At 58.6% G+C, this 56,820-nt stretch carries 53 protein-coding genes and 1 tRNA gene (1 of these 54 only partly in view); 31 read left to right on the forward strand and 23 right to left on the reverse strand.

Going from position 1 to position 56,820, the window contains the following annotated elements; translation table 11 throughout:
• Positions 1 to 374: helix-turn-helix domain-containing protein (locus J3353_RS03285; protein WP_242700838.1), on the forward strand; the 374-nt coding region annotated here is incomplete at its 5' end.
• A gap of 2 nt (positions 375 to 376) precedes the next feature.
• Positions 377 to 1,873 carry a site-specific integrase gene (locus tag J3353_RS03290; RefSeq protein ID WP_097775163.1) on the forward strand — a complete coding sequence of 499 codons (1,497 nt, stop codon included), beginning with the start codon at positions 377 to 379 and terminating at the stop codon, positions 1,871 to 1,873.
• Positions 1,874 to 1,935: 62 nt separating this feature from the next.
• Here the strand turns inward: J3353_RS03290 and J3353_RS03295 are convergent.
• Positions 1,936 to 2,014: transfer RNA gene (locus J3353_RS03295), tRNA-Leu, on the reverse strand.
• A gap of 327 nt (positions 2,015 to 2,341) precedes the next feature.
• Here J3353_RS03295 and J3353_RS03300 point away from each other — a divergent pair.
• Positions 2,342 to 2,821, forward strand: coding sequence for a hypothetical protein (locus J3353_RS03300; RefSeq protein WP_156060451.1), 480 nt, complete (start codon positions 2,342 to 2,344; stop codon positions 2,819 to 2,821).
• 164 nt (positions 2,822 to 2,985) lie between these two features.
• Entirely contained in the window at positions 2,986 to 3,339 is a 354-nt protein-coding gene (locus J3353_RS03305; protein WP_255536275.1) for a DUF6465 family protein, read from the forward strand.
• A gap of 131 nt (positions 3,340 to 3,470) precedes the next feature.
• Here the strand turns inward: J3353_RS03305 and J3353_RS03310 are convergent, their stop codons facing one another.
• The 3 genes from J3353_RS03310 to J3353_RS03320 form a co-directional block, all read right to left on the reverse strand.
• Positions 3,471 to 4,070 carry an ECF transporter S component gene (locus J3353_RS03310; RefSeq protein ID WP_156060447.1) on the reverse strand — a complete coding sequence of 200 codons (600 nt, stop codon included), beginning with the start codon at positions 4,068 to 4,070 and terminating at the stop codon, positions 3,471 to 3,473.
• A gap of 241 nt (positions 4,071 to 4,311) precedes the next feature.
• Positions 4,312 to 5,295 (reverse strand): Gfo/Idh/MocA family protein, encoded by a 984-nt coding sequence (locus J3353_RS03315; RefSeq protein WP_156060445.1) that lies wholly within the window; start codon positions 5,293 to 5,295, stop codon positions 4,312 to 4,314.
• Between the two features lie 24 nt (positions 5,296 to 5,319).
• Positions 5,320 to 6,207, reverse strand: a complete 888-nt coding sequence (locus J3353_RS03320) for a type III pantothenate kinase (RefSeq protein WP_005931758.1) — start codon at positions 6,205 to 6,207, stop codon at positions 5,320 to 5,322.
• A gap of 251 nt (positions 6,208 to 6,458) precedes the next feature.
• Between J3353_RS03320 and coaBC the strand changes: the two genes are divergently transcribed.
• The 7 genes from coaBC to J3353_RS03355 all read left to right on the forward strand — a co-directional run bounded on the left by coaBC (position 6,459) and on the right by J3353_RS03355 (position 14,916).
• Positions 6,459 to 7,655 (forward strand): bifunctional phosphopantothenoylcysteine decarboxylase/phosphopantothenate--cysteine ligase CoaBC, encoded by a 1,197-nt coding sequence (coaBC, locus tag J3353_RS03325; RefSeq protein ID WP_097771483.1) that lies wholly within the window; start codon positions 6,459 to 6,461, stop codon positions 7,653 to 7,655.
• Between the two features lie 207 nt (positions 7,656 to 7,862).
• Positions 7,863 to 8,804 carry an ABC transporter permease gene (locus J3353_RS03330; protein ID WP_005931767.1) on the forward strand — a complete coding sequence of 314 codons (942 nt, stop codon included), beginning with the start codon at positions 7,863 to 7,865 and terminating at the stop codon, positions 8,802 to 8,804.
• The gene (locus J3353_RS03335) at positions 8,804 to 9,835 is read left to right on the forward strand and encodes an ABC transporter permease (RefSeq protein ID WP_207684160.1); all 1,032 of its coding nucleotides are present in this window, start codon (positions 8,804 to 8,806) and stop codon (positions 9,833 to 9,835) included. Before J3353_RS03330 ends, J3353_RS03335 begins: the two co-directional genes overlap by 1 nt.
• Before the next feature lie 13 nt (positions 9,836 to 9,848).
• Complete coding sequence (locus J3353_RS03340; protein ID WP_097771486.1) at positions 9,849 to 10,910, forward strand: ABC transporter ATP-binding protein; 1,062 nt, start codon at positions 9,849 to 9,851, stop codon at positions 10,908 to 10,910.
• Positions 10,903 to 11,928, forward strand: coding sequence for an ATP-binding cassette domain-containing protein (locus tag J3353_RS03345; protein WP_242700839.1), 1,026 nt, complete (start codon positions 10,903 to 10,905; stop codon positions 11,926 to 11,928). The genes J3353_RS03340 and J3353_RS03345 overlap by 8 nt, the downstream gene beginning before the upstream one ends.
• A 183-nt stretch (positions 11,929 to 12,111) precedes the next feature.
• Positions 12,112 to 13,845, forward strand: coding sequence for a class I adenylate-forming enzyme family protein (locus J3353_RS03350; RefSeq protein ID WP_207684161.1), 1,734 nt, complete (start codon positions 12,112 to 12,114; stop codon positions 13,843 to 13,845).
• 39 nt (positions 13,846 to 13,884) lie between these two features.
• Complete coding sequence (locus tag J3353_RS03355) at positions 13,885 to 14,916, forward strand: GDSL-type esterase/lipase family protein (protein WP_207684162.1); 1,032 nt, start codon at positions 13,885 to 13,887, stop codon at positions 14,914 to 14,916.
• A gap of 166 nt (positions 14,917 to 15,082) precedes the next feature.
• On the opposite strand, the gene J3353_RS03360 is transcribed toward J3353_RS03355, so the two are convergent.
• Positions 15,083 to 16,111: an NAD(P)H-dependent glycerol-3-phosphate dehydrogenase gene (locus tag J3353_RS03360; RefSeq protein ID WP_097773420.1), complete on the reverse strand. Its 1,029-nt coding sequence runs from the start codon at positions 16,109 to 16,111 to the stop codon at positions 15,083 to 15,085.
• A gap of 316 nt (positions 16,112 to 16,427) precedes the next feature.
• Between J3353_RS03360 and J3353_RS03365 the strand changes: the two genes are divergently transcribed.
• The 3 genes from J3353_RS03365 to J3353_RS03375 all read left to right on the forward strand — a co-directional run bounded on the left by J3353_RS03365 (position 16,428) and on the right by J3353_RS03375 (position 18,861).
• A complete protein-coding gene (locus J3353_RS03365; RefSeq protein WP_005931789.1) occupies positions 16,428 to 17,111 on the forward strand; it encodes an amino acid ABC transporter permease in 684 nt (227 codons plus the stop codon).
• Between the two features lie 16 nt (positions 17,112 to 17,127).
• The gene (locus tag J3353_RS03370; protein ID WP_242700840.1) at positions 17,128 to 17,943 is read left to right on the forward strand and encodes an amino acid ABC transporter ATP-binding protein; all 816 of its coding nucleotides are present in this window, start codon (positions 17,128 to 17,130) and stop codon (positions 17,941 to 17,943) included.
• A gap of 69 nt (positions 17,944 to 18,012) precedes the next feature.
• On the forward strand, positions 18,013 to 18,861 hold the full coding sequence (locus J3353_RS03375; RefSeq protein WP_207684163.1) for a transporter substrate-binding domain-containing protein: 849 nt from the start codon (positions 18,013 to 18,015) through the stop codon (positions 18,859 to 18,861).
• A 54-nt stretch (positions 18,862 to 18,915) separates the two neighbouring features.
• Here J3353_RS03375 and uvrC read toward each other — a convergent pair whose 3' ends face one another.
• From uvrC to J3353_RS03415, 8 genes are all read right to left on the reverse strand, one after another.
• Positions 18,916 to 20,763, reverse strand: a complete 1,848-nt coding sequence (gene uvrC, locus J3353_RS03380; protein ID WP_207684164.1) for an excinuclease ABC subunit UvrC — start codon at positions 20,761 to 20,763, stop codon at positions 18,916 to 18,918.
• A gap of 69 nt (positions 20,764 to 20,832) precedes the next feature.
• The gene (locus J3353_RS03385) at positions 20,833 to 21,096 is read right to left on the reverse strand and encodes an HPr family phosphocarrier protein (protein WP_005920365.1); all 264 of its coding nucleotides are present in this window, start codon (positions 21,094 to 21,096) and stop codon (positions 20,833 to 20,835) included.
• 260 nt (positions 21,097 to 21,356) lie between these two features.
• On the reverse strand, positions 21,357 to 22,589 hold the full coding sequence (gene trmD, locus J3353_RS03390) for a tRNA (guanosine(37)-N1)-methyltransferase TrmD (RefSeq protein ID WP_154277056.1): 1,233 nt from the start codon (positions 22,587 to 22,589) through the stop codon (positions 21,357 to 21,359).
• A gap of 3 nt (positions 22,590 to 22,592) precedes the next feature.
• A complete protein-coding gene (rimM, locus tag J3353_RS03395) occupies positions 22,593 to 23,129 on the reverse strand; it encodes a ribosome maturation factor RimM (RefSeq protein ID WP_207684165.1) in 537 nt (178 codons plus the stop codon).
• Between the two features lie 212 nt (positions 23,130 to 23,341).
• Positions 23,342 to 23,575: a KH domain-containing protein gene (locus J3353_RS03400; RefSeq protein ID WP_005934928.1), complete on the reverse strand. Its 234-nt coding sequence runs from the start codon at positions 23,573 to 23,575 to the stop codon at positions 23,342 to 23,344.
• 16 nt (positions 23,576 to 23,591) lie between these two features.
• Positions 23,592 to 23,834 (reverse strand): 30S ribosomal protein S16, encoded by a 243-nt coding sequence (gene rpsP / locus J3353_RS03405; RefSeq protein ID WP_035394752.1) that lies wholly within the window; start codon positions 23,832 to 23,834, stop codon positions 23,592 to 23,594.
• A 153-nt stretch (positions 23,835 to 23,987) separates the two neighbouring features.
• Positions 23,988 to 25,343 (reverse strand): signal recognition particle protein, encoded by a 1,356-nt coding sequence (gene ffh / locus J3353_RS03410; RefSeq protein ID WP_097773413.1) that lies wholly within the window; start codon positions 25,341 to 25,343, stop codon positions 23,988 to 23,990.
• Between the two features lie 31 nt (positions 25,344 to 25,374).
• On the reverse strand, positions 25,375 to 25,758 hold the full coding sequence (locus J3353_RS03415; protein ID WP_035394754.1) for a sigma factor-like helix-turn-helix DNA-binding protein: 384 nt from the start codon (positions 25,756 to 25,758) through the stop codon (positions 25,375 to 25,377).
• A 296-nt stretch (positions 25,759 to 26,054) separates the two neighbouring features.
• Between J3353_RS03415 and J3353_RS03420 the strand changes: the two genes are divergently transcribed.
• The gene (locus J3353_RS03420) at positions 26,055 to 26,966 is read left to right on the forward strand and encodes a pyridoxal-phosphate dependent enzyme (RefSeq protein ID WP_207684166.1); all 912 of its coding nucleotides are present in this window, start codon (positions 26,055 to 26,057) and stop codon (positions 26,964 to 26,966) included.
• A gap of 17 nt (positions 26,967 to 26,983) precedes the next feature.
• Complete coding sequence (locus tag J3353_RS03425) at positions 26,984 to 28,312, forward strand: MATE family efflux transporter (RefSeq protein WP_207684167.1); 1,329 nt, start codon at positions 26,984 to 26,986, stop codon at positions 28,310 to 28,312.
• Between the two features lie 31 nt (positions 28,313 to 28,343).
• Here J3353_RS03425 and J3353_RS03430 read toward each other — a convergent pair whose 3' ends face one another.
• A complete protein-coding gene (locus tag J3353_RS03430) occupies positions 28,344 to 29,030 on the reverse strand; it encodes a ClpP family protease (RefSeq protein WP_005934935.1) in 687 nt (228 codons plus the stop codon).
• Between the two features lie 253 nt (positions 29,031 to 29,283).
• Here J3353_RS03430 and J3353_RS03435 point away from each other — a divergent pair, with 253 nt between their 5' ends.
• The 5 genes from J3353_RS03435 (at position 29,284) to J3353_RS03455 (ending at position 34,499) form a co-directional block, all read left to right on the forward strand.
• Positions 29,284 to 29,925: a redox-sensing transcriptional repressor Rex gene (locus tag J3353_RS03435; RefSeq protein WP_005934937.1), complete on the forward strand. Its 642-nt coding sequence runs from the start codon at positions 29,284 to 29,286 to the stop codon at positions 29,923 to 29,925.
• Positions 29,926 to 30,017: 92 nt separating this feature from the next.
• Positions 30,018 to 30,626 carry a thymidine kinase gene (locus J3353_RS03440; protein WP_097771501.1) on the forward strand — a complete coding sequence of 203 codons (609 nt, stop codon included), beginning with the start codon at positions 30,018 to 30,020 and terminating at the stop codon, positions 30,624 to 30,626.
• A gap of 542 nt (positions 30,627 to 31,168) precedes the next feature.
• On the forward strand, positions 31,169 to 32,539 hold the full coding sequence (locus J3353_RS03445; protein WP_097773409.1) for an ABC transporter substrate-binding protein: 1,371 nt from the start codon (positions 31,169 to 31,171) through the stop codon (positions 32,537 to 32,539).
• A 164-nt stretch (positions 32,540 to 32,703) separates the two neighbouring features.
• Positions 32,704 to 33,630, forward strand: coding sequence for a carbohydrate ABC transporter permease (locus J3353_RS03450; RefSeq protein WP_005934943.1), 927 nt, complete (start codon positions 32,704 to 32,706; stop codon positions 33,628 to 33,630).
• 11 nt (positions 33,631 to 33,641) lie between these two features.
• Positions 33,642 to 34,499, forward strand: a complete 858-nt coding sequence (locus J3353_RS03455; RefSeq protein ID WP_005934944.1) for a carbohydrate ABC transporter permease — start codon at positions 33,642 to 33,644, stop codon at positions 34,497 to 34,499.
• Positions 34,500 to 34,578: 79 nt separating this feature from the next.
• Here J3353_RS03455 and J3353_RS03460 read toward each other — a convergent pair whose 3' ends face one another.
• The gene (locus J3353_RS03460; protein WP_207684168.1) at positions 34,579 to 35,394 is read right to left on the reverse strand and encodes a helix-turn-helix domain-containing protein; all 816 of its coding nucleotides are present in this window, start codon (positions 35,392 to 35,394) and stop codon (positions 34,579 to 34,581) included.
• Positions 35,395 to 35,493: 99 nt separating this feature from the next.
• Here J3353_RS03460 and J3353_RS03465 point away from each other — a divergent pair, with 99 nt between their 5' ends.
• Together J3353_RS03465 and J3353_RS03470 are read left to right on the forward strand one after the other, a co-directional pair.
• On the forward strand, positions 35,494 to 37,050 hold the full coding sequence (locus J3353_RS03465) for a glycoside hydrolase family 28 protein (RefSeq protein ID WP_207684169.1): 1,557 nt from the start codon (positions 35,494 to 35,496) through the stop codon (positions 37,048 to 37,050).
• A 3-nt stretch (positions 37,051 to 37,053) separates the two neighbouring features.
• On the forward strand, positions 37,054 to 38,199 hold the full coding sequence (locus J3353_RS03470; RefSeq protein WP_207684170.1) for a glycoside hydrolase family 105 protein: 1,146 nt from the start codon (positions 37,054 to 37,056) through the stop codon (positions 38,197 to 38,199).
• A 169-nt stretch (positions 38,200 to 38,368) separates the two neighbouring features.
• On the opposite strand, the gene J3353_RS03475 is transcribed toward J3353_RS03470, so the two are convergent.
• The 4 genes from J3353_RS03475 to J3353_RS03490 are packed head-to-tail and all read right to left on the reverse strand — an operon-like array spanning position 38,369 to position 40,624.
• Complete coding sequence (locus J3353_RS03475; protein WP_207684171.1) at positions 38,369 to 38,863, reverse strand: hypothetical protein; 495 nt, start codon at positions 38,861 to 38,863, stop codon at positions 38,369 to 38,371.
• Positions 38,844 to 39,521, reverse strand: a complete 678-nt coding sequence (locus J3353_RS03480; RefSeq protein WP_207684172.1) for a hypothetical protein — start codon at positions 39,519 to 39,521, stop codon at positions 38,844 to 38,846. The genes J3353_RS03475 and J3353_RS03480 overlap by 20 nt, the downstream gene beginning before the upstream one ends.
• A 10-nt stretch (positions 39,522 to 39,531) precedes the next feature.
• On the reverse strand, positions 39,532 to 40,110 hold the full coding sequence (locus J3353_RS03485) for a hypothetical protein (RefSeq protein WP_207684173.1): 579 nt from the start codon (positions 40,108 to 40,110) through the stop codon (positions 39,532 to 39,534).
• The gene (locus J3353_RS03490) at positions 40,094 to 40,624 is read right to left on the reverse strand and encodes an RNA polymerase sigma factor (protein WP_005934952.1); all 531 of its coding nucleotides are present in this window, start codon (positions 40,622 to 40,624) and stop codon (positions 40,094 to 40,096) included. Before J3353_RS03490 ends, J3353_RS03485 begins: the two co-directional genes overlap by 17 nt.
• Positions 40,625 to 40,956: 332 nt before the next feature.
• Between J3353_RS03490 and J3353_RS03495 the strand changes: the two genes are divergently transcribed.
• Together J3353_RS03495 and J3353_RS03500 are read left to right on the forward strand one after the other, a co-directional pair.
• On the forward strand, positions 40,957 to 41,919 hold the full coding sequence (locus J3353_RS03495; RefSeq protein ID WP_207684174.1) for a biotin--[acetyl-CoA-carboxylase] ligase: 963 nt from the start codon (positions 40,957 to 40,959) through the stop codon (positions 41,917 to 41,919).
• A gap of 268 nt (positions 41,920 to 42,187) precedes the next feature.
• Complete coding sequence (locus J3353_RS03500) at positions 42,188 to 44,242, forward strand: hypothetical protein (protein WP_207684175.1); 2,055 nt, start codon at positions 42,188 to 42,190, stop codon at positions 44,240 to 44,242.
• Between the two features lie 445 nt (positions 44,243 to 44,687).
• Here the strand turns inward: J3353_RS03500 and J3353_RS03505 are convergent, their stop codons facing one another.
• From J3353_RS03505 to J3353_RS03520, 4 genes are all read right to left on the reverse strand, one after another.
• The gene (locus J3353_RS03505; protein WP_207684176.1) at positions 44,688 to 45,884 is read right to left on the reverse strand and encodes a hypothetical protein; all 1,197 of its coding nucleotides are present in this window, start codon (positions 45,882 to 45,884) and stop codon (positions 44,688 to 44,690) included.
• A gap of 7 nt (positions 45,885 to 45,891) precedes the next feature.
• Entirely contained in the window at positions 45,892 to 46,134 is a 243-nt protein-coding gene (locus tag J3353_RS03510; RefSeq protein ID WP_207684177.1) for an acyl carrier protein, read from the reverse strand.
• A gap of 182 nt (positions 46,135 to 46,316) precedes the next feature.
• On the reverse strand, positions 46,317 to 47,789 hold the full coding sequence (locus J3353_RS03515; protein WP_207684178.1) for a class I adenylate-forming enzyme family protein: 1,473 nt from the start codon (positions 47,787 to 47,789) through the stop codon (positions 46,317 to 46,319).
• Positions 47,790 to 47,818: 29 nt separating this feature from the next.
• A complete protein-coding gene (locus J3353_RS03520) occupies positions 47,819 to 49,327 on the reverse strand; it encodes a class I adenylate-forming enzyme family protein (RefSeq protein ID WP_207684179.1) in 1,509 nt (502 codons plus the stop codon).
• 376 nt (positions 49,328 to 49,703) lie between these two features.
• Here J3353_RS03520 and J3353_RS03525 point away from each other — a divergent pair, with 376 nt between their 5' ends.
• The 6 genes from J3353_RS03525 to pflB all read left to right on the forward strand — a co-directional run.
• Positions 49,704 to 50,864 carry an acyltransferase gene (locus J3353_RS03525; RefSeq protein WP_207684180.1) on the forward strand — a complete coding sequence of 387 codons (1,161 nt, stop codon included), beginning with the start codon at positions 49,704 to 49,706 and terminating at the stop codon, positions 50,862 to 50,864.
• 60 nt (positions 50,865 to 50,924) lie between these two features.
• Entirely contained in the window at positions 50,925 to 51,752 is an 828-nt protein-coding gene (locus J3353_RS03530; RefSeq protein ID WP_207684181.1) for a hypothetical protein, read from the forward strand.
• Between the two features lie 22 nt (positions 51,753 to 51,774).
• The gene (locus tag J3353_RS03535) at positions 51,775 to 53,376 is read left to right on the forward strand and encodes a glycosyltransferase (RefSeq protein WP_207684182.1); all 1,602 of its coding nucleotides are present in this window, start codon (positions 51,775 to 51,777) and stop codon (positions 53,374 to 53,376) included.
• Between the two features lie 189 nt (positions 53,377 to 53,565).
• The gene (locus J3353_RS03540; protein WP_156060406.1) at positions 53,566 to 54,591 is read left to right on the forward strand and encodes a lysylphosphatidylglycerol synthase transmembrane domain-containing protein; all 1,026 of its coding nucleotides are present in this window, start codon (positions 53,566 to 53,568) and stop codon (positions 54,589 to 54,591) included.
• Between the two features lie 89 nt (positions 54,592 to 54,680).
• Positions 54,681 to 55,133: a hypothetical protein gene (locus J3353_RS03545; protein ID WP_117505883.1), complete on the forward strand. Its 453-nt coding sequence runs from the start codon at positions 54,681 to 54,683 to the stop codon at positions 55,131 to 55,133.
• Between the two features lie 634 nt (positions 55,134 to 55,767).
• Positions 55,768 to 56,820 carry the 5' end (the start) of a formate C-acetyltransferase gene (gene pflB, locus J3353_RS03550; RefSeq protein ID WP_207684183.1) on the forward strand. 1,200 nt of this gene lie beyond the right edge of the window, so 1,053 of the gene's 2,253 nt are visible here — the first part of the coding sequence; it begins with the start codon at positions 55,768 to 55,770; its stop codon lies beyond the right edge, outside the window.

Raw genomic sequence — 56,820 nt, forward strand, 5'->3', positions numbered from 1 at the left:
GGACAGGAATGAGCGAGATCGCAGCCTGCACTTTGATTCAGGAAGAGCCTGACCGAAAGACGGAGAGGTATCTGACGATGTTCAAGGACTACCCGGATGTGGTGACGGTGGAGCATCTTCAGGAAATGCTTGGCATCTGCCGGAAGAATGCGTATCTGTTGGTCAAGCAGAATAAGATCCACTCGGCGCGTGTAGGACGCAGCTATAAGATACCAAAACTCTGCGTGGTAGAGTACCTGCTCGATCAGGATCGGCAACTTGGAGGGATGCACCTTTCAAACTCCCTTGTGCCATCCTTGCAAAACACTCCAGAATCTTCTAAACTTATGATGCCTAAGCAAAGGACGTTTGGCTGCGAACAGAAAGGAGCATAACTATGACAAATGTGGCCGGACATTTAAGAGAACAAAACGGTATGTATCAGATGATTCTGAGCTGGAAAGACACAGATGGAAAGCGCAGAACCAAATCCATCAGCACAGGACTTCCTGTTAAAGGAAACAAAAAAAGAGCTGAATCTCTGTTGCGTAAAACACAAAAAGAGTTTAACCCTGAAACGATGCAGCAGGTTTCCGACCTGCCGGTATCGGAATATCTGAACCGCTGGCTTCGGGAAAGCGTGATGAACCTTCCGCCCGAAACCTATGGCAGATATGCTTATGATCTGGGAAGAGTAGTTGTCCCATACTTTGAAAAGAAGCGGCTGTCTTTGAAAGCACTCTCTCCGCGCGATCTGGAAACGTTCTTCCGCTATGAGCGTCAGCAGGAGGAGGCCAGTGTACAGCAGCTTCTGGATTGGCACAAGGAGTTGACCGATGCCCTACAATATGCCGTTGACAATAATTGGCTGAAGGTCAGCCCCATCAAAGAAGTTGACCCCTGCCTTGATAACTCCCCGGTACTTTTCACCGACTTCATCACGGACTGGTTGAAAATGATGAAGTCACGAGTGGAAATCACAACCTATACCAGCTATGAAAGAGCAATCGTTCACAAGATCGTCCCATATTTTGAACCGCTCCACTATACATTGCAGGATATGGAACAGCATCCCAAATACATCCAAGACTTCTACCAGCATGAGTTGGATCGTGGCCTTACGGCAAACACCGTCATTCACTATCACGCCAACATCCGCAAATGCTTGCAGTACGCTTTTCAAATCGGCATGATCCGTTCCAACCCGGCAGATCGCGTTGAACGTCCTCGTAAGGAAAAGTTCAAGTCGGAGATTTACAGCGGTGAAGAACTGGAGCAGCTTTTCAAAGCGATTCAAGGTGACCCTTCGGAGTTTGGCGTTATCATGGCTGCATTCTACGGCCTGCGGCGCAGTGAAGTTGTTGGCTTGAAATGGGATGCCATTGACTTTGAAAACAAGAAAATCAGCATTCAGCATACGGTTGTGACCGCAAAGGTCAACGGAACGCTAACAGAAATCGCACGAGATAAGACAAAAACAAAGTCGAGCTGCCGGACACTTCCCCTAATCCCTGCCTGTGAGCAGATGCTCAATAAAATGAAAAAGGAGCAGGAGCAGAATCGGAAGGTCTGCGGCAAAAGCTATTGCACCGATTATCTTGACTATATCTATGTAGACCCGATGGGAAAACGGATTCGGCCCGATTTCCTGAGCCAACATTTCCCGGATTTTCTGGTCGCACACCAGATGAAGCGTATCCGCTTTCACGATCTGCGCCATAGCTGCGCCAGTCTGCTCTATGCCAATGGCGTGAGCCTGAAGGAGATTCAGGAGTGGCTGGGGCACAGCGACATCAGCACGACAAGCAACATTTATACACATCTGGATTTCTCCAGTAAGGTATCTTCGGCGAATGCAATCGTCAATATCTTCCCAGAAAACGCCAAAGTATAAAAAATGGGCAAAAAAGAAAAACAGCCTAAAATCTTTCGATCCTAAGCTGTTTTATGATGAAGTGCCGATGGTGGGACTCGAACCCACATGGTTTCCCGAACGATTTTGAGTCGTTTGCGTCTGCCATTCCGCCACATCGGCTTATATTCAATTTTGAGACATTAGTACCGGTTTCTGAAGATTGGAGGGATGTTCAGGAGGGATGTAAGAAATCCTGCTTCGACGAACTCTCAAAATTCAACGAATACTCGTGGATTTCTCGCACAGACACGAAAAATCACGAAGCGGATTTTGAGTCCCCCTCGTCTGCCATTCCGACACACCGGCGTATGTAGAACGGTATTATTATAGCGGATTTTCCGTCCAAAATCAAGACGCTATTCCCTTTTGCAGAAAAAAGAATTTTTCGCCTTCCCTTTCCGGGGATTCCGTGGTATCCTTACAGCAAAAAAGAGCCTGGAGGTTCCTATGAATCACACGTTTTCTGCTCCCGTTACCGCTGCACAGCGTCAGCGGGACACTCTGCTGGGCGCGCTGGTGGGGCTGGCGCGCTCCACAGTCAATGAACCCAAAACGGAGGACACTGACCGCATACTGGCTGCCGGTCTGCGGCTGGCGGCTGACCCGGAGGCCGTCGAGAGCGCGCTGCTCCGGATGACTGACATCGTTGAAGCTGAGAAGCACCGGGTGGCTCCCAACTGCGCTGCCTGTGCCATGCCCTGCGGAAACACCAGCAATTATGACCTTGCCCGTTTGTGGGGCGCACCTGCAGAAATTTGTGCCCTGAAAGTTCGACTGCTTTCTGCGGTCTGCGTCCTTGCCGGACAAAAAACGACGGCACAAATCCAGAAGGAGATCTGCGATGATCTATTTGTGCTGGCAGAGGACTGGGATGCTGAACTGCTGCTGTCCATCGTCACACGGGCCGAGGGACTGTGCGTCCAGTAACTTTTCCAGAAACAAAAAAGCATTTCCTGCCTGAAAACGAACCTTTTTTCACAAAACCTCTTTACAAATGCGCCGCAAAAAACTATTATATAGTTATATGCTGCTGTTTGATGCAAAGTTTTTCTACCGGTGCATTCCGGTATTATTCCCACACGCAAAACGATATGAGAAAGAAGGTAGAATCCATGTCAGTGAAAAAGCCTGTCGTTCCTGCCGCTGCAGAAGCTCCCGCAGCCGAGGCAAAGCCCGCACGCAAGACCACAAAGTCCGCTGTCAAAACGGAGAAAGCCCCCAAAACGGAAAAGACCGCCCACAAGGGCCGTCCCCCGCTTTCCCCTGAGATCTACGTTGAATTTGCCGGCAAGCAGTATAACATCACCGATCTTGTAGACCGCGCCAAGGCCGATTACCGCCTGACCCACAAAGTGGGCGTGCAGTCCTGCAAAATCTACGTCAAGCCTGAGGAAGAGGCCGCCTACTATGTCGTCAACAAGGTCGGCGGCAAGCTGCCTCTGTAAAGGCTGTGTTTCTGTTTTTCACCGCACAGAAAAAGACCAGAGCTGTTCTGCCAAGTGGCAGTTCAGTTCTGGTCTTTTATTTTACAATGTTACAAACCCATACGCTCTTCCCTGACGCGGAACGCGGGCTCTTACTTCAGGAACTTGTGCACGGCGCGGGCCACGATGCCGCCCAGGATGCCGGAGACGAGGAACTCAGCCACGCCCTGGACACCAACCAGCAGCACAACGAACATCAGGGGGTTGGCAGCGCCCTTAACAGACACCAGGTTCTGAACATAGTCGCAGTTGTAGAACGCCAGCACGATATAGCCCATGAAGAACAGGGTGTTCAGGGCCGGAGCGCACATGGCGCTGACGATATAGCTCCAGGTGCGGCTCTTGTCCAGCTTGCTCAGGCCGTTGAAGATCAGGCCCACACACACGCCCATCAGCACACGCATGCCCACGCAGAGGATAAAGGCGTTGACAGGGCTGACCTGGAACAGAGCGCCGGTCATGGCGGAAGCACCGGTAATGGCATCATAGAAGCTCACCGCGCCGAACACGCCGCCCAGCACAGCACCGGCCACAGGGCCCATGGTGATGGCACCCACCGCAATGGGCAGGGTCAGGAAGCTCATGTAAAGCGGGCCCATGGGCACACTGCCCAGGCCGATGGCCTTCATTACAAGCTCGATGGCGACCAGCAGTGCCAGTCGGGTGAGAGTGCGAAGATCGTTGTTTTTCATAATTCAGTTTTCCTCCTGCTGCCGTTCCGCCCTATACGTCGGATACGGCGCAAATCTGGTTTTTGATAAAATGTCAGGGATGCTTGAAAATTTATAAACGGCCTCACCCTCTCCGTCATTGCTTCGCAATGCCACCTCTCCCGAAGGGCGAGGCCTTGGCAATCCATGCAAAGTTTGCGGTTTTGTCAAAAGCTCCCCCTTTGGGGGAGCTGGCACGAAGTGCCTGAGAGGGTTAGGATGTTTATCTATCACAGGGAAATTTGATGTCGGCGCTCCGCCGGGCCACGGTCAGCACACGGCTGACGGCCACGGAGGTATCCAGCATCCGGCTGCACAGTTCCTGGTCACCGCCCTCGATGGCCTTGGCAAAGGCGTGGAACTCCGCCGCCTGCCGGGGTCTGCCGCCGTTCAGGTTGAAGTGCTCTTCCTTGCCCTGATTGGGGTGGAAGGTCACGCCGCCGCACCAGTTGGCCGTGGATTTCTGCAGGATATAGCCCTTTGTGCCCTGGATGACATACCGGGCAGGCGCACCGCAGTCCTTGGCGGCCATGCTGACTGCCTTGAAGCTGTTGTACTCCATGGTCAGGATACCGCTGGTGTCGATGCCGCGCTCCATGTTGGGCAGGTAGTGCACCTGGTTCGGCTCACCGAACAGGCCCACGATATAGCTGATGTTGTAGACATTCAGATCCATCAGGGCACCGCCCGCACACTCCGGGTCAAAGGAGACTGGCGTTTCCCCGGCACAGAAGGCATCGTAGCGGCTGGAATACTGGCTGAAATTGCACTGCACCAGCTTCACCCTGCCGATGCGGGGCAGCAGCTCCCGGATCTTGTTGTAGTTTTCGAGGTACTGGGTGGTCATGGCCTCAAACAGGAACACCTTTTTGCGGCGGGCCAGCGCCGCCAGCTCCTCGGTCTGGGCAGCGGTGCAGGCCATGGGCTTTTCCACAATGACATGCTTCCCCGCTTCCAGCGCCACCTTGGCATAGCGGTAATGCTGCAGGTTGGGCACGGCCAGATAGATCACATCCACCCACTGCAATAATTCAAAATAGTTCGTGGTGTGCTGGGGAATGCCGTACTGTTCGCACATCTCGGCGGCCACCGGCGCACTGCGCTGGGTGCTGCAGAGTGCCTGCACCGTAAAGGGGCAGTCCGGCCCTGCCAGCCAGGGCAGAAACTCCCGCACGATCATCCCCGTGCCCAGGATCCCTAGTTTCATTGTTCTCTCCATCCTGTTTCGTCGTCAGCCGTTTTTGTTCTTCTCCTCGCGGCGTTCCCGGCGCTGGGAGCGGGGACGGCGGCCCCGGCGGAAATTGTTGTTCGGGTTCCGCCGCCTGCCACCGGCGGCATAGTGCGGCTGAGGGGCATTCATCTGGTACAGCAGTGCTAGCCCCTTCAGCAGCAGCTCCGGGTCGTAGGTCAGCGGATGGCGGCAGAGCGGCGTGACATACTTTGCCAGCCCGCCCGTGACCACCAGGGTGGCCGGACGGCCCAGCTCTTCCTCAATGCGCTGGGTGATGCCGTCCAGCAGGACTGCCGTGCCCAGCACAGAGCCCGAAAGCATACAGCTCTCAGTGTTCACACCAATGGCTGCTTTGGGGGAGCTCAGCCGCACCTGCGGCAGCTGGGCACAGCGCTCCCCCAGAGCCCGCAGGCCGGTGGAAAGCCCCGGGCAGATCACACCGCCCCGGAATACCCTGTTCTCATCCACAACATTAAATGTAGTGGCAGTGCCCAGATCCACGGTGATGACCGGCAGCGGGAAGTTCGCCGCAGCGTAAGCGGCATCCACCAGCCGGTCCTTGCCCACGGCATGGGGGTCAGGCACCCCCATGGTCAGGCCTGTGCGGATCTCCGGCGAAACGATGACCGGCTTTTTGCCGGTGTAATAGCGGGCGCACTCAGCCAGTGCCCCGGTGATCTGGGGCACTACGCTGGTCAGCACCGCGCCCTCGAACCGGATGGGCTTTTCCGGGTGGCGGCGGTGAGCAAACACCTTTTCCATTTCAATGCGGTATTCCGCGGCGGTACGGGTGCGCACCGTATCCATGTGGGCCACAAAGCATACACGTCCGTCCTTGATGCCGCCCAGGGCGACGGTGGTGTTGCCTATATCAATGGCTAAGATCATATTTTACCTTTCCTGCAAAACCTCTCAGGCGCTTTGCTCCGGCTCCCCTGCCAGAGGAGCCGGGTGGCTTGCCTCTCCCGGCAGGAGAGGCGGCAAAGACGCAGACCTTGACGGAGAGGTTTTATTCTAAGTCAAGCTATTTTACCGCATTTTTGCGCTGGATGCAAGACCCAACCGAAAGATTTTGTTGTGCTGGCGGTGATTTTGGATTATACTAAAGAGGCAAACCCGCAAAACAGGAGGTTTTTTGGATGGATCTGCAGGGCAAATGCGTCCTTTTGGGCGTTACCGGCGGTATTGCCGCCTATAAAATGGCAAATGTGGCCAGCGCACTCAAAAAGCTGGGGGCGGACGTGGAGGTCATTATGACCGAGAACGCCACCCATTTCATCACCCCTCTCGTCTTTGAAACGCTGACCGGCCACAAGTGCATGGTGGACACCTTCGACCGCGATTTCAAGTTCGAGGTCACCCACATCTCGCTGGCCAAAAAGGCAGATGTCGTTCTGGTGGCACCGGCCACGGCCAACGTCATTGCCAAAATGGCCCACGGCATTGCCGATGATATGCTCACCACCGTGGTGCTTGCGGCCAGGTGCCCCAAGCTGGTCAGCCCGGCCATGAACACCGGGATGCTGGAAAACCCCATCACGCAGGACAACCTCAGAACGCTGGAGCACTACGGCTTCACGGTCATCCCCTCTGAGAGCGGGGTGCTGGCCTGCAAGGATGTGGGCAGCGGCCGCCTGCCCAAGGAGGATGTGCTCATCGAGTACATCCTGCACACCATCGCCCGGCCCAAGGATCTGGCCGGTGTCCGCATCGCTGTGACCGCCGGGCCCACGCAGGAGCCGCTGGACCCCGTGCGCTACCTGACCAACCACTCTACCGGCAAGATGGGCTATGCCATCGCCCGGGCCGCCGCCATGCGGGGAGCAGAGGTCACCCTCATCCACGGCCACACCGACCTGCCGCCGGTCCGCTTCACCACCGATGTTCCCATTACCACGGCGCAGGATATGTACGATGCCGTGACCAGCCGCTTTGAGGAGATGGACGTGCTGGTGATGGCTGCCGCCGTGGCCGACTACCGCCCCGTGACGGTGGCAAGCGACAAGATCAAGAAAAAGGACGGCGACCTCTCCATCCCTGTGGAGCGCACCGCCGACATTCTGGGTACCATCGGCCCGAAAAAGACCCACCAGTTCCTCTGCGGTTTTTCCATGGAGACCCGGGATATGGTGGAAAACTCCACGGCCAAGCTGACCCGGAAGAATCTGGACATGGTGGTGGCCAACAACCTGAAGGTCGCCGGGGCCGGTTTTGGGGTGGACACCAACGTGGTCACTTTCATCACCCCCGACGGTACCCGGGAGCTGCCCCTGATGAGCAAGGCCGATGTGGCCGATGCCATTCTGGATGAGATTTTGAAACGCAGAGGTTTATAAAAACTTTTATCCCTCTCCGTCAACCCGGCGGAGAGGGTTGTTTTTGTAAGAAAAAACGTTCACTTTACCCTGCTTTTACAAAAACATTTTTCAAAATCCGGGCAAATCACTTTCCAAAAGTGCAATTTTGATGTATTCTATTCCTATCCGCTGTTCAGGACCACTGTCCGCGGAGGAACCACAAACGAAAGAGGGGTGCGCACAGATATGCTGAAATATCTGGCAAAACGCATCGGGCGTTCCATCCTGACGCTGTTCGTCATTGTAACGCTCGTGTTCTGCCTGCTGCGGCTGATGCCGGTGGAAGGCTACTTTGCAAACTACGAAAAAATGACCGAGGCCCAGATCCAGGCGGGCCTGCAGTCCATGGGCCTGCTGGACCCGCTGCCGGTGCAGATCGGCCGCTTCTGGTGGAATGCCCTCCACGGCGACCTGGGCGTGAGCCATATTTATAAGGTAAATGCCTCGGTCACCGGCATCCTGGCCAAAAAGCTGCCCATCTCCATCCAGATGGGCGTGTTTGCCATGCTGCTGAGCCTGGTCATCGGCATTCCCATGGGCCTGCTGATGGGCCGGTTCAAGAACCGCTGGCCGGATAAGATCGGCACCGCCATCATCGTGCTCATTCAGGCTGTGCCTGCCGCCGTGTATTACCTCTATATTCAGATGTACGGCACCACCGCCCTGGGCGTGGGCCTGCTGTTTGATGCCTCCGACTGGCGGTACTGGGTGCTGCCGGTCTGCTCCATGAGCCTGGGCAACGTGGCATTCTACGCCATGTGGCTGCGCCGCTACATGGTGGACGAGAGCAACAAGGATTACGTCCGGCTGGCGCTGGCCAAGGGCGTGAGCGAGAGCAACATCGCCCTGCGCCACATCTTCCGCAACGCCATGGTGCCGCTGGTGCAGTATATTCCCTCTGCCTTCCTGAACACTGTGGTCGGCTCCATCTACATCGAGAGCCTGTATTCCATCCCCGGCATGGGCGGCCTGCTGGTCACCTGCGTCCAGCGCCACGACAACACCATGGTGCAGGGCATCGTGCTGCTGTACGCCTGCGTGGGCATCATCGGCCTGATTCTGGGCGATCTGCTCATGGTGCTCATCGATCCCCGCATCAGCTTTGGCAAGAAAGAAGGTGGCCGATAATGCTGTTCCACATGAAAGATCACAAGGCAGCTGTTCTGGAAAACGACCTGAACAAGCTGCAGAAGGACGGCCCCGCCGCTTGGGCCGCCCTGCCCGAGGACGAGCTGTTCACCCCCGCCGGGTTCAGCGAGGAGCGTGCCGAGGCCACCTCCTACTCCAATTACAGCTATTGGGGCAGCACCTTCCGTGCTTTCTTCAAGAATAAGATCGCCGTGGCCCTGCTCATTGCACTGGTGTTCGTGGTGGGCTTTGCCTTTTTGCAGCCTTATCTGCCCGGTCAGGCAGATCCCAATCTCTGCCAGGTAGACCCCGCCACAGGCATCCAGTTCCGCAATATCGCCCCCGGGGAAGAGGGCTTTATCTGGGGTTCCAACGCCATCGGCCAGGACCTGTGGGCCCGCATCTGGGCTGGTGCACGCACCAGTCTGACCATCGCCTTCTTCGTGGCCCTCATCGAGGCCGTGGTGGGCATCACAGTGGGCGTGCTCTGGGGCTATGTCCGCCAGCTCGATTTCTTTTTCACCGAGCTGTACAACATCTGTGATAACATCCCCTCCACCATCATCCTGATCCTGATCTCCTATGTTGCGTCCCCCAGCATCCAGACCCTGATCCTGGGCATGTCCATCACGGGCTGGATCGCCATGGCGCGCTTTATCCGCAACCAGATCCTGATCATCCGCGACCGTGATTACAACGTGGCTTCCCGCTGCATCGGCACCCCCATCCGCCGCATCGTGCTGCGCAACCTGCTGCCCTATCTGGTATCGGTCATCATGCTGCGCATGGCCCTGACCATCCCCGCCGCCATCGGCAGCGAGGTGTTCATCACCTATATCGGCCTGGGCCTTTCTGTGGAAACGCCCTCTCTGGGCAACCTGATCAACGACGGCCGCAAGGTGATGATGCAGGCGGGCCTGCGGTACCAGCTGCTCTACCCCACCATCATCCTGAGCTTTGTCACCATTGCGTTCTACCTCATCGGCAACGCCTTCTCGGACGCTGCCGACCCGAAGAACCACCTGCAGTAAGGAGGGACAGAAGATGGAAAAAAATCAGCTCATCCTTTCTGTAAAGGACCTCAACATCAAATTCAACCTGCGCGGCAAGGTGCTGCATGCCATCCGCGGCATCGACCTGGACATCTACCACGGCGAAGTCCTTGCCATCGTGGGCGAATCCGGCTCCGGCAAGAGCGTGTTCACCAAGAGCTTCATGGGCCTGCTGGATGCCAACGGCTCCATCACCTCGGGCACCATTGATTATTACGGTGCCGATGACGGCAAGCCCATCCGCCTTTCCGACCTGAAAAAGGAGAAGGACTGGCTGAAGGTCCGGGGCCATGAGATCGCCATGATCATGCAGGACCCCATGACCAGCCTGAACCCCCTGAAGACCATCGGCGACCAGATCATGGAAGCCGTGGAGCTGCACCAGCATCTCAAGGGCAAGGCCGCCCGGGAAAAGACCCTTGAATACCTGCGGGACGTGGGCATTGCTGACCCCGAGGTGCGCTTTGCGCAGTATCCCCACGAGTTTTCGGGCGGTATGCGCCAGCGCGTCGTCATTGCCATTGCGGTAGCCTGCAACCCGCAGATCCTGATCTGCGACGAGCCCACCACCGCACTGGATGTGACCATTCAGGCCCAGATCCTGCAGCTGCTCAAGGAGATGCAGGTCAAGTACAACCTGACCATCGTCCTCATCACCCACGATCTGGGCGTGGTGGCCAACATCGCCGACCGGGTGGCCGTCATGTACGCAGGTGACATCGTGGAGATCGGCACCTCCGATGAGATCTACTACGACCCCCGCCACCCCTACACCTGGGCGCTGCTGTCCAGTATGCCCCAGATGGGCATCAAGGGCGAGGATCTGTTCAACATTCAGGGTACACCCCCGAATCTGTTCACCGAGATCCACGGCGATGCCTTTGCGCCCCGCAACCCCCAGGCGCTGAAGATCGACTTTGTCAAGCGCCCGCCCTACTTTACGGTCAGCCCCACCCACAAGGCCAAGACCTGGCTGCTGGACCCCCGGGCCCCCAAGGTGGAGCCGCCTGCCGCCGTCAAACTGTTGAAAGAGGAGGGGATGCAGGATGCCTGAAAATCGTGACATTCGCGTTTGCGAAGCAGCGAACACCCCAGTGGAGTGTTCGAGCGAAAAAACGGTCTTGCGCCAGCAAGATGGAGAGGCCTCGCCCCGGCAGGTCCTGCTTGAGGTCAAGGACCTCGAGGTGACCTACGGCTCCGGCCGCAAGGCCTTCAAGGCCGTGAACCGTGCCAACTTTGAAATTTACAAGGGTGAGACCTTTGGTCTGGTGGGCGAATCCGGCTCCGGCAAAACCACCATCGGCCGCGCCATCATGCGCATCCTGCCCACCTCGGGCGGCGAGATCCTGTACAAGGGTCAGAAGATCAACGGCAAGATTTCCCGCCAGCTGGACCAGCAGGTCATCAAGGAGATCCAGATGATCTTCCAGGACCCGCAGTCCTCCCTGAACGAGCGTGCCAAGGTCAGCTACATCGTGGGCGAGGGCCTGCAGAATGTCCGGCCCGACCTGACCGCCGCCCAGCGGGAGGAGAAGGTCCGGCAGGCACTGCTGGATGTGGGCCTGCTGCCTGAATTCGCCTCCCGTTTCCCGCATGAGTTCTCCGGCGGCCAGCGCCAGCGCATCGGCATTGCCCGCGCCCTGATCGTGGAGCCTGAGTTTATCATTGCCGACGAGCCCATCTCGGCTCTGGATATGTCCATCCGTGCCCAGGTGCTCAACCTGCTGCGTCATCTGCAGAAGGAGCGCGGCATCACCTACCTGTTCATCGCTCACGACCTCTCGGTCATGCGGTACATTTCGGACCGCATCGCCGTCATCCACAAGGGCAATATCGTAGAGCTGGCCGATGCGGAAGAGCTGGTGACCCATGCCATCCACCCCTACACCCGCAGCCTGCTCTCCGCCATCCCCATGCCCAACCCCAGGCTGGAGCGGAAGAAAAAGCTGCTGGTCTACGACCCCGCCATGCACGATTACACGCAGGAAGCTCCCCAGTGGCGGGAGCTGCGCCCCAGCCACTGGGTGCTCTGCAGCGAGCAGGAGGCCAAAGACTGGCTGGCTGAAATGTAAACTTTCTCTTGCGTTTTTTGGCAAAGTTCGCCCTTTGTTTCTTGACATTTCCACCCTGCTCTACTACAATAGCTCTTGTACGTATTGTGTTGTTTTTAACAAACGGACGAAATTTAAGACCCTGTTGAATCCAGCTGCCCCGGCTGCGGGTGCAGTGACTGCTCAAAGGACAAAGGACAATTTATGACAACATCCAACACCCCGATCTATGCTTCCCAGGCACGTCCCTGGCTGAAATTCTACGATCATAAGTACATTGACCAGACCATGCCCGCCTGCACGGCGTTTGAGCTCGTCTGCCGGCAGAACAAGAACCGGCTGGGCGAGACCGCACTGGAATACTATGGCCGCAAGTTCACCTACGCTGATTTTATCGTCAACGTCAAAAAAACGGCAGCAGCCCTGCGGGCCGCGGGCCTGAAAAAGGGCGATATCGCCACGGTGGTCAGCGTGATGACCCCGGAGATTATCTTTGCATTCTATGCCGCCGACATGATCGGCGCGACTCTGAACCTGGTGGATCCCCGTTACAGTGTGGAGGGCATCCGCGAGTACATCGAAGAGGTGGATTCCCACCTGCTGATCTGCCTGAATGTGGTGTATGAGCGCTGCCATCAGGCTGCCAAGCGCACCCATGTGGAGCATGTGGTGGTGCTCTCCCCGGCCGACTCCCTGCCGCTGCCTCTGGCGCTGGGCTACAAGGTCAAAAATCTCGACAAGAACAAGTACCATTCCAACGTCATCCACTGGAAGCAGTTCCTTGCTGCCGGGAAGGACGAGAGCATTGCCGCAGAACCCTATGACCCGGAGCACGCCTGCGTGGTGGTGCACACCGGCGGCACCACCGGCTCCCCCAAGGGCGTGATGCTGACCGATAACAACTTCAACGGCATTGCCATGCAGTTCTCCGCCTGCGACACGCTGTTTTCCAAGGGTCAGTCCCTGCTGAACATCATGCCCCCCTTCATTGCCTACGGCTTTGCCTGCGGCGTACATCTGCCGCTGACGCTGGGCATCAAGGTGGTTATCATCCCCAACCTCGACTCCAATAAGCTGGGCAGCCTGATCTGGAAGTACAAGCCCGAACACATGTTCGGCGTGCCCTCCCACTACCAGCAGCTGGCTGTTGACCCCAAGCTGCAGAACAAGGATCTCTCCTTCATCCGCAACTATGCCGCGGGCGGCGATGCCATCGCCCGGGGTGCCGAGCAGACGGTCAACGACTTCCTGGCCGCTCACAACGTGGAATTCCCCATCGCCAAGGGCTACGGCATGACCGAGGCATCCTCTGCTGCCACCGCTGCTGCCGGACGGAACAACAAACCCGGCAGCGTGGGCCTGCCGCTGGTCAGCACGCTGGTGTCCGCCTTTGAGCCGGGCACCGACACGGAGCTGCCCATCGGTCAGCGGGGTGAGCTGTGCATCTCCGGCCCCGGCGTTATGAAAGGCTACTACAACAAGCCTGCCGAGACCGCCGCCATCCTGCGCACCCATGCAGATGGCCGGGTCTGGGTGCATACCGGTGACATCGGCTATCTGGACCAGGACGGCTTTGTCTATCTGGACAGCCGGATCAAGCGGCTCATCATCCGTCACGATGGCTTCAAGGTGTTCCCCTCCATGATCGAAAATGTGGTCAGCCAGCATCCCGCCGTGCATCAGTGCTCTGTGGTGGGCTGCGCCGACAAGGATCATGTGCAGGGCCGCCTGCCTTTTGTCTATCTGGTGCTTGACCCTGCGGTTCCCGCCGCCAAGCGCAAGCAGATCATCAAGGAGCTGCGCCAGCTCTGCGTTGAGGAGCTGCCCGAATATGTCCAGCCCGTAGGGTACAAGATCATCCCCGAAATGCCCCTGACACTGGCCGCTAAATTTGATTATCGCAAGCTGGAAGAAGAGATCACTCCCCGCGATTATTAAGCAGAATAATACACATTGGAAAGGATTCGTGACGACACCATGAAAAAGAAACTGATTGGCCTGGCCCTCTCGGCCGCCATGCTGTTCTCTGTCCTGAGCGTTCCGGCCTTTGCAGCCGCCCCGGAAGCGAGCGCAGACCCCGCTCTGACCACTGAACAGGCCGCCGCAGAGGAGGAGAACTGTTTCTTCACCTCCAGCAGCACCGAAGAAGAGAAGGAGCCCAACTCCATCACCTATGTTGCCCTGGGCGACAGCATCTGCGCCGGCATCGGCCTGACTACCGTTCAATATGCACATAACTTGATGGGCGTGGACGTTTCCTTCAACTTCAAGGGTTACCCCGAGGCCTGCTATGTGGGTCAGGTGGGCAAAAGCCTGAACCTCGACCGGGATCACGCCATCAACCTTGGCCTGCCCGGCGTGATGAGCAAGGATATGCTGGAGCTGGTCAAGACCGGCACCATGGCCGAGATGAACACCCTCTCCGGCTGCCAGTACAATTACCCCGAGTTTGTAGATTACATCAAAAGTGCCGATGTTATCTCCATCCAGCTGGGCTCCAATGATGCTTTTGTGCCCACCGTGGTCTCTTTTGGTGAGGCCACCAACTGGAAAAGTGAGGACCTGGCTTCCATCGTGCTCAGCGGCAACCTGCGCGGCAGCAGCAAGGAAACCGAGGACGCACTGAACGAGAGCCTGAAAAAGCTCAGCCTGACCCGCAGCGAGAAGGATGCCGTCTGGAACCTGTTCTTCTCTGGCATGAACAAGATCTGCGAGAACGCTTATCCTGAAAGCAGCAGCAACCTGCGCCAGATCGTGGCGACTGTCAAGGAACTGAACCCTGATGCTCAGATCCTGATCATCGGTGCCACCAACCCTGTGCCCCTGCTGCCCAGCTGGAGCAACTACTTCAGCAAGCTGAACAACTACGAAAAGCAGCTGGCCGATGTTTACGGTGCCACCTACGTTTCCATCCCCTTTGCTCAGACTGAGCTGGATGGCCACCCCACCGTCTCCGGCCACAAGTACATCGCCGACAAGATCGTCAAGGCAATCGAAGCCCAGCAGTAAAATGAAAGAGGAACAACCCTCTCAGTCAAAGCCTGCGGCTTTGCCAGCTCCCCCAAAAGGGGGAGCTTTTTTGATGCCGTAAAGTACAGCACCAAACCTCTCCCCTCGGGAGAGGTGGCATTGCGAGGCAATGACGGAGAGGGTCGTCCCTCTCGATGAAAAAATATTACTTTTCGTAACTCTGGGGCAGTTCGTTCTTGGGGTCCCGGTCCATCAGGGAGCGCACCGCCTCGGCGGCGCTCATGCCCTTGTTCACAACAGCGTTCACGGTCTGGACGATGGGCATTTCCACCTGATACTTGGCGGCAAGCTCCAGCGCGGCGGGCAGGGCGTTCATGCCCTCGACCACCATACCCACCTCCTTCACGGCCTGCTCCGGGGTCTCACCCTTGCCGATGAGGATGCCGGCCCGGTTGTTGCGGCTGTGCATACTGGTGGCGGTCACGATCAGGTCACCGATGCCGGCCAGACCGGCAAAGGTATGGACATTGCAGCCCATGGCCACGCCCAGCCGGGCAAGCTCGGCAATGCCGCGGGTGATGAGGGCGGCACGGGCGTTGTCGCCATAGCCCAGGCCGGTGGAGATGCCCACGCCCAGCGCAATGACATTCTTCATGGCACCGCTGAGTTCCACGCCCTTGATGTCCTCATTGGTGTACACACGCATGACGTTGTTGGTGAACACCGTCTGCACGAATCTGGCCGCTTCCATATCCTTGCTGGCCGAAACGATGGTGGTGGGCAGGTCGATCGCCACCTCCTCAGCGTGGGTGGGACCGCTCAGGGCCACCAGACGCACCCCCTTGGGGCCGCCCTCTTTGCCCAGCTCATCGGCCAGGATCTCCGTCATGGTGAACAGGGTATCCTTTTCAATGCCCTTGGCAACGTCCACAATGATCTGACCGTCCGGCACAAAGGGCCGGGCCTTGGCGGCGGTGGAGCGCACGAACACCGACGGCACCGCGAACAGCAGGATCTCCTTGTCCGTGCACACCTCTTCCACGCTCTTGGTGAACTTCATCTCTGCCGGAATGGTCATGCCGGGCAGATTGGGGTGGACCCGGGTGGTGGAAAGGTTGTCGATCTCCTGTTCCAGCGCCGACCACACGGTCACGTCATTGCCGCTCACCGTCAGCATCCGCGCCAGAGCCATGCCCCAGGTGCCTGCACCCAGAATACCAATTTTATGCTTCATTGTGTTTTGTCCTCCGTATGCGCCGGGCTGCTTGTGTGCCCGGCCTGTTCCCCGCGCTTCCTGCACGGGGCCTGTCTGATTCCATTTTACACGAAACATCGTACCGCGTCAACTCCTTGCCAGTCTGCACAAAGTTAACCTGTGTTTTCTTTTGTTTTTGGCCAGAGTGAAGGATTTTCGCCAATGGATTGCACTTGTCTCCATTTCATGCTATAGTATTTTGGTAGGAATTGTAGGATATGCTCTTGACCTGAACCATAGTTTAAGGTGTATCCTAAAGATATTCCACCGTTTTTTATCAATAAGGAAGAAAAATATGTTTGAAGCACTTCTTACCAACCGCACGGTCAGCGTGCTGTGGGAGGCCCTGCCCCGCATCCTGACGGCAGGCCTGACCATGACCATTCCCCTGACCCTGATCTCCTTCAGCCTTGCCATGGTCATTGCAGTGGCTGTTGCGCTGGTGCAGTACGCCAATGTTCCGGTGCTGCGCCAGATCGCCCGGTTCTACATCTGGGTCATCCGGGGCACGCCGCTGCTGGTGCAGCTGTTCATCATCTTCTACGGCCTGCCCAGCCTGGGCATCATGCTGGATGCTTTTCCGGCAGCCGTCATCGCCTTTGCCTTCAACGAGGGTGCCTACTGCGCCGAGACCATGCGCGGCGCGCTGGAAAGCGTGCCCCAGGGCCAGCTGGAGGCCGGTTCCTGCGTGGGCATGACCTGGTGGCAGATCATGCGCCGCATCGTTCTGCCGCAGGCCCTGCGCACCGCCGTGCCCTCCCTGTCCAACTCCCTCATCAGCATGATCAAGGACACCTCTCTGGCCTCCAACATCACGGTAGCAGAGTTGTTCATGGCAGGCCAGCGTGTGGCAGCCCGCACCTACATTTTCCTGCCCATCTACTGCGAGGTGGCTGTGGTCTACCTGCTGTTCTGCACCATCATCACCAAGCTGCAGGCGCTGGTGGAGCGGCAGCTGAACGCACACGGCTTCCAGTGAGAAAGGGGTGGACGGTATGGCCATGTTAGAGATCAAAGACATCCACAAAACATTTTACACCTATGATGACAAGCCCCGCTTCCACATCGGGCCTTTCCCGCGCGGCAATGCCCGCCGGGTGCGCAGCGCACTGCACGTCCTGAACGGCGTGGACCTGAGTGTGGAAAAGGGAGATGTTGTTGCCATTCTGGGCCCTTCCGGCTCCGGCAAGACCACCCTGCTGCGCTGCCTGAACTTTCTGGAGACCGCTGACAGCGGCACTCTGGTGTTCGACGGCGAATCCTTCGATCTTGGCAGGATCTCCCGGGCCGACATTGCCCGCCTGCGCAAAAAAACGGCCTTTGTGTTCCAGAACTACAACCTGTTCCGGAACAAGACCGCCCTGCAGAATGTGACCGAGGGCCTGATCGTTGCCCACAGGATGCCAAAGGAGCAGGCAAACGAGATCGGCAGGCGGATGCTGGAAAAGGTCGGTCTGGCCGACCGGGCCGACTACTATCCCCGCCAGCTTTCCGGCGGACAGCAGCAGCGCGTTGCCATTGCCCGCGCCCTTGCCACCGACCCGGAGATCATTTACTTTGACGAACCCACCAGTGCCCTTGACCCGGAGTTGACCGGTGAGGTGCTCTCGGTCATGCGGAAGCTGGCCGAAGAGGGCATGACCATGCTGGTGGTCACCCACGAGATGGGCTTTGCCCGCAACGTCTCCTCCAAGACGGTATTCATGGAGAACGGCGTGGTGGTGGAGCAGGCCCCTTCCCACGAATTCTTTGCCCACCCCCGCGAGGAGCGGACCCGGGAGTTCCTGCGGAAGATCGAGCACACAGCATAAGGGATGGACGACGGGGAGCTTTCCACGCCGTCCTTTTGATACAGCTTTTTCTATGAAAGGATCTTAACTATGAAGCGCAGAACTTTTATTTCGATGATGAGTGTCATGGCCGCCGCCGGCGTTCTGACCCTGTCCGGCTGCTCCAACAGCAGCACCTCCACCGCCGCAAGCGCCGGTGCATCCTCTGCTGCCGGTTCCTCTGCTGACCAGTTGGCTGCCATTCAGGCCAGTGGCAAGCTGATCGTGGCACTGGAGGGCGCATGGCAGCCCTGGAGCTACCATGACGAGAGCGACACTCTGGTGGGCTATGATGTGGAGATCTCCCGCGCCATCGCCGAAAAGCTGGGCGTGGAGCCGGAGTATGTGGAGAGCGATTGGGACAGCCTGTTCGCCGGTCTGGACGCTGGACGCTTTGACATGGTCTGCAACGGCGTGGAGGTCACCGACGAGCGCGCCCTGACTTATGATTTCACCACTCCCTACGGTTACATCCACACCGCTCTGGCCGTCCGCAAGGACAACGACGAGATCAAGACCTTTGAGGACCTGAAGGGCAAGACCACTGCCAACAGCCTGGCTTCCACCTACATGGAGCTGGCTGAGAGCTACGGTGCCACCGTGCAGGGCATCGACACCCTGGAGGAAACCATCCAGCTGCTGGCTGCCGGACGCATTGATGCGACCCTGAATGCGGATGTCTCCTTCTACGATTACCTGAACGTCCATCCGGATGCCGACTTTAAGATCGTGGCCCAGACTGAGGATGCCTCCCACGTTGCCATCCCCCTGCGCAAGGGCGACAACAGCGCCACCCTGCTGGAAGCCGTCAACAACGCCATCGATGAGCTGCGCGCCGACGGCACCCTGAAGGAGCTGGGCGAGAAGTACTTCGGTCAGGATATCTCCTCTGAGAACTGAGCTTTCCCTGAATACGCCAGGAGGGCGGCTGCTGATGCAGCCGCCCTCCTTTTGTTATGCGTGAAAATAATCATAGATGGTCTGTGCCAGCTGGGGGCCAACGCCGGGGGTATTTTCCAGCTGGTCGGGGGTGGCCTCCCGCACAGCACCCACGCTCTTGAACTGTGTCATCAGGGCCTTGGCCGTTTTGGGGCCCACGCCGGGCACCTCGGTCAGGGTGGAGGAATAGCTCTTCTTCCGCATCTGCTGCTTGCGGTAGGCATTGGCAAAGCGGTGGGTCTCGTCCTGGATGGCCGTGATAAAGGTGAATGTCCCCCGGTTCATATTGATGGCGATTTCCCGGCCCTCACTGTCCACGATGGCGCGGGTGCGGTGATGGTCATCCTTGACCATGCCGTAAAGGGGCACATCGGCCAGTGAAGTGCCTGCCAGTGCCGCCTTGGCCGCGCTGACCTGTCCCCGGCCGCCATCCATCAGCAGCAGGTCCGGCTTCTGCCCGAAATAATTATCGCTGCCCTGCCCCTGTGCGGCCAGCGCGGCGTATTTCTCATACTCTGCCGCCCGCCGGGAAACCGTCTCGGCCAGCGAAGCGTAGTCATCCGTCCCCAGCACGGTCTTCATCCGGAACTTCCGATACCCGGCTTTGTAGGGCTTGCCATCCCGGAAGGTGACCATGCCGCAGACGCTGGTGCCATCGCCCCAGTTGGAGATATCGTAGCTCTCAATGGTGCGCGGCGGCTTGGAAAGCCCCAGCACCTGCGCCATCTCATCCAGCAGCTTTTCCTCACGGGCGTAGCGGCCGCTCTCCCGGGCCAGCCGTTCCACCGCGTTGGTGTGGGCCATCTCCACCAGATGGGCCTTATCGCCCCGCTGGGGCACATAGAGCTGTACCTCACTGCCCCGCTTTTCGTTCAAGGCCTGCTGCAGCGCTTCGCTGTCCGGCGGCAGCTCGTCCACGGCAATGATCTTTGGGATCTGCTCATCATCCAGGTAGTACCGGGGCAGAAACTCCTCCCGCACAGCGGCAATATCCGCCGTATCGTGGAAAAGGAACTCCCGCTTATCGGTCAGCCGCCCCTCCCGGAAGCGCAGGATCGCCGCGCAGACACTGCTGGGGGTACCGGCCAACGCCACCACATCCATCTCCACCTCCGGGTCCACCACGACCTTCTGGCCCGCTGTCACCTTGGTGATGGCGTTGATCTGGTCCCGGAGGAGGGCCGCTGTCTCAAATTCCAGCCGGTCAGAGGCTTCCAGCATCCGCTCGTTCAGGGTCTTGAGAATGTCCTTTTTGCCGTACCGGATCAGATGCACCGCGTTTTTCACGGCCTGATTGTAGTTCTCGCAGCTGATCTTGCCGCTGCACACGGCCATGCACTTGCCGATATGGGCATTCAGGCAGGGCCGCCCCTTGCCGATATCCTGGGGGAACCGCTTGCTGCACCGGGGCAGCAAAAAGGCATCCAGCGCAGTCTCGGCCATCTGCCGGGCCGCAAAGGACGAGGTATAGGGGCCGATGTATTCAGCATCGTCCTCCTCCTTTTGCAGCACGAAGGAAAGGCGGGGCCAGGCTTCCCGGGTCACCTTGATATAGCTGTAGCCCTTGTCATCCTTCAGCAGGATATTGTATTTGGGAGTGTGCGCTTTGATCTGGCTGGCTTCCAGCACCAGTGCCTCGAACTCGCTCTGGCAGACGATGACATCAAACGCATAGGCGTGGGCGATCATCTGGCTGACCTTGTTGTCGTGGGGCACCCCCTCGCGGAAATACTGGCTCACCCGGATGCGCAAACGCTTGGCTTTGCCGATATAAATGATGGTATCGCTTTTGTCCCGGATGATATACACACCGGGCAAAAGCGGCAGCATACAGGCTTTCTGATACAGTTCTGCTTTGGTCATGGCAGCTCCTTGGTAAAACAAAAAGCGGCAGGAAAAACATCCCGCCGCCTCAAAAATCAAAGGCTCGAATTACTCTGCAAAGCCAGACTCGACCAGCTTGATCAGGCCATCAACAGCAGCCTGCTCGTCTGCGCCGTCAGCGATGATGCGGATGGTGGTGCCGCCCACGATGCCCAGAGACAGAACGCCCAGCAGGCTCTTAGCGTTCACGCGGCGCTCTTCCTTCTCGACCCAGATGGAAGACTTGAACTCGTTAGCCTTCTGGATAAAGAAGGTAGCCGGACGAGCGTGCAGACCAACCTGATTTTCAACGGTAACTTCTTTGACGTACATAGTAAAACGCTCCTATCTATTATCGTTCTCGGGAATTCGATTTGTTTCTTGCCTGTTGCGTTGTACCTATTTTAGCGCAAGCCGAAACCAATGTACAGCCCCAGAACGCATTTTTGGCGGTTTTCCCAATGATGAGGGGGGTCTTTTTCGCCTTTTATACAAAGATAACAAAATTATTCCCCCAGTGTTGGCCGGGTAATACAAAAGTTTTCAACATTTTTTCGACCTTCGACGGTTTCCCGGCCCGTTCGACCCTGTTTTCAGCCCTGATAGCGCATTTCCAGCACCTGACTGGGGCGCACCACCAGCGGGTCTTTGGCCGGGTCGAATTTCTCCTTTGCGCCCACTACCTGCCAGCCCATGCGGCGGTAAAGAGCCAGTGCCCGGGTGTTGGTGTTCAGCACCGTAAGCACCGGGTGCTCATGCTCCGACAGTTTCTTTCGGGCGAAATCCAGCATCTTCTGGCCGATGCCCCTGCCCCGGGCGCTCTCCGTCACAAAAAGATGCTCCACCTGCCCGGTCTTGTGGTGTACGCTGACCGTGGCATCCGGCACATCCTTGGTATAGTGGAGGTAGCAGACCCAGCCTTCCTGCTTTTCCTGCTGCAGCTGGGGCAGGAACATCTCCGGGGTCAGGGCATCCAGCGCTTCCTGCACCCAGCCCCCGGCACAAATGCTCCGGCGGCCCTCCGCAAACAGCTTTGCGGCAGCCTCCATCTGCTCGGCGGTCTTGACCAGCCGGACATTCTCGCCCCGCTTCCACTTGGGGATCTCGGTCAGGGGATGGGTCTCACACCACTGCTCATAGAGCTCCGGGCGGCGCAAACGGGTGCGCTCCCGGCTCTGCTGCCCCCGCCAGGCATCGATCTTCTGGTGGTTGCCCTCCAGCAGGACAGGCGGCACAGCACGGCCCTCCCAGACCTCGGGGCGGGTGTACTGGGGGTACTCCAGCAGGCCGTCCCAGTAGCTCTCCTCCTCGTAGCCCTTCTGCTCGGCCAGAACGCCGGGTTTCAGGCGGAGGACGCTGTCTGCCACCACCAGGCTGGCCAGCTCGCCGCCGGTGAGGATATAATCGCCGATGGAGATCTCCTCGTCCGCAAAGGCATCGATCACGCGCTCATCGATGCCCTCATAGTGGCCGCAGACCAGGGTCAGGTTGTCGTACTGGGCCAGCCGCCGGGCGTGCTCCTCGGTATAGCGCTGCCCACCTGCCGTCAGGAATACTATATGCGGCGCAGGCCGTCCCTGTTCCTGCACTTCCTTCTGGACTGCCCGCAGGCAGTCGGCAATGGGCTGGGCATAGAGCACCATGCCGCAGCCGCCGCCATAGGGATAGTCGTCGGTCTGCTTCTGTTTATTCAGGGTGTAGTCCCGGATCTGGTGGCAGTGGGTCTCAATATATCCCTTTTTGGCAGCGCGGCCGATGATGCTGGAATCCAGCACCTGCTGGCACATCTCCGGGAAAAGGGTCACGATGTCCACACGCATCCCCATGGCTCACTCCTCCTCCCGCTCACTGTCAAAATCGTCATCCAGCAGGCCCGGGATGGGGGTGACAAGGAGATAGCCCTCCGGCGGGTTGCGCTCTTTCAAAAAGGCATCCACCCCGGGGAACATATATTCCTTGCCGCCGGGGGCCTTGACGGTGTAGATATCCTGTGCGCCGGGGTGATCCACGCTGGTCACCACGCCGTACACCTTGCCGGTATCGGCATCCCGCACTTCGCACCCGATGAGGTCGGCCACATACCACCTGCCCGCAGGCAGAGTGGCATCGTCACGGTCAAAGTAGAACACCTGCCCCCGCAGGGCACGGGCGGCATCCATATCGCTGACCCCTTCCAGCTGGAGCAGGGCCATCTGCCCCTGGGGGCGGATGGAGGTGATCTTGTAGCACCTGCCGCCCTGGGGGGTGGTGTACAGGCGGCCCACCTTTTTCAGAAAGGCCACGCCGTCACACCACAACTCCAGCTTCATCTCGCCGCGCACACCGTGGGTGGTCACCACCTTGCCGGCTTCCAAGTATTTCTGCATTGCTTTTACTCCTTTAGCATCCTCACCCTCTCCGTCATTGCTACGCAATGCCACCTCTCCCGAGGGGAGAGGCCTTGGCAGTCACCACAAAGTTTCTGGTTTTGCCAAGGGCTCCCCCTTTGGGGGAGCTGGACGCGAAGCGGCCTGAGAGGGCGAGCTGCCTAATAATACAAAAAGGCCCCTTGCCTTGCGGCAAAGGGCCCGTAGGGTGCTCAGTCGATCTCAACAAGGACCTTTTCATCGACCCGCACAGCAGCCGCGCGCATCACCACACGAATGGCTTTTGCGATCCGGCCCTGCTTGCCGATGACACGGCCCATATCTCCCTCTGCCACGCTCAGGTGGTAGACGATGGTGCCGTCCTCGCGGGGCTCGTCCACCGTGACCTTGACGGCTTCCTTGTCCTCCACGAGACCGCGGGCAACTGCCAGCAACAGCTCCTGCATGAGTCAGCCCTCCTACTTACAGAATGTTGGACTTCTTCAGCAGAACGCGGACGGTATCGGTGGGCTGTGCGCCGTTGGCGATCCAAGCCTTGGCCTTCTCAGCGTCGATCTTCACCTCAGAGGGCTCCTGGTTGGGATCGTAGGTGCCGATCTCCTCGATGAAACGGCCGTCGCGGGGGAAGCGGCTGTCAGCAACAACAACACGATAGAAGGGAGCCTTCTTAGCGCCAACGCGGCGCAGACGAATCTTAACTGCCATGGTAAATATCCTCCAAAAATGTTTGTGCCCCGTTTCGGGGTTTGATTAAATCTATCTGTACAACCCCTGCGGGGTGTATACCTGTGTTTGAAAGAAAACCTCTCCGTCACCTTCGGTGACACCTCCCCTGGCAGGGGAGGCAGGCTTCAAGGTTTATTTAAGGCCCCGGAAGGCATTGGGGTTGCCCATCATGCCGCCCAGGCGGCGGGCAAAGCCCTTGGGGCTCTTCTTGAACTGCTTCATCATCTTCTGCATCATCTCAAACTGCTTGAGCAGCTTGTTGACATCCTCCACCCGGGTGCCGCTGCCCGCTGCAATGCGGCGCTTGCGCTTGGGGTTGATGATGGAGGGCTTTTCACGCTCTTCCTTGGTCATGGAATAGATCATGGCCTCGATGCGGTCAAAGGCTTTCTCGTCGATCTGGCTGGCATCAATGCCGGACATGCCGGGCATCATGCTCAGCATGGCACCTGCACCGCCCATCTTGCGGATCTGCGCAAACTGGGCCAGCATGTCGTTCATATCGAACTTGTTTTCCATCATCCGCCGGGCGGTCTCTTCTGCGGCCTTTTCATCGGCGGCATCCTGCGCCTTCTCAATGAGGCTCAGCACATCGCCCATGCCCAGGATGCGGCTGGCCATGCGGGAGGGATGGAACACTTCCAGATCGTCCAGCTTTTCGCCAGTGCCCTGGAACTTGATGGGCTTGCCGGTAACGCTCAGCACCGAAAGTGCCGCGCCGCCGCGGGTATCGCCATCGGTCTTGGTCAGGATGATGCCGTCGATGCCCACCGTCTCGTTGAAGGTCTTGGCAACATTCACAGCGTCCTGGCCTGCCATGGCATCTACCACCAGCAGCGTCTCGTCCACGGGGACAGCTTCCTTGATCTGCACGAGCTCCTGCATCAGGACCTCGTCGATCTGCAGACGGCCGGCGGTATCCAGGATCACGATGTCGTTGCCGTAATCCCTGGCGTGGGCCAGCGCCTTGCGGGCGATCTCCGGGGGCTTGGCACCCGGCAGCGTGAACACGGGTGCACCGGCCTGCCCGCCCACCACCTGCAGCTGATCAATAGCGGCGGGGCGGTAGATATCGCAGGCCACCAGCATGGGGCGGCGGCCCTGCTTGATGAAGTATTTGGCAAGCTTGGCTGCGTGGGTCGTTTTACCGTTGCCCTGCAGGCCGCAGAGCATGATGATGGTCTGACCCTTGTTCTTGACGATCAGGCGGGGGGCTTCCTCGCCGCCCATCAGGGCAACGAGCTCCTCGTTGACGATCTTGACCACCTGCTGGGCGGGGGTCAGGCTCTCCATGACCTCCTGACCCATGGCGCGCTCGGAGACCTTGGCACAGAAATCCTTGGCAACCTTGTAGTTGACATCGGCTTCCAGCAGGGCCATCCGCACCTCGCGCATGGCGGCTTTGATATCGGCCTCGGTCAGCTTGCCGTGGCCGCGCAGCTTTTTGAACACACCGGCAAGGCGGTCGGTCAAAGATTCAAATGCCATGTTCGGTGCTCCTCTCAAAATAGTAATGGTGTCAGCTCTCGTTGACTTCGTCGATGGAGCGGATCAGCCCCAGCATCTTGTTCAGCGTTGCTGCATACTCAGTGGTGGTGAGCCTGGCATAGGGGCCGGTGCACTCGAACCGCGCGTCAATGACCAGCTGTTCCAGTTCCTCCAGCTTTTCCTGCACCCGGCGGTAGCGGCCTGCAAAGCCGACCTTTGCTTCCAGCTCTTTCAGGGTGGTCTCGCCATGCTTGATGGCATCCCGTGCGCCCTGACGGGTGATCCCAAAGTTTTCCCCGATCTCACTGAGGGAGAGGTCATCGTTGTAATACTGGTTCAGCATCTCGCGCTGCTTGGGCGTGAGCACCTCGCCATAAAAATCGAGCAGATAGCCCATTTCAAAGTCTTTTGCCATGATGCGTTCTGCCCTGACCTCCGTTTGTTGTAAAGTTCATTTGCTTTACATACGGAGTATAGCAGACATTCTTTTCCTTGTCAAGGCTTTTTTCCATCACTCTGCTGATTTTTCGGCAGGTTTTTCTCCATTTTGTCCAATTGTGGCTTGACGCTGGGCACAGGATGCGCTACCTTATAGGTATGAAACCTCTCAGTCTAGGCCTGATGGCTTTGCCAGCTCCCCTAACAGGGGAGCCCTTGGCATGGCAGACAGTTCTGTGCTGACTGCTCAGGTTTGCGTAAGGGAGGAATTTCGTGGCAATCTATCCAAACATCTACCAGACCCTGGTCCCCTGTCCGATTGTGGAGCTGCGGGGCTATCTTGCCGCCTGCGGGCTCAAAGGGCGGCTGTATGCTTACCTTGATTATAATGGGCCCACCGGCACGTCCCGCGATTCGGTGGCCGAGGGGATGCTGGCCCTTGCGGCGGAAAAGCACAAGCTGCTCCCGGGCCAGCCCATCATTGAAGCGGCCTCCGGCTCCTTTGCCATGGCGCTGGCCCTTGCCGGGCGGACGGCGGGCCACCCCGTGGTGCTGACCATGCCGGAGGATGCCCCGGCCCTGCGGCAGGAATACCTGCTCCGGCTGGGGGCACAGATCCTGCATTCCCCCGCCCAGCGGGGCCTTGCGGGGGCCCGGGCGCTGGCAGAGACCACCGCCGCCGAAAAGGGCTGGTACTATATGAACTGGCTTGCCAACGACGATAACCCAGAATACCACCGCCGGGTGACCGGCCCCGCCATCGTGCAGGCCATCTCCCGGGAGGGCCGCAGTCTCGTGGACACCATCACCGTCGGCGTGGGCAGCGCGGGCACCATCACCGGCGTAGGCGAGACCATCAAGGCCTGGACCAACGATGTCCGCATCGTGGCCGTGGAACCCTTTGAGAATCAGGCTCTGGGCGGCGGCTTCACCGGCGGGCACGGCATCCCGGATATCGGCTACGGCATCGTGCCGGGCAATTACAACGCCTATGTTGTGGATAATGTAGCCGCCGTTACCAGCACCGATGCCAACCGCACTGCACAGCGGGTCCTTGCCACCGATGCCATTCCCGCCTCCCCTGCCGCCGGTGCAGCCCTCCACGCCGCCGCACAGCTGATTGCCACCGGCACCAGCCGCTCGGCGCTGGCTATCTTCAGCGGACGGCAGGTATTTAATCTATAAAGAAAAGAGAGTTCCAAATGACCAAGGATATGACGACCGGCCCGATCGCACCGCTGCTGGTCAATTTCACCATTCCCCTTGTGCTGGGCAACCTGTTCCAGCTGACCTATAACGCCGTGGACAGCATCATTGTCGGCAAATTCGTGGGCGAGGATGCCCTTGCCGCCGTGGGCACCTCCAACCCGCTGATGACGCTGGCGATTTTGTTCATCAACGGTGTCTGCCTGGGTGCAGGCATCCTTGTCAGCCTGGCGTTCGGTGCAGGCGACACCGAGCTGGTGGAGCGTCAGGTCTCCACCACCGCCATTGCAGGCTCCGTCTTTTCCCTGATGTTCTCGCTGACCTGTGTGATCCTGGCAAATCCGCTGCTCCGTCTGCTGCAGGTGCCAGAAGAGATCCTTCCCATCGCTGTGAACTACCTGCGCATCGTGTTCGGCGGGCTGCTGTTCACCTTCTTCTATAATTTCCTCGCCGCTACCATGCGCGCGCTGGGCGACAGCAAAAGCGCGCTGTACTTCCTGATGATCAGTTCGGTGCTGAACATCGGCGGCGACCTGTTCTTTGTTGAGGTGCTGGATTGGGGCTCCGAGGGCTGTGCCCTTTCCACCTTGCTGAGCGAAGCGCTCTGCTGCGTGCTCTGCCTGATCTATATCCGCTGGAAGGTCCCTGTGTTGCAGCTGGGCAGGCGCTGGTTCATTTTTGACTCCTCGCTGCTGAAAAAGACCATCAGCTACGGCTGGACCAGCGCCATGCAGCAGGCCACCGTTCAGCTGGGCAAGATCGCCATTCAGGCCATCGTGAATACCATGGGTGTCAACGCCATGGCAGCCTTTGCCGCCGCAGGCCGCATCGATGACTTTGCCTATGTGCCCCAGCAGAACATCGGCCATGCCACCACCACCCTGATGGCCCAGAACCGCGGCGCGGGCAAAAAAGAGCGTGTCCGCGCCAGCTTCTTCTGCGGCCTGAAGCTGGAGTTCCTCTACGCCATTTTTATCACCGCTATCTGCTTCTTCTTTGCCGAGCCCATCATCCGGCTCTTCATCACCGATGCCGCCGTGGTGCATCTGGGGGTGCGCTTTTTGAAGCTGGTCTCCCTGTTCTATCTGATGCCCTCGCTGACCAATGGCATCCAGGGCGGCTTCCGCGGCCTGGGCGACCTCAAGATCACCCTGAACAGCAGCACGCTCAACATGGCAGGCCGTGTGGCGGCCGCTGCCGTCTTTGTGCTTCTGATGAAGATGGATATTGAGGCCCTGCCGTACAGCTATGTTGTGGGCTGGTTCCTCATGCTGGTCTATGAAGCCCCCATGATGGTAAAGTATCTGCGGAAGGGTGAGCTGTAAGCCTGACACCGCCCCGGGCAGACCCGTGCTCTCACTCTGCCCGCTCGATCTCCCGGTACAGCCATTCCAGTGCATCAGAGATGCCGCCCAGCTGATCGATGAGCTTCTCCTTTACGGCCTTTTTGCCGTCCAGCATGGTGCCCACGTCCATCACCAGCTCACCGGTGCGGAGCATCAGCTCCGAGTAGCGCGCTGCCGTAATGCCGCTGTGGCCCGCCACAAAGCCGGTGATGCGCTCCTGCATCTGCTCGAACCACCGCATGGTCTGGGGCACGCCCAAAATCATGCCGGAGTGGCGGACCGGGTGCACCGTCATGGTCGCCGTGGGCACGATAAAGCTGCGCCGGGCGCTGACTGCCAGCGGGATGCCGATGGAGTGGCCCCCGCCCAGCACGACCGTGGCACTGGGCTTTGAGATGCTGGCAATGAGCTCTGCCAGCGCCAGCCCGGCCTCCACGTCCCCGCCCACGGTATTGATGAGCACCAGCAGGCCCTCCACAGCGGGGTCCTCCTGCACTGCCACCAGCTGCGGGATCACATGCTCATACTTGGTGGTCTTCTGGCCCTGCGGGGCCTCCACATGGCCCTCGATCTGGCCGATCACGGTCAGGCAGTGGATGGCATGGGGGCCGCGGGTGCGCCACACCGTGCCCAGATCTTCCAGCTGCTCTTTCTCCAGCCGCTGCTGTTCGGTGGTTTCCTTTTCATATTCCGGCATGTTGGCTCCTCCTCAGGGTGTTTTTTTCAGTGTTCCCGGGGATCGAAGCAATATGCGGCGGCTAAGATTTCTTTACTTTGAAAAAAATTGGCCCAGAGGATTTGACATTCTGTCTCATTGCAGTATACTTTATACTAAGAATAAGATTGACAAGTATATATCATTATTGTTCAGAAACTGTCTTAATCGCCGGTGCACCTTGCAGGGCGCAAAGAGACCGGCATTCCCTTTGGATGAAAGGAGAACCATTTCCATGAACAATCCCGGCAAAGCTTCCCTTCCGGTGATCAAGCGCCTGCCCAAGTACTACCGCTACCTGCGGACGCTGAAGAACGACGGTATCACCAGCATCTCCTCCCGCGAGCTGGCCGCCCAGATGGGCACCACGGCCTCTCAGGTGCGGCAGGATTTCAATTGCATCGGCGACGTGAACGGCCGCCAGGGCATCGGCTACTCGGTGGAGAACCTGCTTTCCATCCTGGAGCATCTGTTGTTCGGCAACGGTGACCTGCTGCCCACCATCCTCATCGGCTGCGGCCGGTTGGGCAAGGCAGTCAGCCGCTTCATCACCACCGACACCAACGGCTACAAGCTGATCGCCGCCTTTGACAATTCCCCCAGCGAGGTGGGCAAAGAGATCAACGGTATCCAGATCTTACACGTTGACGAGCTGGAGGCCTTCTGCGCAGAGCATAAGCCTGAGGTGGCTGTGTTCTGTGTGCCCCGCAGCGGTGCGGAGGAGCTCAGCGGCCGGCTGGTCGAACTGGGCATCAAAGGCTTCTGGAACTTCTCCCACTATGACCTGTCGGTGCCCTACCCCGAAGTGGTGGTGGAGAACGTCCACCTGGGCGACAGCCTGATGAGCCTGGGTTACCGCCTGCGCAATCAGGACTGATCTAACATCTATTCATAACGTATCACAGAAAACAGGCAGCCCTCTCCCCCCGAACGAGCAGAGAGGGTTGCCTTTTTATGAGGAGAGCAACTATGGCGAAGCTATACTTCCGATACGGTGCCATGAACAGCGGCAAAAGCACCGCGCTGATGCAGGTGGCCCACAACTACGAAGAGCAGGGGATGCGGGTGCTGATCCTGAAGCCCCAGGTGGATACCAAGGGCGGCGGCGAGCTGGTCAGCCGCCTGGGCGTGCGCCGCAGGGCCGACCTGCTCATTCCGCCCGAGGTGGATGTGTTCGAGGCCGTGCGCGCCGCTTCTGCCGGGGAGCAGCCGCTGGCCTGTGTTCTCTGCGACGAGAGCCAGTTCTTTACCCCGGCACAAGCCGAGCAGCTGTTCATGGTCACGGTAGACCTGAACATCCCGGTCATCTGCTACGGCCTGCGGTCAGACTTCTCCCTCAAGGGCTTCCCCGGCTCCACCCGTCTGCTGGAGCTGGCCCACACCATTGAGGAGATGAAGACCATCTGCACCTGCGGACGCAAGGCCACCTGCAACTGCCGCAAGGTCAATGGGGAGTTCGTCTTTGAGGGCGAGCAGGTCGCCATCGATCTGGAAAACGATGTGCAGTACGTCAGCATGTGCCCCCAGTGCTATTTCAAGGCACGGCGGGCGTTTTACGCCAAACGGAACGCACAGTAAGTGTCGATCTCCGGCAGGCACAGGAGCCCTCTTCTGCGTGAGATCCCAGATCTCCCAAAAGATTTTTACAGTTTTCAGAGCGCTGCCCAGCCGGGCGGCGCTCTTTTTTGCTCGTCCCCTTTTGAAGTGATATATCAGTTGTATCCCACTGCGAACGTTTTTTGCGCAATTGATATATCAGTTTATAAAACAGCGATATCGTCACTTTTTTCACACGTTGTATACAACATTATACCGTCAATTTCGCAACAAGTTACAATATTATTGCAATTTTAGAGGTTCTGCTACACTCTCTCGGCCCGTTTCTATGCAATCTATCCAATTATGCAGATTGCATATTTTTTCGCTCCAAGTTTATTCATTTCGGCAATGCCGTCAAATCGTTGCAAATCACTAGAGCAATATTTGTTCGTTTTTTGTCCGTATCACTTCAATTTACATCTTTCTTTTTCCCATCCCTTTTGTTATCATATTTGTATACAACGAGCCTTGTGCAGAAAGGCCCGCTCGATGTTTTTTGATTTATTAGGAGGAGAACAACAATGAGCAAGGCAATTTCCCGTCGTGATTTCCTGAAGGTCACCGGTGCTGTTGGTGCAGCTGGTCTGCTGGCTGCCTGCGGCGGCAATGGCGGCGCTGCTTCCAGCACCGCTTCTTCCGCAGCCGAGGCTGCTTCCGTGGCTGGCCTGAGCAGCGATCCCGTTACCCTGACCATGAGCTGGTGGGGCGGCGAGTCCCGCCACAACGCTTACCAGGAGGCCCTGAAGGCTTTCTCTGCTGAGCACACCACCATCACCGTCAACCCCACCTTCGCTGCATGGTCCGGCTGGGAGGACACCATGTCCACCAAGTTTGCAGGCGGCGTGGCTGAGGATGTCTGCCAGATCAACTGGAACTGGCTGTACAACTACTCCGGCAACGGCCAGACCTTCCTGGATCTGAACAGCGTCACCGATTACCTGGATATGTCCCAGTGGGACGACGCAAAGCTGGGTGCCTGCAACGTTGCAAATGCACAGCAGTGCGTGCCCATCTCCATGACCGGCCGTATCTTCTACTGGAACATGACCACCTTTAACAAGGCTGGCATCACCGAAGTTCCCGCCACTGAGGATGACCTGTTTGCAGCAGGCAAGGCTTTCCAGGAGAAGCTGGGCGATGATTACTATCCCCTGCACCTGGGCGCATACGACCGTATGATCCTGATGGTGTTCTACCTCGAGTCCAAGTACGGCAAGGACTGGGCAGATCCCACCACCTCTACCCTGAACTACACCGCTGACGAGATCGCCGAGGGCATCGACTTCATCAAGAGCCTGGTCGACGGCCACGTCATCATGCCGCTGCCCACCTACTACGGTGCAAACGGCGACGGTGCTACCCACCAGTCCAACGAGTGGATCACCGGCAAGATCGCTGGCATCTTCGAGTGGGATTCCGCTGCTTCCAAGTATCAGGACGCTCTGGACGAGGAGAACAAGCCCGGCTTCACCGTTGGTGAGGAGATCAAGTTCGGCGATTACAACGGCGGCTTCTCCAAGGTCTCCATGGGCATGGCCATCACCAAGACCTGCAAGAACCCCGCTGAGGCTGCTACCCTGATCGAGTACCTGTGGAACGGCGACGGCGCTGCCATCATGGGCTCCGAGTGCGGCGTCCCCGCTTCCAAGGCTGGTCTGGCTACCGCTCAGGCTGCCGGTAAGATCAACGAGCTGGTCGCCGAGGCAAACGGCAAGGTCATGAGCTTCGTTTCCTGCCAGCTGGATCCCCTGTTCGAGTCTTCCGATCTGAAGGCTACCGGCACCGGCACCTATCAGGAAGTGTTCGATACCGTTGACTACGACAACAAGAGCGGCGCAGATGTCGTTGACGTTCTGCTGGACGGCATGTCTGCTGTTGGCTACACTGTCTGATCTTCTTTGCTGACCTGAGTCAAAATACATATCAGGGGCATCGTCCACCCGTAGGCCCGATGCCCCTTTTTTCTCAGGTACAGGTTACAATTCTCTGACAAATCTGTTGCCAAAGTGTGACATAAGGTTTGTTGCACTGATTTTTACCAAAGGAGGATCCCCGGATGAAAGAAAGCAAAGCGCCCTCTCTCGGGCGTACCCCCGCACAGAAGTTCCTGGATAAGTGGCAGGGTCTGATCTACCTGATCCCCTGGATCATCGGCTTTATCGTGTTCAAGGCCATCCCCTTCGGTCAGTCGCTGTATTACAGCTTCACCGACATGAACTTCTTCAACGGCATCCACCAGTATGGCGTGATGAACTACGTCACCGCCTTCTCTGATGCCAAGGTCACCAAGGCTCTGGTCACCACCTTCAAGTACGCATTCATCACCGTGCCCCTGAAGCTGATCTTTGCTCTGTTCATCGCATACATCCTGAACTTCAAGATCGCCTGCGTGAACCTGTTCCGTACCGTTTACTACATCCCGTCCATTCTGGGCGGCTCCGTTGCCATCGCCGTGCTGTGGAAGGCCGTTTTCCGTGATGATGGTCTGGTCAACACCATCATCCGCGCCATCACCTTCGGCCACGCACAGGGCCCCTCCTGGCTGAGCGACCCCAACTATGCGCTGTGGATCATCTGCTTCCTGCGCATCTGGCAGTTCGGCTCCGCCATGGTGCTGTTCCTGGCCGCCCTGAAGGGCGTGCCTGCAGACCTGTACGAGGCTGCCACCATTGATGGTGCCGGTAAGTGGAAGCAGTTCTTCTCCATCACTGTTCCCATGATCACCCCCATCATCTTCTACAACCTGGTCACTCAGATCTGCCAGGCTTTCCAGGAGTTCAACGGCCCCTTCATCATCACCAACGGCGGCCCGCGCAACTCCACCACCCTGATCTCCATTCTGGTTTACAACTACGCCTTCAAGTCCAACCAGATGGGCATGGCTTCCGCTCTGGCCTGGATCATGTTCGTGATCGTCTGCATCCTCACGATCATCGCCTTCACCAGCCAGAAGAAGTGGGTCTACTACTCGGATGAAAGGTAAGGTGTGACAGTATGGGAATGAAAGCATCCAACGCCATCGCGACGTTTTTTAAGTATCTTGTCCTGATCCTGGTGGGCCTGATCATGATCTATCCCCTGCTGTGGATGGTCAGCGCTACCTTTAAGGACAACAGCGAGATCTTTGCAGGCATCGGCCTGTGGATCAAGAACCCCACCCTGGAGGGCTACAAGAACGCGCTGAACAACTTCGGCGGTTCCATCAACATCCTGCAGGCCATGCTGAACACTTATTCTTATGTTCTGCCCAAGGTCATCTGCACGGTGGTCTCCTCCTGCATTGCAGCCTACGGCTTTGGCCGTTTCGACTTCCCGGGCCGGAAGATCCTGTTCAGCATCATGCTGGCCACCCTGTTCCTGCCTCAGGTCGTTCTGAACGTTCCTCAGTTCCTGCTGTACACCAAGTTCGGCTGGGTCAACAGCCCGTTCTATCTGGCCATCTGGGTCCACACTGCATTTGCAACTGAGACCTACTTTGTTTACCAGCTGGTGCAGTTCATGCGCAATGTCCCGCGCGATCTGGACGAGGCTGCCGCCATTGATGGCTGCAACTCCTTCCAGACCCTGTACAAGGTCATTGTCCCCATGCTGATGCCCGCTCTGGTATCCTGCGCACTGTTCCAGTTCATGTGGAGCTGCAACGACTTCATGGGCCCCCTGCTTTACGTGCAGACCCCTGCAAAGTACCCCATGTCCCTGTTCGTCAAGCTGTCCATGGACGGTGATACCGGCTTTGCCTGGAACCGTATCCTGGCCCTGTCCCTGATCTCCATCCTGCCGCAGCTGATCGTTTTCTTCTGTGCACAGGATCAGTTCGTCGAAGGTATCTCCGCCGGTGCTGTCAAGGGCTAAGCACCCCCTCTGCGGACAGAACCATTGACTTTCGATGAATAAGCAACGCCCCCTGTGCGCAGCACAGGGGGCGTTGTTCTTATCCGCGGTGGCTCTTGCGGTATTGCAGCGGCCCCGTTCCCATCGTCTCGCGGAACACGCGGCGGAAATGGGCGGCGGAGGCAAAGCCGGTCTGCTCGGCCACCGCGCTGATGTTCAGGTCGGTGCTCTCCAGCAGGCGCTGGGCAACCTCGATGCGGCGGCCATTGATGTAATCCACAATGGACTGGCCCGTGACCCGCCGGAACAGCCGGCTCAGGTAATAGGGCGACAGGTAGAACCGCGCAGCCACATCTGTCAGGGAGAATTTCTGCTGGTAGTTGGCTGCAAGGTAAGCGCAGATCTGTTCCACCGTCTCGTTGCGGGGGCGGATGTCCTGCTTTTCACTGCGGCACTCCTGCTCCACATAGTGCAGGATGAGGGTAAGATAGATCATGCCGGGGCTTTCCGGCTCGCTCTCGGCGCTCTGCATCATGCCCAACAGGGTGCGCAGGCGGCCTGACCACTGCACCGGGCCGTACAGGGCCGTTTGTGCTCCCGGCTCGAACAGCGGCATGAAATCCCGCTGCATCAGGTTTTTGAGCACCGGGAGAACGCCCGCGGGGAACCGGCAGCCGAGGAGCTCGGGGGCAATGTGGCCCGCCTGCTGCAGCAGGCCCCCACCGGGGCCCAGCAGCAGCACACAGCCCGGGTTCACCAGCAGGCTCTCGCCGCCCCGCACCAGCGTAAAGCTGCCGCCGGACACCAGAATGATCCGGCAGATCTCCTCCTCCTCGGCCAACTCATACTGGCCGGTCTGGAACCGCAGCGCCTTTGCCGTTACCCGGCCGCTCCATTTTTCCCGTTCCGCTTTCATCCGCACACCCCATTCAACAGTTTCTTTTCCTCAGTGTACCATGCCCGCCACCTGCGGGCAACCCATAAATCTTTCAACATCCAAGGAGGCATCCTGTTTATGAAGCTTTCCCTGATCCGTTCCATGACCCGCAGTGCCGTGTTCGAGCTGGAAAACGGTCTGTGCTATCGTCCGGCGCATCCCTTCACCGTTCAGCTGAACGGCGAGACCGTTTACACCGCCTGCGAGACCAACGTGTTTTCCCTGTTCAGCCTGCTGCCCGGCACCCCCTACACGGTTGCCGTGCAGGCTGAGGGCGAGACTCTGACCCTCGATTTCACCACTGAGGCTGAGACCTTCTTTGTGGACGCATCCCGCTACGGCCTGGTGGCCGACGGCGCCACCGACAACACCGGCAAGCTGCAGGCTGCCCTTTCCACCTGCCCCAAGGGCGGCACGGTGTATGTGCCCGCCGGGCGCTACCGCACCTCCAGCCTGTTTATGAAGAGCTGCACCACCCTCTACCTGGAGAAGGGCGCTGTGCTGCTGGGCGACAACGACCGCACCCACTACCCCATCCTGCCCGGTGTCATCCCCAGTGAGAACGAAGTGGATGAATATTACCTGACCGGCTGGGAGGGCAACCCGCTGGACAGCTTTGCCGGCCTGCTGAACATCACGCAGGTGCACGACGTGGTGGTGACCGGCGAGGGCACGCTGGACTGCGATGCCCAGAACGGCGACTGGTGGATCAACCAGAAGGTCAAGCGGATCGCATGGCGGCCCTGCGCGGTGGCCGCGGTGGACAGTGAGAATGTCTGCCTGCACGGCATCACGGTGCAGAACAGCTACTCCTGGACCATCCACCCCATCTTCGTCAAGCATCTGGATCTGCTGAACTTCAACATCAACAACCCCTACAACGCCCCCAACACCGACGGCATCGACCCCGAGAGCTGCGAGTACATCCGCATCATCGGCGCGAACATCCATGTGGGTGACGACTGCATTGCCATGAAAGCCAGCAAGGTGTTCCTGGGCATGAAGCTGAAAAAGAGCTGTGAGCACACTGTGATCCGGAACTGCCTGCTGGACAAGGGCCATGGCGGCATCGTCATCGGCAGCGAGATGAGCGGCGGCGTGAAGGATATGGTGGTGACCCAGTGCCTGATGGACCACACTGACCGCGGCCTGCGGGTCAAGACCCGGCGCGGCCGCGGCAACACCGCCGTCATCGACGGGCTGGTGTTCCGCAATGTGGAGATGCGCGGTGTCAAGGCTCCCTTTGTCATCAACATGTTCTATTTCTGTGACCCGGACGGCCACAGCCCCTATGTCCAGTGCCGCGATGCCATGCCGGTGGATGAGTACACCCCCAAGCTGGGCAGCCTGACCATGGAGGATATCGTGGCCACCGACGCACAGTTCGCGGGCTGCTACTTCGACGGCCTGCCTGAGCAGCCCATCGAGCGCGTCTCCATGAAGAATGTCACCATCACCTTTGACCCCAATGCCGAAGCCGGTCAGGCCGCCATGGCGGACAACCGCCCCAACGTGAAAAAGCTGGCCATCTACGCGGAGAACGTCAAGGAGATCGACCTGCACAACGTCAAGATCACCGGCTACGAAGGCGAGCGCCTGCGCTTTGCCAATGTCGGCCATTTCGAGGAGGACTGACCCATGACCCATGAAGAAATTCTCACCCTGCTGGGCGACTATGTGGACTACCTGATTGCCAATTCCAGCGCCGAAGCCCCCATGTGGAACATTGAAAAGGTGCGCAGCGGCAAGCCCAACAAGTGGAACTACATCGACGGCTGCATGATCACGGCCTGCCTGAGCCTGTACAAGACCACCGGGGACGAGAAGTACCTGAGCTTCTCCAAGGACTTCATCGACTTCTTTGTGCAGGAGGATGGCTCCATCAAGACCTATGACCCCAAGGAGTACAACCTGGACAATGTGAATCAGGGCAAGAACCTGTTCACCCTGTACGACATCTTCGGGGATGAGAAGTACCGCCGGGCCATTGACACCATCCGCAGCCAGCTGCTCACCCAGCCCCGCACCAAGGAGGGCAACTTCTGGCACAAGGATATCTACCCCTGGCAGGTCTGGCTGGACGGCACCTACATGGCCCAGCCCTTCTACATGGAGTACGAGACCCGCTACAACAAGATGCAGGGCTGCATTGACAGCTACAAGCAGTTTATGAACATCAAAAAGCACATGCGGGACGAAAAGACCGGCCTGTACTACCACGGCTACGACGAGAGCCGCCAGATGTACTGGGCTGACCCCGTGACCGGCTGCAGCCCCAACTTCTGGCTGCGGGCCATGGGCTGGTTCATGGTGGCCATGGTGGATGTGCTGGAGCGGATGGACGAGCAGCTGTACAACGAGTACCGCGGCATCATGGCCATGCTCAAGCAGACCATTGAGGATGTGCACAAGTTCCAGGACGAGGAGACCGGCATGTTCTGGCAGGTGATGGATCACCCCGGCGTGGAGGGCAACTACCTTGAGACCAGCGGCACCGCCCTGTTCGCCTATGCGGTGCTCAAGGGCGTGCGCCTGGGCTACCTGCCCAAGCGGATGGCTGCCTGGGCTGAGAAAGCCTTCTACGGCACCTGTGACAGGTACCTCTCCAAGAACCCGGACGGCAGCCTGCAGCTGGATGGCATCTGCCTGGTGGCAGGTCTGGGCGGCAAGGACCACCGCGACGGCTCCCTGGCCTACTACTTCAGTGAGCCTGTGGTCTGCAACGATGCCAAGGGCGTAGGCCCCCTGGTGCTGGCCTACACCGAGATGATCGCCCGCAAGTAATACACGATACAGCAAAAAACGAACCGCCATGGTGACAGATGCCATGGCGGTTCGCTTTTACACTTTTTTCTTCGAGCACCCATCGTCCGGGTGCACATTCAGTATACCCGGACAGGTGTCCCCTGTAAAAGGTATCTTTTGTATTGCTGTGATATGTTTTTTGTATGGCTCACACTTCCGTGTGGGAGGCCGCACTGCTGTCCTCATTTTCCTCATCGAGGTCCGGGCCGGTGCCCTCGTCCAGATCAAGACGCAGGCGGTCGCTTTCCGCATCATCCAAGTCCCGCTCCTGCCGGGCATCGTATTCGATCCAGAACTCCTCCCGGTGCAGGGCAAAATCAAAGGCTGCCATCAGGCAGGCCCCGCCAAAGGCGCTGACCATCAGCACGATGCAGAGGAACACCGAGAGGAAATCGTACTTCCAGCGCTGAGGCCTTGCGGCAAAATACAGCACCTCGCACCCCAGCAGGATCAGCCCTGCCGCCGGGGCGATCTTCAGCGCAAGCTCCCAGTTGAAATGCGGCACAAAGAAATAGCAGAGGAACAGCACGCCGCAGACGATCAGGCAGACACCCAGCGTCAGGGTGCCCACCCGGCGCACCGGGGCACTCTCCGGGGCTTTGGGGGCCGGGCGCTCTGCTGTGTTATTCTTCTTCTCGTCCATCGTCCTCATCCTCCGGGTCAAGGGTCACCTCACCGGTCGTATCCGGCTCTGCCTTGCGGGCAAAGTGATCCAGCAGGCTGGGCATCTTCTTTTCGGGCTGATACTCCTGAAAATCGGTCTCCTCCGGGGCGGCTTCCGGGGCAGCCTTCTTTGCCCTGGGCCCACGCACCAGCCAGATGCCGCACAGGATCAGCGCCACGCAGAGCACAACCTCGGGCAGTTGATCCATCACCAGATAGATGGCCCGCCATACCGGAGCCTTCTGGCCCCAGCGCCACAGGATATCGCCCAGCGTGTTCATAATGATCTGCTCGTAGGCGATCAGCGCACCGATGGCGATCAGGCACCAGCCCACCAGCTTGTGGCTGTCCATCATCATCCGGGCAAGGCGCTTGTCCTGCGGATCGAAGTGGACCAGATAATCGTCCTCCGGGGCGGTGCCCATGCTGATCTGGGCACGCAGGTTGAAGGTGTCGAAAAAGCTGTACATGAACACCACCAGCAGCGCAAACGCGATGGGCGGGATCAGCATGGCTGCCATGCTGATGGCAGCGGCCATCAGCATCAGCGAAAGACCGCGCTTCATATATCCCTGATACATCTGGCCCGCGCCCGGGATAAAGGCGAACAGCAGGGTCAGGATGCCATTTTTCTTCATAATCGTTCCCTCATTTCTCTGTATTCGGGGTGTTGCCCGCGATCTTATCGGTCACATCCGTGAACAGCTTGTGGAGCACAGAGGAGCCTTCGCCGGCATAGCGGCGGTCCTGTTTTGTCTCCATGGGTCTCCCCAGCTGTTCCGGCGCGGCCTGCGGCCGGTCGTCCTCAATGGGGCGGTATTGCGGGGTGTTCTCCGGGGCCGGGTCATTCTGGCCGGGTTCCCAGAGCTGGCTCTGGTCGGTCTCCAGCACGGTTTCCCGCCCGGCACCATACTGGATGATCTGCTGCAGCGCCCCGCTCCGCCACAGGGTCAGGGCCAGCACAGCGGCCACACCGGCCACGGCAGCCCTGCCATAGGTATTCTGCATCAGGCGGGCCCAGATCGTGCCCATCACCGCACCCTGCACACTCCTTGGCGGTGTTTCCAGTGCATCGGCGGTCAAAAGGGCCGTGTAGCGGTCCATGCACTGGTCACAATAAGAGAGGTGTTCGGCGGCTTCCAGCCTGCCCAGCTCATCCAGCTGGCCGTCCATCATGGCCCGGAAGCCCGCGTCGGTCATGCAGCCATCTTCACGAAACAATTCCATCTTCGCTCCTCCTTTCCTGACGGATCTGCTCCGCCAGCATTTTCTTTGCCCGGTAGATCTGCGCCTCCACCGTCTTTTGGGGCCTGCCGCAGAGGGCTGCCGCCTCGGCGGCGGTGCGGCCCTCCAGCAGCATCAGGCGGCAGGGGGTGCGGTACGGCTCCCGCATCCCCAGGATCTTCCCGGTCAGGGTCTCCTCGCTCATGGCATCCAGCACCTGCTGCTCCGGGTCGGAGCCGGGCGGCGCGCCTTCCAGTGCAAGGATATCATCTCCCGGGGTGTTCACCCGGCGCACCCACGCACTGCGCAGGTAGTCCTTGGCTTTGTTGGAAGCGATACGCGCCAGCCACTGCTTTTCGTACCCGGGCGGGCAGCGGTCAATGGCCCGCCACGCGGCCAGAAAGGTCTCCTGTGCCAGATCCTGGGCATCGCCCTCGTCCGGCACCAGCTGGTGGCAGACCGTGTAGACCAGCCCCTGATACTGCCGCACCAGCGCATTGAATTCCAGTGTTGTCAACGGTCCGCATCCCTCCTTTCCTGCCGCTCTGTAATTGAATACGAAACAGAGCGCGGTTTTCCTGCAAAAATTTTGAAAAATAAAAACGGATAATCCTCTCCGGCATTGCGCTGCTTGGCTCCCCTATCAGGGGCAACAACAACGACCGCCGCCAGTGGCGGAAACAGGGAGGAGTTGTTGGGGCCGCGGCCAGCAATCCACAAGTGCATTGCACGAAGTGGATGCTGGGAGCCGCAACCCGTCATTGGCGCAAAGCGCCTGAGAGGTTCTTCTTTTGCAAAACTTCAAGTTATGCTATACTGTTATTATACTATAAGAAGGAGGCAGTTTCCATGGGTGGAAGCACCAAACAGGCCCTGCTGCAGGCGCTTTCGGCGGCAGAGGGAGCCTATATCTCAGGCCAGCAGCTGGCCGAAGCGCTAGGCGTGAGCCGCGCGGCTGTCCACAAGGCGGCACAGGCGCTTTCGGCCCAGGGATACTCGCTGGATTCCGCCCCGCGCCGGGGCTACCGGCTGGCAGGCGGTGACCCCTTCTGCGCCGAAGCAGTGGGCCCCTACCCCGCCCCCATTCACATCTACGACACGCTGCAAAGCTCCAACCTGACGGCCAAGCAGCTAGCACTGGGCGGCGCGCCCCACGGCACGCTGGTGCTCACGGCCCATCAGCAGGCGGGGCGCGGGCGGCTGGGGCGGCGGTTTGAGAGCCCCGCCGGGAAGGGGGTCTACCTCTCCCTCATCCTGCGGCCCACCCTTTCTGCCGCCGATGCCCAGAGTGCGACCATCAGTGCGGCGGTGGCCGTGGCCCGGGCTGTCAAGGCCCTGTGCGGACTGGAACTGGGCATCAAATGGGTGAACGACCTTTACTATCAGGGCCGCAAAGTCTGCGGCATCCTGACCGAAGCCGGGACCGACATGGAGAGCGGCCAGCTGGAATGGCTGGTGGTGGGCATCGGCCTCAACCTGACCACCTCCCCTGCCGACTGGCCCGAGGAGCTGGCCCGCACGGCAGGCAGCCTTTACCCCGGCGGGCCCGCACCCGTGAGCCGGGCAGTGCTGGCCGGGGCCATTGCCCGGGAGCTGCTCTCCCTCTGCCCGGCCTTCGACTGTCTGGACGAGTATCGGGCCCGCTGTTTTGTGCCGGGCCACTGGGTCACTGTCTGCACCGGGGCCGAGACCTATGCCGCAAAGGCCCTTTTCATTGACAATGCGGGCCGTCTGGTGGTGGAGCGCGAGGGCGGCAGGCAGATTGCCCTGCAGCACGGCGAGGTCAGCATCCGGCCGACAAGGACAGGGTGAGTCATTTTTCCGATTGTATTTTATCGATCAGATGTCTTTAACAGAAGTTTGCGCACTGCTGACCGTCATCATCGGTTTGCTGACGTTGATGGTCACCGTTGTCAAAGCCGCATTTGATGCTGGCCGGAAAATTTCTAACAAAGAACACGAAAAAAATTCCCAGTCAGGTGAAAGGATTCCTCATTTTTTGCATTATAGGAAGTAGAAGAGTATAAGCCCCCATACTACCCAGCCGGGAGACCGGCGCAAGGAAAGTGAGGAATCCCCTATGAAGAAACGACTACTCAGCCTGTTGGTGGCAATCAGTATGGTGCTGACATTCCTGCCCGTGTCGGCATTGACCGCAGCAGCAGCGGAGGATAGCAGCAACGGCGAACTTAAAATCGGACAAAACTGTTATCCTGTTCTGGATAATATCCCTCACCAAACAGTCAACGGGCATGATATCTACACTGGTGATGGCTGGACTTACGATGCCGATGAAAATTGTAAAATTCTGACCCTGTGCCCCAGTGCGCCAACAAACTATGATTTTTTTGCCATTCACGTAGGGCACTCCATCACAACCGACTGTAACCTGGTAATTGGCGAAAATGCAACCGTTACGGATGGAAATTTTATGGCCTCTGTTACGAACAATGGCACTATCAAAGGCGGCATTTTTAAGGATGCTGTTACAAACCATGGCACAATAATCGGTGGCCGTTTTTTCTCTTCGGTCACCAATGAATCGGATGGCATCATTGAAAATGGTCAGTTTGGTGATTGGGCTTCTTCGCGCACCGTTACAAACAATGGCGGCACGATCAACGGCGGCACTTTCAAAGATGAGCTAACCGGAAGTGGCATAGAACCGGGTTATACCCTCACAGCAATAAACCCCATCGATTTTATCGATGTTTCGGTCAATGGGTATCGCAATTCATGCTATATCATCCCGAATCAAACATATCATGCTTCTGTCAGAATTGTTTATGTTTTTGACCATACTAGTGGTAGTTCATCACTCCCACCACTTGTTGTAACCATTGATAGTGCGCAGCACATGCTTCTTTCCGACTGGTGTGTGAGTGATCTCAAGATTGAGTTCGAGGATATCCGCGGAGTTTATGAAGTCACCTTCACCGCACCGCCTGCAAATGGCTCAACCGTAACCATCAGCCCGCTGACCCGGCTGGTGATTGAGAAAAGCGGTTACCCTGCCGTGGCACAGGATTGGAACGGCAACCGGGCGAATTATACCGGCGATGGTTGGAAGTTTGAAAACAACAGCCTGATTTTGGAGCCTACCGCCGAGAAAAGCTATGACTTTACCAGCCCCGACCTGAACCCCCATAGGGTGGCGGTGAACTGCTCGGTTGCGGTGAACAGCAACGCCACCATCACCAACGGCATTTTCCTGAAAGAAGTTACCGGCAGCGCCCTGAACGGCGTGTTCCTGAAAGTTCCCAATGGCTACGAGAACAGCGCCAAGAAAATTACCGTTTCTGATAACGGAAAAATCACTGCGCTGAAAATGAGCGGTGATACCACTGCGCTGGACAGCGCCGCCAATGAACTTTATGTGGTCGGCCAGCCCACCGGCACCCTGTATGTGACGCTGAGCAGCGGCAAGGTACGGGAAGTACAGTTGCCCCTTACGGCTGACCTTGAGCTGCAATTGAACGACCCGGCACCCAAACCCGAACCGGAACCGGAGACCTACACCCTGAAAGTGGTGGGCGGCAGCTTTACGACCGGCGGCAGTGATGCGCTGACCAGCGGCACCGTGCCGGTGGATGCAGAAGCAAAGGTGACCCTGAACCCGGATGCCGTGCCGGAGGGCATGGTGTTCGACCAGTGGACCATCAGTGAGGAAAGCCTGCTGGGCAACCCCAATGTGGCCTACAACGCCGAAAGCTTTACCATCCCGGCCAATGCAGTGGAAAAAGGCAAGACCGTTACCGTGGAAGCCCAGTACCGGGAAGCCACCATTGAAAGCGAAGGCCCCGGCATTCTGGGCACCGCCGCCATAATCGGCACGGCGGGTGCTGGCGCTGCCGTGCTGGGCTACACCGGCTACATGATCGGCACCGAGCTGTACCTGAACACCGTCCTGCCTGCCGGTGCGGCCATCCCCAACAACGCCGGGGAGCTGGCCCTGCTGCTGTGGGAAGCCGCCGGGACCCCGGCCCCCGCTGCTCTTCTCCCTGCCGATGCTGCCCCGGTCCAGCAGGCCCTTGCATGGGCCATCGAGAACCAGCTCCTCGCCCCGGATGCGTCTGCGGAGGATTCCGTCAGCCGCTGGGAAGTTATTCGGAGCTGGAATCAGATGAAGGGGTAAGTGGCGAACCCTTTAGCATCCTCACCCTCTCAGTCAAAGCCTGACGGCTTTGCCAGCTCCCCCAAAGGGGGAGCCAAGGGCGGCTCACGGGAATCCGTTGCCCTGAACAACCTCTCAGTCTCGCTTCGCTCGACAGCTCCCCTAGTAGGGGAGCCCTTGGCAAAAAGGTTTCGCCTTGCAACAGAGGGTCACGGCAGCAGCACACAGCGCAAAAACGCCAGAACCTTGCGGCACGCCAGAGCCTCCCCTACTAGGGGAGGTGGCATCGAGCGAAGCGATGATGACGGAGAGGTTGTACTTCGCAGCATCTGCCCTCTGTGATGTCTTACCTCTCCCTTCGGGAGAGGTGGCATTGCGCAAGCAATGACGGAGAGGGTGAGGATGCTAACTAAACAGCGAACCCCCCGGTGCGATCTGCACTGGGGGGTTCGCTGTTATTGTTGCTTCAGAAAATATGTACCGCTTCCAGCACCCTGATGCCCTCCTGCTCCATCACGTCGCGCAGGGCCTCGAGGTAGCCGGGCTTGTCCACCTTGTTCTCAATGCAGCAGGTCAGCACGCCGTGCAGGCTGGTGACCTCCATTGCAAGGGACGCACCGTCCGGCAGCACCCAGGTCTGGAAATCGGTCAGATACGCTTCCAGCTCCGGGCTGTGCGGCAGCAGCGGGCTGCCGATGTAGCTGACCCAGAAATCTGCCGGGAAGCCGCTGATGTACTCGCCCATCTGGAACACACGCTTCTTGATCTTGAGTGCGGCCTTCTGCCGGAACACCTGATACACCCAGCCCATCTGTTCGGCCATGCGGAACAGGCGGCGCTCCGGGGTCAGGCTTTCCCGGATCTCATGGTCGAGCTGCTTTGCAAAGCTGTGGAGCCGGGCCTGCGGTTCCAGCCGCAGGGACAGCTGAAAGGACGCAATGCAGTTGTACAGGGCATGCGGCACCCCCAGCGCCGCGCGGGTGTCGGCGGCATAGCTGTACACAAGGTCATTCTTTTCCAGATACCGCTGCGCTGCCTGGCAGGTCAGCCCCATGAGGGCGCTGAAGGGCTTCATGCCCTCCTTCTGCGCCAGATCCACAAGGCTCTGTCTGTCCAGCCGCAGCCGCTGAAAATGGGGCGTGCCTTCGTGGATCTGCAGCACGTCCTTCTGCATGTTGTTGGCCACCTGGCTCTCCGGGTAGCGGGCCAGCAGCTGTTCCACATCGTAGGGCGGATCAGAGACAAGGGCCTCGCACACAAAACCAGCGTTGGAGCGCAGGTTGCAGTAGAGCTTGAGCAGCAGGGTGAAAAAGGGCGCGCTGCCCCGGCCATCGGCCAGGAAGTGGAACCAGTCCAGATAGACCGTGTTCCCCTCATAGCCCAGCGAGAAGAGATAATCGTTCGTCTCCTCGGGGATCTTTGGCTGGGTGCTGCCCTGCCGCACACGGCAGGGGGCAGTGTTGGGCTCCAGACGGGCCTCCCGCTTTTCCCACACCACATGGCAGAAATAATACTCTGCCAGCGGGCGGGCCGCATCCAGTGCCTGCTGCAGAAGGGCCGGGTCAACGGTCTCCTTCAGCGTGGCCTGATAGCGGCAGAGGACCTGATTTTCGCGGTAGTAGTAGACGATGCCCTGAAACACCGCGCGCTGCTCTGCATTCATCCGGAATTTACCCCGCGTTCTCGGCCAGATAATCGGCCAGATCGCCGATGGTCACAAAGTTGCGCAGCTCCTTTTCGGGGATGCGCAGACCAAAGGTCTCTTCCAGATCGGCCACGATGGTCAGGATCTCCATAGAGGACAGATCCAGATCATCCATCATCACGCTGTTTTCGTTGACATCCTCGGGCGAGATCTCTGCCACGTCCTCCAGAATTGCCAGGATCTGAGACATGATTTCTGCTCTTTCCATCAAAAAATCTTCCTTTCCGTGAGGGATTTTTTATCGCCTGCAAGGGCGCAGTTTCAGTATGCCACGCGCCGGGCCGGTTTAGCCAGCCGGCGGGGCATTCCTGTGTTTTATAATACCTGTTTTATGGAGGAAATGCAACACACCGACCGCCCGGTTTTGCGCTTTTTTTACAATTTCCGCACTTACCTGCGCAGCAGCTTGCCCATGGCGTTGCGGGGCATGGGCTCGGTGCTGAACTCCACCGCCGTGATCCGCTGGTACAGCGGCAGGGTACGGTTCAGCCCAGTGATAAAGGCCCGGACCTCCGCCTGCTTTTCCTCGGCACAGCAGATCAGCGCGCCGATCTTTTTGCCCATCTCCTTGACCACGCACTCCTGCACCTCAGGGCAGGCGTTGAGCTTTCTTTCCAGCTCCTCGGGACTGACGTTCTCGCCGGTGCCCAGAATGATCAGGTTCTTCTTCCGGCCCACCATATAGTAATAGCCGTCCTCGTCCTCACGGGCCAGGTCGCCGGTGTGGAGCCAGCCGTCCTTGTCGATGATCTCTGCAGTGGCCTCGGGGTCCTTATAGTAGCCCAGCATCACACAGCCGCCCCGGATGCAGATCTCGCCGGTCTCATCCAGCTTGTACTCACAGTGGCCGTCCGGCTTGCCCAGCGCCCGGATATGGGGCTCTGCCTGGGCGTAGTTCACCAGACCATCGCCGCAGGTCTCGGTCATGCCGTAGCACTGGGTGATGTACATGCCGTTTTCCACCAGACCCAGCAACATCTCGCTGTCGAACATGGCAGAGCTGCCGCAGGGGTTCCACAGGCCGTTCAGCTTATCGGCGCGGCCGCGCTTGACATCCTTGTAGATGCTCTCCATCAGCACCGGGGCCACGGCAATGGAATCGCTGTGCATCAGGCCCAGATCCCGGTAGAAATTCCGCAGGTCACTGCAAAGGTTCAGGGCCCAGCCCTTGAAGGGCCAGGAGAACAGGCAGATAAAGGTGCCCAGATGGAACAGGGGCAGGATGGCAAAGTTGCTCAGGACATCGTTTTTGTCCTTGGGCAGCTGCCGGTGCTTGAAGTCCAGCAAGTGGTCGCCCATGGCAACGTGCATCTGCATCACGGTAAAGAAGTTCCGCTCTGCCAGCATCACGGCCTTGCTGCGGCCGGTGGTACCGGAGGTGAACAGCATGACCATCAGGGCATTGGGGTCGATCTTCTTTTCCAGCCCGCCGGGCGCGGTGTCCTTCCAGACATCCATCGGCCGCAGGCGTTCCCCATACGCAGCCTCCAGCTGGTCACGGCAGCCGTAGTCCACCCCATCGTTCAGGATGAGGGCAGGCTCTGCCAGCTCCAGCTCCCAGCTCAGTTCGTCCCAGGTCTTTTTCTGGTTCATCGTTACCAGAACAGCCCCGGCCAGCACAGCGCCAAAGGTATTCACGCCGTACTCATAGCAGTTCCGGCTCAGCAGGACCACCCGCTTGCCCTCCACTTCCGGGATGTTCCGGGCAAACCAGGCAGCGGCGCGGCGGATATCCTGTGCATACTCGGCATAGGTCTTTTCCTTCACGGTGCCGGTGGCATCCTCTACCCAGCGGAAGGCCACCTGCCCGGAGAATTCCTGCTCCATTGTCCAGGTGACAAGATCATAGACATTGTTTACCATGGTCTGCTCCTTTTTTCTCCCGTTTGGTTTTACCTGCGCAGCAGCTTGCCCAGCGCGTTGCGGGGCAGGGGCTCGGTGCTGCATTCTACAACGGAGATGCGCTTGTACATGGGCAGGGTGCGGTTCAGCTCGGTGACAAAAGCCTTCACCTGCTGCTGCTTGTCATCCTCACAGCAGACCACGGTGCCGATCTTCTTGCCCATCTCCTTGACGATGCACTCCTTGATGGCATCGCACTTGCCCAGCAGCTTTTCCAGTTCCTCGGGGCTGACGTTCTCGCCGCTGTCCAGAATGATGAGGTTCTTCTTGCGGCCTGTCATATAGTAGTAGCCTTCCTCGTCCACGCGGGCCAGGTCGCCGGTGTGGAGCCAGCCGTCCTTGTCGATGGTCTCGGCAGTGGCCTCGGGGTCCTTATAGTAGCCCAGCATCACGCAGCCGCCGCGGACGCAGATCTCGCCGGTCTCGTCCACCTTGACCTCACAGAAGCCGTCCGGCTTGCCCAGGGCACGCAGGTGGTCGCCCTCCTGGGTCACGTTCAGCAGGCCATAGCCGGCCAGCTCGGTCATGGAGTAGCACTGATTGATGTAGAAGCCATTCTTCACCAGATCGCTCAGAATGGCGGGATCAAGGATGGCAGAGCTGCAGCTCAGGTTCCACAGCCCGTTCAGGCGGTCGGCATGGCCGCGCTTGACCTCGTTGCAGATCATCTCCACCAGCACCGGAGGGGTAGACATGGCATCGCTGTGCATCAGGCTCATATCCCGGCGCAGGTCGCGGGCATCACAGCAGAGATTCAAGGTCCAGCCCTGTATGCCATAGACAAAGTAACAGATGAAACCGGCCAGATGGAACATGGGCACCAGCGTAAAGTGGCTGAAGGTCTGGTCGAGGTACTGGGGTACCAGCCGCTCCTCATGGTCAAGGACGGACTTCAGGCCATCGATGTACATCTGGCAGGCGGTGAAGTAGTTTTTCTCGCTCAGCATCACTCCCTTGCTGCGGCCGGTGGTGCCGGAGGTGAACATCAGCATCAGCAGACCCTCGTGGTCGATACGGTTGACCATCTCAGCCTCAGGGGCAGCAGTCCAGGCATCCATGGGGCGGAGCTGAGCGCCATAGAGCGCTTCCAGCTGGGCGCGGTAGCCGTAATCGATGCCATCATTGAAGATGAGGTCCGGCTCCACCATGCCCAGCTCATGCTCCAGCTCGGCCCAGGTCTTGCCCTGGTTCAGGGTCACGATGACAGCGCCTGCCATCATGGTGCCGAAAACGACCGCGCCATACTCATAGTTGGTGCGGCTCAGGATGACGATCTTCTTGCCCTTGGGCTCACCCAGCTCCTGCTGCAGGTAGCCGGTCGCTTTGCGGATATCCTGCACATACTGAGCGTAGGTCTTTTCCACCACCATGTCCTTGCCCTCCACATAGCGGAACGCCACACGGTCAGCATACTTATTCTGCATCGCAGAGATCATATCAAAAACGGTCATCGGCATATTTGCCACGGTCACAACTTCGTTACAAGCCTTGTTTGCCATTATTTTACACTCCCTGTTTATTTTTGTTAAATTATTCCCTTTTGTTTCCGCCAAATGGAATCTTCTGGGCACTCTAGCCTAGAGTATACCGCATAGAGGGCTTAAATGCAAGATTTAATTGCACAAATATGCAACTTAGACTTGCAGTCAATCTGTGCACCCGGATGTAAATCCTGCCTTTTGTTGCGGGCAGGCCGTGAGTGTGGTACACTTTTCCCGGTATCCGCCTACCGTGCTTTCTCCCTGCGTTTGATTGACAGCAAGGGCAAAAAGCATTATACTTATTATAAATATCTCTAATTTTTAACATGATGCGCCAAAAATCCGGCAATTCTGCCATCCCGGGGCGGGGTGCGGCGCAGAGGAGGACCTTTTTATGGAGGGAACCAAATGCCGTGCCGCAAATTCGCTGGGCATGTTCGATCTGCTCAAGGGTGTCGGCATGCTGACCATCGTCTTTGCCCACACCGGTGAGCTTTACCCCATGGGCGATGCCAGCCACATCAACCCGCTGACCTTTTGCATGTTCGCCTACCGCGAATCCCTGATGGCGGCCTTTTACATTGCCAGCGGCTACGGCTTCCGCAAGCGCTCCATCGGCAAGTGCATCGACCAGCAGTTCAAAACGCTGCTCAAGCCTTACATCTATACAGGCATTGCCACCACCGTGTTCCATTTTATCATCCATTACAGCCTGTTCGGCAGCCTGCACAACGCCACCTACGAGACCTACAAGGTGCTGGGCGGCTTTGCACTGGGCCTGCCCCACACGGCCACCTATTTCGGCCAGCTGTTCTTCTCCTGCGGCCCCATGTGGTATCTGCTCTCGCTGATGATCGCATGGGTCCTGCTGGATCTCATCCTGAATATCTTCCCGGAGCAGTACATAAACTGGGCGGTGCTGGGTACCATGCTGTTAGGCTGGGGCATCTGCATCACCTGGGAGGCTCCTTTTTGCATCGGCCAGGGCATGGTCACTGTTCCGGCTCTGTATGTGGGCTACCTTGCCAAGAAGTATAAGATCTTTGAACAGCCTCTCTCGCCCCGTCTGCGCGGCGGGATGATCGCGGCGGCGCTGGCTGTGGCCGCACTGGTGCTTCTTACCAAGAGCACAGACTGCGTCTCAATGGCCGAGTGGACCCTCGGCCCCGTGAGCATCCTGCTGGATGCCGTAACGGGCCTGGGCATCCTTTCCATCGTCATCTGGTTCCAGCGCAGGGTGGAGAACGTTGTCACCCACGCCATCCAGGCCATTGGCCGCCGTTCGCTGTTCATCTTCTGCGTCCACACCGTGGAGCTCACGGCCATTCCCTGGTATCTGATGCCCCAGAAGTTTGCGGCTCACCCGGTGCTGGGCATGGTGCTGCAGTTCACCCTTTCGCTGGGCTCCACCCTGCTCATCTGCGAGCTGCTGGTGCGCCGCCGGGACCTGAAGTTCTGGCTCACCTCCCGCCGGGAGCAGAAGGCGGCGGAAGCGCCCCGCCGGCGCAGCGCCCGCACCGAAGCGCCTGAGCGTCATTTTGCGGCAAAACACTGATTTTTTGCAGAGGGTGCCCCCTCTGCTGAAGTGAAATAATATTATGAGGAGAATCCGGTTATGAACAACGCAGCTCCTGAGAACACTGCGGCTCTGCAGGAAAAGATCGCCGAGCTGGAACAGCAGCTCAAGCTTTCGGACGAAGGTGCTTCCCATCTGGCAGAGCGCTGCCTTTTCCTGGAACAAAAGGTGCAGTCCTACCTTGCGGCACACCCCCAGCGCGAGATGCATACTGACTCGCCCACTCTGCTGCAGCCGCTGCTCTATTATGATGCAGGCTTCGGCTTTTCGGAAAAGGACACCCTGACCGCGCCCGACTGCACCACCGACGAGCTGACCGGTGCCGTGACCGCGACCTTTGAGCTGCCGGTGGCCGTGCAGGCCCTGCGGTTCGACCCGGGTGAGCTGCCCTGTTGCATCACCAACCTGATCTTTTCAGACGACCGCATCATCTGCGTGCCCACCAACGGCCTGAACCTTTCCGGCGGAAGCACCCTGTTCCTGGGCGATGACCCCAACTACCGGCTGGAGGGCACCACCCACTACCCCGCCGGGATGAAGCTGGTGGTGAGCTATGGCTACTTCCCGCTGGAGACCCTGACAGACGAGCCTTTGTTCTGCGCCGTGCTGCAGGGCGTGCAGCAGCTCCAGCTGCGCAAGGACAGCGAAAAGCAGCATATCCAGCAGCTGGAGCAGAATGCCGCGGCCCAGCAGCAGATGGTGGCCGCCCTGCAGCAGGAGATCGCACAGCTGCACCAGAAAAACGCCGATCTGCAGGCCCGGAGCACTGCCTACGAGACCTCGCTGGAAAGCGTGTTTTCCAGTAAAAGCTGGAAGCTCACTGCTCCCATCCGCAGCCTGATGCGCCTGTTCCACCGTGGAAACTGAGAAGCGGAACGGAGGAACAGCCATGTATAACAATTACACCCCCCTGCAGCAGCGTCAGCTGGCCCTGCAGGAGTACAGCAACACCCAGAGCACCTATCTGCTGGTCTGCGCATCGGCCCGCAGCACGGCCCTGAAAGCCACCCTGACTGACCAGCTCCACCGCAAGTTCCGGTTGGTGGACCGGCTGGACGGGGAACTGACCGCAAGCGTGGACGGCGTGCTTCTGGCCGCCGAGGACGTGGAGCTGATGTCCACCGCCCTGATGTACTTTGCCAAAGCCCTGCAGGATGGGGCGGATTACGTCGTCTGCAACGCTGTGTTCGGCTTTGGCGGGGCGACTGCCCTCTATCAGAGCCAGCCGCTGCAGGCGCAGAACCGCTGCGCCGTGGTCAGCCGCACCCTGTTGGAGCGCTGCCGCGCCGCCGCCCATGACCCCGAAAATGTGCCCGAGCTGCTGGCGCTGGCCGCGCAGCTCTGCACTAAGCCCACTCTCATCCCGCAGGCTCTGCTCCACTACGAGCGCGGCATCTGCGCCGAGGATGCGTTTTCGGCCCACGGCAAACGTGCCTTTATTATGAGCCATGTGCTGGATATGACCGGTGCACCCATCGTGCTGGTGAGTGCCGTGCCGGTGCTGCGCAGCATGGGGTATGAGGTACTTGTGCTGGGCCCCAGTGATGGCGGCTCCCTGCATCTCTTCCTGGATGCCGGGGCCTCGGTCATCACCCGGTCGTCCTGCCGCAATGTCTCCGATGCCTGGGGCATGGCCCTCTGTGCCGACTTCGTCATCGCCAACACGGTGGTCATGGCCCGGGCTGTCCGTGCCCTGAGCGGCACCGCCGTGCCGGTGCTGTGGTGGCTCCACGATGCCTTTGCAGGCTATCCCCACATTGCCCACCAGATCCCCACCCAGCTGGGAGAGAATGTCCGGGTCTACTCGGTGGGCAGCCACGCCGCCAACGCCATGCACGCCGTGCGGCCCGAGTTCGAGATCCGGCCGCTCATCTACGGCCTGCCTGATTACGCGGCAGAGAACTTTGTCCGCACCGATCTGGGCTACAACCACGGCCGCCCGCTGTTTGCCACGGTGGGCTCCTTTGAGCGCCGCAAGGGCCACGATATCTTCTGCAAGGCCATCCGCCTGCTGCCGCCCGAGGTACGGGAGAAGGCCTCCTTCCTCTTTGTGGGCCAGGCCGCTGACAAGGAGATGATGGACTCCGTCCGCGCCCTGACCGCAGACTACCCGGAAAACGTGTACTACTGCAAGCGGCTCACCCGTGACGAGATCAAGAGCCTGATGGAGCAGTGCACCGGTTTGGTCTGCGCCTCCCGCGACGATCCCATGCCCACCTTTGTCACCGAGGGTCTGATCTTCGGCAAGCCATCCATCGTATCGGAGCACACCGGCACCGCCGGGCTCATCTCCGAGGGGCGGAACGGCTTCGTTTACCACAACGACGACCCGCAGCAGCTGGCTGTCCTGCTGGAGCACGCCATTGAACACCCGGAAGAGCTGGCTTCCATGCGGACAGAATGCCGCAAAATGTACGAGCAGTATTATTCCAAGGAGGCTTTTGAGCAGACGCTCCGGGCTGCTGTGGAAGATCTGACAGCGAAAAAGTAACACAAAACCTCTCCGTCACTGCTTCGCAATGCCACTTCTCCTCATAGGAAAGCTGGCGAACGAAGTGAGCCGGAGAGGTTCTTTTTTATCATATCACACAAAGTGACGAGAAAAATTTTGTTTCAGTTCACAAAAGCAAGGCCCCGCTGTGTTATACTGCAAGCAGTATCGTGAAAGGAGCCTTGTCTCATGGAACAGACCAACACCCCCCAGCAGCCCTCCCGCAAAAAAGCGATCCTTTCTCTGCTGGTGCTGCTGGCGCTGACCTGTGTAGTGGTTTTTATCTTCAGCAGCCACTGGGCCGAGATCTCGACCGCGCTGGCCCAGCTCTCCTTCTGGCAGGTGCTGCTGGTGCTGGCCATCGGCCTGACATACCCCCTGCTTGAGGGAATCGTCTGCTGGCTCATCATCCGCTGCCGCCTGCCGGGCTTCACCCTGCGGCGCGGCATGGATGCCGCCTTTGTGGGCATCTTTGGCAACGTGGTCGGCCTGGGTGCCGGGGCTGTGCCCATGGAGTCCTACTATCTCTACCACTGCGGCCTGCCGCTGGGCCCCGGTGTGGGCCTGATGACCCTGCAATATGTATTCCACAAGACCACCGTTCTGCTCTATGCCACTGTGATGCTCCTGCTGCAGTACCGCTGGCTCGCCGCCAACACCTCCGGCGTGATGCACTATCTGCCCGCCGCCTACTGCGTGGTGGCGCTGGTCATCGTGACGCTGGTGCTGCTCTGTGTCTCGCCGCTGGTGCAGCGGCTGGCCCGCTGGGCCATGGGCTTTCTGCCCAAAACGGAACCATGGCAGACCCGCCGGGAAAAGTGGCTGGAGCAGCTGGACACCCTGGCCACCGAGAGCCGCCTCCTGCTGGCCGACAAGGGCCGCTGTGCCCGCATCCTTGCCGTGCAGACCCTCAAGCTGTTTCTGATGTTCACCCTGCCGTGGTTCTGCATCCGCTTCATGGGACTTTCCTGCGGGCTGAGCTTCTGGCAGGTACAGCTGCTCACCAGTCTGATGCTCTTCCTTTCCAACGCCCTGCCCAATGTAGCAGGCATGGGCTCCATTGAAACAGCCTTTCTGCTGGTGTTCAGCAGCTTTATGACCAGCGGCGAGGCTATGAGCACCCTGATGCTCTTCCGCATCGCAAGCTACTATTTTGTGTTTGCCGCCAGCGCCGCAGGCACCTTTGCCGCGCAGAAGCATCTGGAGAACAGTTGACATCCTGCGCGTTCCGGCACTATAATGAAAGCGTACTCTTTGAAGATCTCTGGCCGCCTGCTGTGCGGCCCGCCAAAGGAGAACGCCTTATGGAAAACAAAAGTCTCCGTTTTTATGCCATCATGGCCCTCTGGGTCGTGTTGTTCGTGCTGTTATTCGTTTCCAACCGCCGCGTTGACCTGAAAACCGACATCAATAAAAGCACTTCCGTCTCCGTCAGCGTGGAAGATACCGTCAGCCTGAGCCCCTCTGTGGTCACCACCCGTGCCTATTCTGCGGGCGATGATACTTATCAGGCATTTTTCGAGATCCTGCAAAACGCGAGCTGCTATCAAAAGTTCAGCCAGAACGCCCGCTCCTATTCTCACGACTACGAAGCGCATTCCATCACCCTGCGCTTTGCAGACGATGCCAGCCAGAACCTGCTCTTCACCGTCTATTCGGACGGGGTCTGCCAGGTAAACGGAAAATTCGTCTTCCTCCGCTCCCCCGATGGAAACGCGGAGGCGATCTACCAGCTGCTGCGGGATGCGGTGGTGTAAAGAATGTTGCCCGCTCCCCGGGATGCGGCTGATAAACGACCGGAACAAAACAAAAATCGGGGCACTCAGGTGGTCAAGCTGAGTGTCCCGTTTTTGTTTTCATCTGCGCACAGTGCCGTACCAGAGCCCTGTGTGCCGCGCAGCGGATGCAGAGCAAACCAGAATGCTGCATCCTGCCAAGAAAAAGAGAGTATGGAATGGAGGAATGGAACGGAGCGCTTGCAGACGCTCCGTTTTTTGGTGCATCGTGGTTAGAGTTAGCTAACCGCCGCTGCGAGAACAGAATACCATAGATGGTTAGTCTTGTCAACCCTCAATTTGCAATTTTTCGCGAAAAAGGTGTGTGTCGCCGGGGTTTTAGCTTTTTTTCTACATTCTGCCCAAAGAATCTCCCTTGCTTTGGAAGAAAACCCACTTGTTTTCTATTGCTTTTTAAAGTGGTTCTTGTTATTATAGTAACGCAAGATTTTGTGGGCAGGTTTTCATTTTTGTCTACACCTTGTAGTTAGAACTGCTGCAGACAGCAGTTCAAGACCGTTTCGCCCCCAGAAAGCCGCCTATACAGTGCGGTTTTTCAAAGGCTCAATAGTTAGAATGCGCTAACCCGCGCATGGAATGGAGCAAGGAGGTTCCAATGATCAATTTTGAACAGTGGGAAGGCTTTGAGGGCCGCATCTGGAAAGAGGAAGTCAATGTCCGCGACTTCATCCAGAAGAACTACACCCCGTACGACGGCGACGAAAGCTTTCTGGCTGGCCCCACCGAGGCGACCGATAAGCTGTGGGGTGCCCTGCAGAAGCTGCAGAAGGAAGAGCGCGCCAAGGGCGGCGTGCTGGACATGGAGACCGAAGTCGTCAGCAGCCTGACCGCTTACGGCCCCGGCTATATCGACGAGACCCTGAAGGATCTGGAGCAGATCGTCGGCCTGCAGACCGACAAGCCCCTGAAGCGTGCATTCATGCCCTACGGCGGCATCAAGATGGCAGAGCAGGCCTGCACCACCTACGGCTATCAGCCCAGCGAGGAGCTGCACAAGATCTTTACCGACTATACCCGCACCCACAACCAGGCTGTGTTCGATGCCTACACCCCTGAGATGAAGGCTGCCCGCCACACCCACATCATCACCGGCCTGCCCGACACCTACGGCCGCGGCCGCATCGTGGGCGACTACCGCCGCGTGGCCCTGTACGGCATCGATGCCCTGATCAAGTTCAAGCAGGAAGATTTCGCCAACTGCGGCGACGGCACCATGACCGATGATGTGATCCGCCTGCGCGAGGAGATCGCACGCCAGATCAGCGCCCTGAAGGGCATGAAGAAGATGGCCGAGGTCTACGGCTGCGATATCTCCCAGCCCGCTAAGAACGCCAAGGAAGCCTGCCAGTGGCTGTACTTCGGCTATCTGGCCGCCATCAAGACCCAGAACGGCGCTGCCATGAGCGTGGGCCGTATCTCCACCTTCCTGGATATCTACATCCAGCGCGATCTGGAGAACGGCACCCTGACCGAGAGCCAGGCTCAGGAGCTGATCGACCACATGGTGATGAAGTTCCGCATGGTCAAGTTTGCCCGCATCCCCAGCTACAACCAGCTGTTCTCCGGCGACCCCGTGTGGGCCACCCTGGAAGTGGGCGGCATCGGCATGGACGGCCGCAGCATGGTCACCAAGAACTGCTACCGCTTC

The organism is Faecalibacterium sp. Marseille-Q4137 (genome assembly GCF_017377535.1).
GTDB classification, from domain to species: domain Bacteria; phylum Bacillota; class Clostridia; order Oscillospirales; family Ruminococcaceae; genus Faecalibacterium; species Faecalibacterium duncaniae.

Bases quoted from the DNA above. Each gene is read 5' to 3' on its own strand.
- J3353_RS03290 (WP_097775163.1), top strand. From the start codon at position 377: ATGACAAATGTGGCCGGACATTTAAGAGAACAAAACGGTATGTATCAG.
- J3353_RS03300 (WP_156060451.1), top strand. From the start codon at position 2,342: ATGAATCACACGTTTTCTGCTCCCGTTACCGCTGCACAGCGTCAGCGG.
- J3353_RS03305 (WP_255536275.1), top strand. From the start codon at position 2,986: ATGAGAAAGAAGGTAGAATCCATGTCAGTGAAAAAGCCTGTCGTTCCT.
- J3353_RS03310 (WP_156060447.1), bottom strand. From the start codon at position 4,070: ATGAAAAACAACGATCTTCGCACTCTCACCCGACTGGCACTGCTGGTC.
- J3353_RS03315 (WP_156060445.1), bottom strand. From the start codon at position 5,295: ATGAAACTAGGGATCCTGGGCACGGGGATGATCGTGCGGGAGTTTCTG.
- J3353_RS03320 (WP_005931758.1), bottom strand. From the start codon at position 6,207: ATGATCTTAGCCATTGATATAGGCAACACCACCGTCGCCCTGGGCGGC.
- coaBC (WP_097771483.1), top strand. From the start codon at position 6,459: ATGGATCTGCAGGGCAAATGCGTCCTTTTGGGCGTTACCGGCGGTATT.
- J3353_RS03330 (WP_005931767.1), top strand. From the start codon at position 7,863: ATGCTGAAATATCTGGCAAAACGCATCGGGCGTTCCATCCTGACGCTG.
- J3353_RS03335 (WP_207684160.1), top strand. From the start codon at position 8,804: ATGCTGTTCCACATGAAAGATCACAAGGCAGCTGTTCTGGAAAACGAC.
- J3353_RS03340 (WP_097771486.1), top strand. From the start codon at position 9,849: ATGGAAAAAAATCAGCTCATCCTTTCTGTAAAGGACCTCAACATCAAA.
- J3353_RS03345 (WP_242700839.1), top strand. From the start codon at position 10,903: ATGCCTGAAAATCGTGACATTCGCGTTTGCGAAGCAGCGAACACCCCA.
- J3353_RS03350 (WP_207684161.1), top strand. From the start codon at position 12,112: ATGACAACATCCAACACCCCGATCTATGCTTCCCAGGCACGTCCCTGG.
- J3353_RS03355 (WP_207684162.1), top strand. From the start codon at position 13,885: ATGAAAAAGAAACTGATTGGCCTGGCCCTCTCGGCCGCCATGCTGTTC.
- J3353_RS03360 (WP_097773420.1), bottom strand. From the start codon at position 16,111: ATGAAGCATAAAATTGGTATTCTGGGTGCAGGCACCTGGGGCATGGCT.
- J3353_RS03365 (WP_005931789.1), top strand. From the start codon at position 16,428: ATGTTTGAAGCACTTCTTACCAACCGCACGGTCAGCGTGCTGTGGGAG.
- J3353_RS03370 (WP_242700840.1), top strand. From the start codon at position 17,128: ATGGCCATGTTAGAGATCAAAGACATCCACAAAACATTTTACACCTAT.
- J3353_RS03375 (WP_207684163.1), top strand. From the start codon at position 18,013: ATGAAGCGCAGAACTTTTATTTCGATGATGAGTGTCATGGCCGCCGCC.
- uvrC (WP_207684164.1), bottom strand. From the start codon at position 20,763: ATGACCAAAGCAGAACTGTATCAGAAAGCCTGTATGCTGCCGCTTTTG.
- J3353_RS03385 (WP_005920365.1), bottom strand. From the start codon at position 21,096: ATGTACGTCAAAGAAGTTACCGTTGAAAATCAGGTTGGTCTGCACGCT.
- trmD (WP_154277056.1), bottom strand. From the start codon at position 22,589: ATGGGGATGCGTGTGGACATCGTGACCCTTTTCCCGGAGATGTGCCAG.
- rimM (WP_207684165.1), bottom strand. From the start codon at position 23,129: ATGCAGAAATACTTGGAAGCCGGCAAGGTGGTGACCACCCACGGTGTG.
- J3353_RS03400 (WP_005934928.1), bottom strand. From the start codon at position 23,575: ATGCAGGAGCTGTTGCTGGCAGTTGCCCGCGGTCTCGTGGAGGACAAG.
- rpsP (WP_035394752.1), bottom strand. From the start codon at position 23,834: ATGGCAGTTAAGATTCGTCTGCGCCGCGTTGGCGCTAAGAAGGCTCCC.
- ffh (WP_097773413.1), bottom strand. From the start codon at position 25,343: ATGGCATTTGAATCTTTGACCGACCGCCTTGCCGGTGTGTTCAAAAAG.
- J3353_RS03415 (WP_035394754.1), bottom strand. From the start codon at position 25,758: ATGGCAAAAGACTTTGAAATGGGCTATCTGCTCGATTTTTATGGCGAG.
- J3353_RS03425 (WP_207684167.1), top strand. From the start codon at position 26,984: ATGACCAAGGATATGACGACCGGCCCGATCGCACCGCTGCTGGTCAAT.
- J3353_RS03430 (WP_005934935.1), bottom strand. From the start codon at position 29,030: ATGCCGGAATATGAAAAGGAAACCACCGAACAGCAGCGGCTGGAGAAA.
- J3353_RS03435 (WP_005934937.1), top strand. From the start codon at position 29,284: ATGAACAATCCCGGCAAAGCTTCCCTTCCGGTGATCAAGCGCCTGCCC.
- J3353_RS03440 (WP_097771501.1), top strand. From the start codon at position 30,018: ATGGCGAAGCTATACTTCCGATACGGTGCCATGAACAGCGGCAAAAGC.
- J3353_RS03445 (WP_097773409.1), top strand. From the start codon at position 31,169: ATGAGCAAGGCAATTTCCCGTCGTGATTTCCTGAAGGTCACCGGTGCT.
- J3353_RS03450 (WP_005934943.1), top strand. From the start codon at position 32,704: ATGAAAGAAAGCAAAGCGCCCTCTCTCGGGCGTACCCCCGCACAGAAG.
- J3353_RS03455 (WP_005934944.1), top strand. From the start codon at position 33,642: ATGGGAATGAAAGCATCCAACGCCATCGCGACGTTTTTTAAGTATCTT.
- J3353_RS03460 (WP_207684168.1), bottom strand. From the start codon at position 35,394: ATGAAAGCGGAACGGGAAAAATGGAGCGGCCGGGTAACGGCAAAGGCG.
- J3353_RS03465 (WP_207684169.1), top strand. From the start codon at position 35,494: ATGAAGCTTTCCCTGATCCGTTCCATGACCCGCAGTGCCGTGTTCGAG.
- J3353_RS03470 (WP_207684170.1), top strand. From the start codon at position 37,054: ATGACCCATGAAGAAATTCTCACCCTGCTGGGCGACTATGTGGACTAC.
- J3353_RS03475 (WP_207684171.1), bottom strand. From the start codon at position 38,863: ATGGACGAGAAGAAGAATAACACAGCAGAGCGCCCGGCCCCCAAAGCC.
- J3353_RS03480 (WP_207684172.1), bottom strand. From the start codon at position 39,521: ATGAAGAAAAATGGCATCCTGACCCTGCTGTTCGCCTTTATCCCGGGC.
- J3353_RS03485 (WP_207684173.1), bottom strand. From the start codon at position 40,110: ATGGAATTGTTTCGTGAAGATGGCTGCATGACCGACGCGGGCTTCCGG.
- J3353_RS03495 (WP_207684174.1), top strand. From the start codon at position 40,957: ATGGGTGGAAGCACCAAACAGGCCCTGCTGCAGGCGCTTTCGGCGGCA.
- J3353_RS03500 (WP_207684175.1), top strand. From the start codon at position 42,188: ATGAAGAAACGACTACTCAGCCTGTTGGTGGCAATCAGTATGGTGCTG.
- J3353_RS03505 (WP_207684176.1), bottom strand. From the start codon at position 45,884: ATGAATGCAGAGCAGCGCGCGGTGTTTCAGGGCATCGTCTACTACTAC.
- J3353_RS03510 (WP_207684177.1), bottom strand. From the start codon at position 46,134: ATGGAAAGAGCAGAAATCATGTCTCAGATCCTGGCAATTCTGGAGGAC.
- J3353_RS03515 (WP_207684178.1), bottom strand. From the start codon at position 47,789: ATGGTAAACAATGTCTATGATCTTGTCACCTGGACAATGGAGCAGGAA.
- J3353_RS03520 (WP_207684179.1), bottom strand. From the start codon at position 49,327: ATGGCAAACAAGGCTTGTAACGAAGTTGTGACCGTGGCAAATATGCCG.
- J3353_RS03525 (WP_207684180.1), top strand. From the start codon at position 49,704: ATGGAGGGAACCAAATGCCGTGCCGCAAATTCGCTGGGCATGTTCGAT.
- J3353_RS03530 (WP_207684181.1), top strand. From the start codon at position 50,925: ATGAACAACGCAGCTCCTGAGAACACTGCGGCTCTGCAGGAAAAGATC.
- J3353_RS03535 (WP_207684182.1), top strand. From the start codon at position 51,775: ATGTATAACAATTACACCCCCCTGCAGCAGCGTCAGCTGGCCCTGCAG.
- J3353_RS03540 (WP_156060406.1), top strand. From the start codon at position 53,566: ATGGAACAGACCAACACCCCCCAGCAGCCCTCCCGCAAAAAAGCGATC.
- J3353_RS03545 (WP_117505883.1), top strand. From the start codon at position 54,681: ATGGAAAACAAAAGTCTCCGTTTTTATGCCATCATGGCCCTCTGGGTC.